Consider the following 57671-nt stretch of genomic DNA (forward strand, 5'->3'; position numbering starts at 1 on the left):
GTCGTTGCTGACCGACGTCACGTCGGTCCAGGCGTCGCCGTCGGCGGAGACCTGCACGCGGTAGTCGAGCGCGTACGCCTGCTCCCACACGATGGCCGGGCCACCGGCCGAGGTGGACCCGGAAGGGAGGGTTGATGGAGTTCGACTTCGCCGACGAGCAGCCGAAGCTCCTCATGCTGATGTACGGGCTGGTCGCCTTCGTACTGGTGGTGGGTGGTCTGCTCCTGCTGCTCGACGTGGTGCCGGCCTGGTTCGCCCGCCGACGGGAGGCGCAGCTCGTCGCCGCCTCCGTGAGCGGGGCCCCGCTGCCCCGTCGACCCAAGCAGCGGGAAGGGATCTTCGCGTTCTTCTTCCTGCTGCCGACGCTGCTGCTGCTCACCATCGGCCTGGTCGTGCCGGCCATCCGCACCATGCTGCTCTCCCTGATGAACAGGACCAGCACGGAGTGGGTGGGGTTGGACAACTTCGGCTGGATGTTCTCCGACGACTCGATCGTCCGGGTCCTGATCAACACCCTGGTCTGGGTGCTCCTGGTTCCCCTGGTGGCGACCGGGTTCGGCCTGATCTACGCCGTACTGGTGGACAAGGCCCGGTTCGAGGCGGTGGCCAAGTCACTGATCTTCCTGCCGATGGCCATCTCCTTCGTCGGCGCCAGCATCATCTGGAAGTTCGTCTACGCGTACCGAGGTGAGGGCGACCAGATCGGTCTGCTCAACCAGATCGTGGTCAGCCTGGGCGGTGAGCCCAAGCAGTGGCTGCTCGAATCACCACTGAACACGCTGCTGCTGGTCGTCATCATGATCTGGATCCAGGCCGGCTTCGCCATGGTGGTGCTCTCCGCCGCGATCAAGGCGATCCCCGGCGACATCGTCGAGGCCGCCCGGCTCGACGGGGTCAGCCCGTGGCAGATGTTCTGGCAGATCACCATGCCGAGCATCCGGCCGGCGCTGATCGTCGTGATGGTGACCCTCACGATCGCCACGCTCAAGGTCTTCGACATCGTCCGGACCTCGACCAACGGCAACTACGACACCAGCGTGATCGCCAACGAGATGTACAACCAGGCGTTCCGGTACGGCGAGAACGGGCGGGGTTCCGCGCTCGCGGTCTTCCTCTTCATCCTGGTCATCCCGGTCGTGATCTACCAGATCCGTAACCTCCGTCAGCAGCGGGAGGGCTGAGATGACCACCGCAACGCCCACCGTCGCCACCGGCACCCAGAAGACCGACGGCACCCCCACCACCACGGCCGGGCGGGTCCGCAAGCGCCTGAACAGCCGCACCGCGACGCTCGTCTCGATCGTCATCGCGGTGGTCTGGACCATCCCGACCTTCGGCCTGCTCGTCTCCTCCCTCCGCCCGGAGGACGAGATCAAGACCACCGGCTGGTGGACAGGCTTCACCAACCCGCAGTTCACGTTCGAGAACTACCAGCAGGTCCTGTTCGGGCGGTCGGCGTCCTCCGGGCAGCTTGCCGGGTCCTTCATCAACTCGCTGGCGATCACCATCCCGTCGGTGCTCTTCCCGCTCGCCTTCGCATGCCTCGCCGCGTACGCGCTGGCGTGGATCAACTTCCGCGGCCGGGACTGGCTCTACATCGCGATCTTCGCGTTGCAGATCGTGCCGTTGCAGATGGCCCTGGTGCCGCTGCTGAAGTTCTTCTCCACCGGCGTCACCCTCGGCGGCGTCACCCTGATGCCGGCCTGGGACCTGGTCGACGAGCAGAAGTTCGCCCAGGTGTGGTTCGCGCACACCTGCTTCGCGCTGCCGTTCGCCGTCTTCCTGCTACACAACTTCATCTCGCAACTGCCGGGTGACCTGATGGAGGCGGCCCGGGTCGACGGGGCCACCCACCCGAAGATCTTCCGCACCATCGTGCTGCCCCTGATCACCCCGGCGCTGGCGGCGTTCGGCATCTTCCAGTTCCTCTGGGTCTGGAACGACCTGCTGGTCGCGCTGATCTTCGCGGGTGGCGGCGACGAGACCGCCCCGCTCACCGTCCGGCTCGCCGAAATGGCCGGCACCCGGGGCAACGAGTGGCAGCGCCTGACCGCCGGCGCGTTCGTCAGCATCGTCATACCGCTCATCGTGTTCCTGTCCCTGCAGCGCTTCTTCGTGCGAGGTCTGCTCGCCGGCAGCGTCAAGGGCTGACCCGCGCGCCCGCCGCCGCCTGGCCCCTTGGGCGGCGGCGGGCGCACCGGGCACCGAGCGGGGGAAAACCGTGACGAGGATCGATGATGTGGCCCGGTTGGCCGGAGTGTCCACGGCCACCGTCTCGCGGGCGCTCCGCGGACTGCCGACGGTCTCGGCCGCCACCCGACGCCGGGTGCTCGCCGCCGCCGAGCAGCTCGACTACGAGGTCTCACCGAGCGCGTCCCGGCTCGCCGGCGGCCGTACCGGCACGGTCGCGGTGGTGGTTCCCCGGATCACCCGCTGGTTCTTCAGCACCGTCGTCGAGGCGGTCGAGGAGTACCTGCACCAGTCCGGCTACGACCTGCTGCTCTACAACCTGGGCGGCCGGGAGCAGATCCGCCAGCGGGTCCTGCGGACGGCCAACCTGCACAAGCGGGTGGACGCCATGATGCTGGTCGCCACGCCCCTGCGACCGGCGGACCTGACCGCCTTGGCCGCCCTGGAACTGCCCGGCGTCACCATCAGCTCGGGCAGCCGGGTGCCCAACTGGCCGTGCGTACGCATCGACGACGTGGCCGCCGCGCGGACCGCCACCCGCCACCTGATCGACCTCGGCCACCACCGGATCGCCCACATCTCCGGCGACCCGGACGACGAGTTGGCCTTCACCACCCACCTGGACCGACGGCGGGGTTACCAGGCGGCGCTGCGCTCCGCCGGCCTGCGACCCGACCCGACCCTGGACGTGGAGTCCACCTTCACCATCGACGGCGGCACCCAGGCCACCGCCGAGCTGCTGGCCCGCGGCGAACCGCCGACCGCGATCGTCGCCGCCTGCGACGAGATGGCGATGGGCGCGCTGACCGCCCTGCGTGACGTCGGACTGCGGGTACCGCAGGACGTGAGTGTGATCGGCATCGACGACCACGACCTGGCCAGCGTGCTCGGCCTCAGCACCGTCGCCCAGCCCGCCGCCGAGCAGGGCCGGTTGGCCGCCCAGATGCTGCTCGACCCGCTCGGGGCCCGCCCACCGGGCCCCATCGTCAGTCAGCGGGGCGCCGGTTGCGACACTCCGGTGGTCCTGCCCACCCGGTTGGTGGTCCGGGACTCGACCGCACCGCCCCGGGCACACTGAAATCCACACACCGCACCACGGGAGACGACCCTGAACACCGATCCGACGCAGCAGACCCGCTCCGGTCACCCGGTCACCGGCTGGTGGACCGAGGCCGCCATCTACCAGATCTACCCCCGCTCGTTCGCCGACTCGGACGGGGACGGCATCGGTGACCTGCCCGGCATCACCGCCCGCCTCGACCACCTGGTCGAGCTGGGTGTCGACGCGGTGTGGCTCTCTCCCTTCTACCCCTCGCCGCAGGCCGACGCCGGCTACGACGTGGCCGACTACCGCGACATCGACCCGCTGTTCGGCACCCTCGCCGACGCGGACAAGCTGATCGCCGAGGCCCGGTCCCGCAACCTGCGGGTGATCGTCGACCTGGTGCCCAACCACACCTCCTCGGCGCACCGCTGGTTCCAGGAGGCGCTGTCGGCCGCGCCGGGCAGCCCGCAACGGTCCCGGTACGTCTTCCGGGACGGCCGCGGCCCGGCCGGCGACCAGCCGCCGAACGACTGGCAGAGCGTCTTCGGTGGTCCCGCCTGGACCCGGACGGTCGACCCCGACGGGCAGCCCGGCCAGTGGTACCTGCACCTGTTCGACACCGGCCAGCCGGACCTCAACTGGGACAACCCGGAGGTGCACGCGGAGTTCCTGGACGTGCTGCGGTTCTGGCTGGACCGCGGGGTGGACGGCTTCCGGGTCGACGTGGCGCACGGCCTGATCAAGCAGGCCGACCTGCCCGACTGGCAGGAGCCGCAGGAGATCCTCTCCGGCAACGAGATCGACAAACCGCGCCCGCCGATGTGGGACCAGGACGGCGTGCACGAGATCTACCGGCAGTGGCGGCAGGTGCTGGACAGCTACCCCGGCGAGCGGGTGCTGGTCGCCGAAGCCTGGGTGGAGCCGGCCGAGCGACTGGCCCGCTACGTCCGCCCGGACGAGATGCACCAGGCGTTCAACTTCGAGTACCTGCTCGCCGCGTGGACCGCACCGGCCCAGTACGCGGTGATCACCCGCTCGCTGGAGGCGACCGACTCGGTCGGCGCGCCGACCACCTGGGTGCTGTCCAACCACGACGTGGTGCGGCACGCGTCCCGGCTCGGCCTGCCGATCGGCACCGTACGCCCCAACGGCATCGGCGTCGGCGACCCGCAGCCGGACGCCGCGCTCGGTCTGCGTCGGGCCCGGGCGGCCACCCTGCTGATGCTCGCCCTGCCCGGCTCGGCGTACCTGTTCCAGGGCGAGGAGCTGGGGTTGCCCGAGCACACCACCCTGCCCGACGAGGCCCGGCAGGACCCGACCTGGGCGCGCAGCGGGCACACCCAGCGCGGCCGGGACGGCTGCCGGGTGCCGATCCCGTGGGAGGCCGACGCCCCGTCGTACGGCTTCGGACCGACCGACGCGAGTTGGCTGCCGCAACCCGCGCTCTGGGCGGAGTACGCGCTGGACCGCCAGCGCGACGTGCCCGGCTCGACGTACGAGCTGTACCGCACCGCGCTGCGGTTGCGTCGAGCCCACGGGCTGGGTCGCGGCACCCTGGAGTGGTTGTCCTCCGGCGACGAGGTGCTGACCTTCCGCAACGGTGAGCTGACCGTGCTGACCAACTTCGGTGCCGCCCCGGTGCCGGTGCCGGCCGGTGCCGAGGTACTCGCCGCCAGCGCACCCCTGGACGACGACGGCGCGGTCCCGACCGACGTGACGGTCTGGCTTCGCTCCGCCTGACCCGCCCACCGTCAAGATCGCGCTACTTTCAGGATCTAGTGGCCTCGTCCCGGCCGAAGGCAACTAGAACCAGGAAGTAGCGCGATCTTGCCAGGCGCGGAGCGGGCGCGGGCGGTTAGAGGCGGTCGGCTCGGGTGTGTAGCAGGTCGTGGACGTTGTCGATGTCCGCCGGTGAGGTCCGCGAGGCGAGCCAGTACATGACGCCGGTCGGGATGAAGAAGAGCTGGAACGCGGCCAGCCCGACGGCGAAGTTCAACGGCGGTGGGAACGCGGTCCGCAGCGCCTGGAAGGCCACCCCGACCAGTCCGTTGCCGGCCGCACGACCGACCCCGTTGACCAGGTTGCCCAGGCTGTAGACCGTGCCCCGGTGCTCCGGTGGGTTGACGTCGGCGATCAACGCGAACCAGTTCGGTGAGTTGGCCGAGGTCAACGCGAGCGCCACGATCGCGGTGAGCAGGCTCAGCCCGACCGACGGCTCGGTGAACACACTGGCCAGCACCGCACCGACCACCGCCCCGCCGCTCGCGCCGTCCGGCACGTCGATGGTCACCGGTACGAAGAACAACACCAGGTAGAAGGGCAGCGCGGCGAGGATGCCGACCGAGGCGACCAGCGCCCGCCCTCTCGGGGTACGCCGTTGCACCGAGTCGCCGACCAGCCCGCCCACGATGGACAGCACCCCGCCGAGCTGGAACAGGGTGGCGAAGACGCTGCCCACCACCACCGCGGTCGACGCCGAGTAGCCCTGCGCCTCGGCCCGTTCGGCGAAGAGCACCGGCAGCCAGACCAACGAGCCGAACGCGGCCTGCGCGGTCAGACCCTGCAGGATCAGCCACCGGTTGGTCCGCCGCCCCAGGATGCGTGGCAGGTCGGCGCGGCTGATCCGGTAGTCGTACTCGGCGCCGGCGTCCAGTCGGCCGGCCAACTCCGGCTCGCTCTGGCCCCGCCGGATGTCGTAGGTGAACAGGTAGGCCAGGGTGGCGGCCAGGCCGACGCCGGTCAACAGCAGGAACGGCCGCCGCCAGTCGGTCGACCCGAGCAGCCCGCCGACGAGCGTGCCGGCGAGGGTGCCGACCCCCTGGGAGAGCCCCCAGAAGCTCATCACCAGCCCGCGTCGCCTCGGTGAGATCAGGTCGGTGACCACGGAGAAGCCCACCGAGCCGACCGCGCCGAGACCGACCGCCGCGACCAGCTGCGCGGCCAGGAACGTCAGGTAACCGCCGGCGAGCGCGCTACCGCCGGTGCCCGCCGCCCAGAGCAGCGTGCCCACCATGAGCAGCGGTTTCCGGTTGGTCCGGTCCCCGACATACGCCCAGCCGACCGCGGCGACCGCGCTGACCAGGAAGCTGACCGCGGTGACCACACCGAGCAGCCGGCCGGACACGTCGAACGCGTCGGAGATCGGGCCGTACAGCGGCGGGACCAGCCCGATCGCCACGTTGTCCAGCGAGGCGAGCAGCACGAACACCACGACGCTGTACAGCCGGTGCGCCGGCCCACCGCCCCGACCGTGCGGGCGCCGGTCCGACCCGCCACTGGTCACCGTCATGACCGGCAGCCAACCAGACCCGGTGCCGGGCGTCGTCACGCGGGTGGGTGCCGGTCACCTTCGGCCGGCACCCACCCGTGTCGATCCCGACGCTCAGCGCCGCCCGGAAACCGTTTCGCAGGCTGCACGGTCAGCGCCGGTCGAGCACCAACCCGCGAGCCGCGGCGTACTGGTCGCGCACGGCGGGGACGGCTTGCGCCGCGTACTCCTCGGTGCCCTCGACCGCCCAGACCGGCGGCGCGGCACCACCCAGGGCGACCCAGGCGGCCTGCCGGGCGGCGCCGTCGGCGACGTACTCCCCGGCGGGCGGGACGACGACCGGGCAGCCGAAGACCTGCGGGGCGATCCGACGCACCGCGGCCGACCGGGCGCCGCCGCCGACCAGGATGACCCGGCGGACGGTGGCACCCTGCGCGGTCAGCGCGTCCAGGCCGTCGGCGAGCGCGCAGAGCATGCCCTCGACGGCGGCCCGCGCGAGGTGCGCGGGGGTCGACGTGCGCAGGGTCAGGCCGTGCACCGCGCCGGTGGCGAGCGGTCGGTTCGGCGTCCGCTCCCCCTCCAGGTAGGGCACCATGACCAGCCCGTCCGCCCCGGCCGGCGCGGAGAGCGCCAACTCGGCCAGCTCGTCCAGGCTGACGCCGAGCAGCGCGGCGGCGGCGTCCAGCACCCGGGCCGCGTTGAGCGTGCAGACCAGCGGCAGGAACCGACCGGACGCGTCGGCGAAGCCCGCCACCGCACCGCTCTCGTCGGCGGCCGGCACGTCGGCGACGCTGAACACGGTGCCGGAGGTGCCGATCGAGACGACCACGTCACCCGGGCCGGCGCCGACGCCCAGTGCGGCGGCGGCGTTGTCCCCGGTGCCGGCGCCGAGCAGCGCGCCGCCCGGCCCGCCCAGCTCGTCGGCGAGCTTCCCCGCCGACTCCGCCGGACCGAGCACCTCGGGCACCACCAACCGCCGACCGAAGCCCCGCTCCAGCAGGTCCAGTCGGTAGTCGCCGGTCGCCGGCGACCAGTAACCGGTGCCGCTGGCGTCGCCCCGGTCGGTACGCAGCGCGCCCAGTCCGGGTGCGCCGGCCAGCCGCCAGGTCAGCCAGTCGTGCGGCAGGCAGACGGCGGCCACCCGGGCGGCCAACTCCGGTTCGTGCCTGGCCAGCCAGCGCAGCTTCGTGATGGTGAAGCTGGCCACCGGAACGCTGCCGGTGGCCTCGGCCCAGAATCGGCTTCCGGCCTGGCCGCCGCCGGCCTCCTCGACGAGGTCGGCGGCGGCGTCGGCGGATCGGGTGTCGTTCCACAGCAGTGCCGGGCGGACCACCCGGCCGTCCTCGTCGAGGCACACCATGCCGTGCTGCTGGCCGGCGACGGAGATCGCCGCCACGTCGGCCAACCCGCCGGCCTGGTCGGCGGCACTACGCAGCGCCTGCCACCAGGCTTCCGGGTCGACCTCCGTGCCGTCCGGGTGCGGTGCTCGGCCCTGCCGGAGCAGGGTGCCGGTCTCCGCGTCCCGGATCACCACCTTGCAGGACTGCGTGGACGAGTCGACGCCTGCGACCAACGGCATGGCGGGGCCTCAGCGGGCGCCGAGCAGGTGCTCGACGGCGAGCTGGTTGAGCCGGACGAAGGCGAAGCCCCGGGCGGCCACCGCGTCCACGTCGACATCCTCGAACGCGGACCGGTCGGCCAGGAACTCGTCGTAGCTCTCGCCGTCGCCGAGCGTCGGCGTGCTCAGCTCGCCGACCTTGCTGGCGGCGAGCGCCTCGATCACCTCGGGGTCGGCCCGGAATGCCGCCGCGCGCTCCTTGAGCAGCAGGTAGGTGCTCATGTTGGCCGCCGCGGAGGCCCACACGCCGTCCATGTCCTCGGTGCGGGAGGGCTTGTAGTCGAAGTGCCGCGGCCCGTCGTAGGCCGGCCCGCCGTTGGGGCCGCCGTTCTCCAGGAGGTCCACCAGGGCGAACGCGTTCATCAGGTCACCGTGGCCGAAGACCAGGTCCTGGTCGTACTTGATGCCGCGCTGGCCGTTGAGGTCGAGGTGGAACAGCTTGCCCTGCCAGAGCGCCTGGGCGATGCCGTGGGCGTAGTTGAGCCCGGCCATCTGCTCGTGCCCGACCTCCGGGTTGAGGCCGACCAGCTCCGGGTGCGCCAGTTGGGAGATGAAGCCGAGCGCGTGCCCGATGGTGGGCAGCAGGATGTCGCCGCGCGGCTCGTTGGGCTTGGGCTCCAGGGCGAACCGCAGGTTGTAGCCCTTGTCGATGCTGTACTGGGTGAGCAGGTTGACGGCCTCGCGGTAGCGGTCCAGCGCGGCGCGGACGTCCTTGGCGAGGTCGTACTCGGAGCCCTCGCGGCCACCCCACATGACGAAGGTGCTGGCGCCCAGCTCGGCGGCCAGGTCGACCTGCCGCAGCACCTTACGCAGGGCGAAGCGGCGGACGTCGCGGTCGTTGCTGGTGAAGCCGCCGTCCTTGAAGATCGGGTGGGTGAAGAGGTTGGTGGTGACCATGGGCACCACCAGCCCGGTCTCGTCGAGGGCCTTGCGGAACCGGGCGATGTGCTGGTCACGGCTGGCGGCGTCGACGCCGAACGGGATCAGGTCGTCGTCGTGGAACGTGATGCCGTACGCGCCCAGCTCGGCGAGCCGGTGCACTGCCTCGACCGCGTCGAGCTCGGGACGGGTGGCGTCACCGAACGGGTCGCGGGCCTGCCAGCCCACGGTCCAGAGCCCGAAGGAGAACTTGTCGGCGGGGGTGGGACGGGGTGCCATGAGCGACCTCCGGGTGGTGTTGTCCGCTATTTGTTCAGCGATTGAATTATTTGCCCGCCATATGGCACTGTCAAGGGGTGAGCCTCACCCACGCCCCGGCCGGCGCAGTCCGGCAGGGCAGTCTGCGCGAGCTCAACCTCGCCCTGGTCCTCGGCCGGATCGCCGCGGCCGATCGACCTCCGTCCCGGGCCGACCTGGCGACCGCGACCGGCCTCACCAGAGCCACCGTGTCCGCGGTGGTCGAGGACCTGCTCGGCGGCCGGTTGGTCAGTGAGTCCGAACCGGCGCCCCGCTCCGGCGCCGGTCGGCCGGCCCGTGGACTGGTCCTGGCCGACCAGGGGCCGGCCGGACTCGGCCTGGAGGTCAACGTCGACTACCTGGCGGTCTGCGTGGTGGACCTCGCCGGCCAGGTCCGGCACCGCACGGTGCACCGAGCCGATCTGCGCCCGGTGGCCCCCGCCGACGCCCTGGCCCGGCTGGTCGAGATGGCCGGGACGGCCCGTGACGAAGCCGCCCGGCACGACCTCACCCTGGTCGGGGCCGCGCTCGCGGTGCCCGGCCTGGTGGACGACAGCGGGCTGGTCCGGCTCGCGCCGAACCTAGGCTGGCGCGACGTGCCGGTGCCCGCGCTGCTCGCCGAGCATCCTCCGCTGATCGAGCAGGTGCCCGGCGTGCCCGCGCTGACGGTGGACAACGAGGCCAACCTCGCCGCACTCGGCGAGCTGCACTCCCGGCCACCCGGCCCGTCCAGTTTCCTGCACATATCCGGAGAGGTCGGCATCGGCGCCGGCATCGTGCTGGACGGGGCGCTGTTTCGCGGCGTACGCGGGTGGAGCGGGGAGATCGGGCACCTCCCGGTCCACCCCGAGGGCCGCCCGTGCCGCTGCGGTGGGCAGGGCTGCCTGGAGCAGTACGCCGGCCAGGAGGCGATCGTGTCCGCCGCCGGGCTGGCCCGGGCGGAGCTTCCCGCGGACACCGCGACCGCACGGCTGGCCGAGCTGGCCGAGGCCGGCGACGCCGACGCGCTGCGGGCGCTGCGCGACGCCGGGACAGCGCTCGGCGTCGCGGTGGCCGGCGTCGTCAACCTGCTCGACCTGGACACTGTGGTGCTCGGTGGCGGTTACGCGGCGCTGGCGCCCTGGCTGTGCCCTCCGGTGCTCGCCGAGATCGGCAGTCGGGTGCTCACCGCCGCCTGGTCGCCGGTCACGGTTCGACCGTCGACGCTCGGCGCGGAGGCCGCCGCGGTAGGGGCCGCCGGCTCGGTGGTGCGCCGGATCGTCGCCCAGCCGGCCGGATGGCTGGCCCGACCAAGCTGATCACCGCTCGCGCCGCGGTTTCCGTCGGGGCCGATCGGTATCCTTGCCCTCGGGCAACGATCCGGTGAGGAGTCGAGAAGCAGCATGCGCACACGTCGTCAGACGCGGGCCGGCGTCCGGCGGTGACCACGACCCGGCAACCCGGCGGCACCCCGTTGCCGGGCGACGAGCGGTTGGCCCGCGAGCTGCTCGACGGGCTCGCCGAGGCCGTGCTGACCACGGACCAGACCGGCCGGGTCACCCTCGTCAACGCCATGGCGGCAGAGCTGCTCCCGGAGATCGACGCCGGCATCGAGTTGGCCCGCTGCCCGGTGGCTCCCCTGGCCCAGGCGGTCGCCAGCGGCGCGGACCGCTTCGACGCCGAGCACCACGGCCGTCGACTGCGCGGCGCCCGGCGGCAACTGGCCGGCCCCCGCTACGCGTGGTATATCCGCGACGTCACCGAGGAGCACGCCCGCGCCGACGCCCTGCTCGCCGAACGCTCCCGCACCGCGTTCCTCGCCCAGGCCGGCAGCCGGCTCGCGCTGACCCTGCACCGGGACCAGGTTCTCCAGACCGCCACCACGCTCGCCGTGCCCCACCTGGCCGACGTCGCCGTGGCGCTACCCCGACCGGCCGCGCCGGCCGAGCCGCACGCCCGGTGGACGCGGTACGCCGATGGCGAGCCCGCCCCCGTCACCGGGCTGGCCGGCCCCGCGCTGACCGACAGCATGGCCGGGCTTGCCGAGGCGGTGGCCGGCGACCGCGCCGAGCCGGGCCCCTGGCCGGACGCCCCGCCCGCCGACCTGGCCGCCCTGCTGCCGCCCGGGTTCGCCGCCGGCACGGCGCTGGTCAGCCCGCTGCTCAACGCCGGCGGATCAGCCGGCGACCTGCTGCTCATCCGTCGGTCCGGGCGGGCCGCCTTCGACCCGCGCGACGTCGAGCTGGCCCGGGAGTTCGCCGCCCGCGTGGGTTCCGCCCTGGCCACCGCCGACCTGCACGGTGAGCAGGCCCACCTGGCCCGGGTGTTGCAGGCCAGCCTGCTCCCGCCCGCGCTGCCCGTCGTGCCCGGTGTGACCATGGCCGGCGGCTACCGGGCCGCCGGCGACACGCTGCGCATCGGCGGCGACTTCTACGAGGTGTTCCCGCACCCACGGGGCGCCCTGTTCGCGCTCGGCGACGTGTGCGGCAAGGGTGTCGGCGCGGCGGTGCTGACCGGCCGGGTCCGCCAGTCGTTGCAGACGCTGCGGCTCGTCGAACAACGCCCGCGGGAGCTGATCCACCTGCTCAACCAGGCGCTGTTCGACGCCCCGGACGCGGCACGGCGCAGCCAGTTCACCACCCTGCTCCTCGGCTCCCTCGACCTGGGGCCGACCGGGTTGGACATCCGGATCGCCGGTGGGGGCCATCCCGCACCGCTGCTGGTCACCGCCGACGGCACGGTCACCCCGGTACCGGTCGGTGGCATGCCGGTGGGGGCGCTGACCACCGCGCGGTTCGCCGAGACCCGGGTGCACCTCGACCCGGGCGACCTGCTGTTCGCGTACACCGACGGGGTGACCGAGGCGCGCGGCCCGCGCGACGCGGCGATGTTCGGCGAGGCCCGGCTGCGGGCCGCGCTCGGGTCGGCGGCCGGGCAGCCCCCGGCGGCGCTGATCGACCGGGTGCTCGGGGCCGTCGACGTCTGGCTGGACGGCCAGGCACACGACGACATCGCGATGCTCGCCGTGAGCGCGTCAGCGTGACCGACGGGGGCGCGGGCCTGACCGGCTCGATCAGGCGGTACGTGCCACCGGCGGGTCGTCGGCCGGCCACTCCCGGGTGGCGCCGACCGATCGTTCCAGGCCGCCCGACGGCCCCGTCCACACCGCGCGGGTCGGCCGGCCCGGATCGACCGACCAGTCGTCCGACCGCCCACCGGGGCGGTCCGGGTCGTTCGGCCAGTCTCCCTGGCTCGTCGACTCGCCCGGTGCCGGCGGCTTCTGCGCCTGTTGGCGGCGCGCGACCTCGTCGAATTCCCGCATTCCGCGCAGCAGCGCGTCGCGGCCCTCCACGCTCATCCCGTCCAGCACCGCGGCGAGTTGGGTCTGTCGGTCGGCCCGCAGCTCGGAGAGGAGCCGGCGGGCCTCCGGGGTGAGGTGCAGCGAGATCTCCCGCCGGTCGAAGCGACCGGGCTCGCGTTCCAGCATGCCGGCGGCGACCAACCGGTCGCAGAGGCGGCTGGCGGAGCTGAGCAACATGTCGAGTCGGGTGGCGAGCCGACGCAGGTTGATCCCGTCGGACTGCTCAACCACCATCACTGCCCGTAACTGGGCGCCGGAGACCCGGCTGGCGGTAGCCTCCCGGGCAGACTCCCAGACGCCCAGCAGGGCAGCGGCCGCCGCGTCCAGCGCGGCAGCCATACTCGTCTCAGGGTCCGTCGGACGGTTCAGTTCGGCCATGGTGGCCCGAGACTACTCCGAACTTACTGGTGGTCGAGCTTTCAACGAGGGAGCGACGATGAGCGAACCGGTCAATCAGGCACGACGTGCCCTGAACGAGACACCGGCTGACCGGCTCGTCGGTGGTATCGAGAAAGTGCTCACCCGGTCGTACGGGATCACCGACGTCGAACTCTACCAAGTCGACTACCGCCTCGCCGAGCTGCTGCCACTCACCGAGGGTGACTCGATCACCAGCCCCGGACATCCGGCCTGGCGCGCCTTCGACCACCAGGCGCCGATCCTCACCGACGGCACCGCCTGGTTGCCGGTCACCATGCGTGGCGAGCGGCGGGGGGTGCTCTGCCTGTCCCCCGTTCCGGACGACCAGGAGGTGATCGCCGAGCTGGCCGACGTCGCCACCGCGCTCGCCCACGAGGTGGCGGCGGTGTCCGCCGGCACCGACGTCTATCGGGCCGCGCGGCGCACCCAACGCCTCACCCTGGCCGCCGAGATGCAGTGGGACCTGCTCCCCGGCCGCAGCCGGATCCGTCCCTCGTTCAGCCTGGCCGGGCAGCTGGAGCCGGCGTACGCGGTGCGGGGCGACAGCTTCGACTGGTCCGACGACGGGCAGCGGCTCTGGTTGTCCACCATCAACGGCACCGGTGAGGGCGTGGCCGCCTCCCTGCTCACCTCGCTGGCCACCCACGCGTTGCGCAACGCGCGCCGGGCCGGGTTGAGCCTGGCCGACCAGACCGCCCTCGCCGACCAGGCCATCTACGACCTGTACCGGGGCGAGCAGCACCTCTCCGCGTTGCTGATGGAGCTGGACCTGCGCTCCGGAATGATGACCGTGGTGGACGCCGGGTCACCCCGACTGGTCCTGCTACGCGGCGGGGAGGTCACCGAGCAACCCCTGGAGGCACAGTTCCCGCTGGGCATGTTCGAGGCGACCGACTACCACGAGCAGAAGTTCCCGCTGGAGATCGGTGACCGGCTCTTCGTGGTCAGCGACGGGGTGGTGGAGGCCACCGGGCAGCACACCCGCTACGGCGAGACCGCACTGGACCGGTTCCTGCGGCGGACCGGCCCGATGGCGCCCCTGGACGCCGTCCGGTCGCTGATCGGTGACCTGCGCGCGTTCGTGGCCGGCGACCTGGTCGACGACGCGGTGGTCGTATGCCTGGACTGGACCGGCCCACAACCGTGACCGGTGGTCAGTACGCTCCGCGCCCGTTCAGCACCGCGCCGAAGGTCTTCCAGAGGATGGTGAGGTCGGCGGCGAGGGACCAGTTCTCCACGTAGTACAGATCGAGCCGGATGCCGTCCTCCCAGCTCAGGTCGGAGCGGCCACTGACCTGCCACAGGCCGGTCATGCCCGGCTTGACCAGCAGTCGCCGGGCCACGTCGCCGTCGTACCGGGCCACCTCGGACGGCAGCGGCGGACGCGGCCCGACCAGACTCATCTGACCCAGCAGCACGTTGACCAACTGCGGCAGCTCGTCAAGTGACCACTTGCGCAGCAGCCGGCCGACGCGGGTGACCCGGGGGTCGTGGCGCATCTTGAACATCAGGCCGTCGGTCTCGTTGCGCGCGGTCAACTCGGCGAGCATCGCGTCCGCGTTCACCACCATGGTCCGGAACTTGAACACGTCGAACTCCTGCCCGCCCCGGCCGACGCGGACCTGCCGGAACAGCACCGGACCCCGGCTGTCCAGTTTGATGGCCAGAGCGATGAACGCGATGAGCGGCAGCAGCACCGCCAGCGCCAGCGACGAGACGGACCGGTCGACGAGACCCTTGACCAGCTTGCGGGCCCCGCGGAACTCGGGCGCCTCGACGTGGATCAGCGGCAGGCCGGCGACGGGACGGGTGTGGATCCGTGGGCCGGCGACGTCGGTCAGCGCGGGTGCCACCACCAGGTCGACGCCGGTGCCCTCCAACTGCCAGCCGAGGCGGCGCAGCCGGGCTGCGGTCAACTCGCCGGAGGCGGTCACCGCGACCGTGTCCGCGCCGATCGCGGTGGCGGCCTCCGGGATGCCCCGGAACGACCCCACCACCGGCACGTCATCCAACCGTTGCGCCACCGGGGCGAGCAGCGCGTCCGGGATGCAGGCGCCCACCACCTGGTAGCCGGCGTACGGCTCGCGGCGCAGCGTGTGCACCAACTCCAACACGTGGGCGGTGTCGCCGACCACCAGCACCTTGCGGGACCAGCCGGCCCCCAGCGAGCGGGCCCGGTGCAGGCGCTTGCGGGCCGCGAACCGTGCCACCTCCAGCCCGACGGTGCCCACCGCGAACGAGATGCCCAGGAAGCCACGGGAGACACCGACGTCGGCGATGTAGCCGACGATGGCTATCGCCCCGGCCAGGCGCAGGCTGGCGGAGCTGACCCGTCGGTACTCGTCCGCCCCGTAGCCGATCACCCGGTCGTCGTAACAGCCGAGCGCCTTGAGCGAGATCAGCCAGGTCAGGACCAGACCGGGGGCCACCAGCACGTACGGGATCTCCGAGCCGGTCGGCTCGTCGTCACCGAACCGGGCGACGTACCCGATGAGCAGCGCGATGATGAGGATGGTGGTGTCCAGCACCACCAGGACCCGGATGTAGGACCGTTCGTCGGCGCGGGCGACCAGCCCGGCTCGGAGGCCGTCCGGCTCCGCCGACGTGGCGGGGGTCAACAGTGTCGTCACGGTCACCGGCCCTCCCACTCTGTACAGGATGGCCCCGGCCGACGGGGTCGGACCGGAGGCGGACCGACTATGCCGGAACAGTCGACATCCTGCCTCGCCAACTATGACCGCCGATTACTTCCGACGTATTGCCGTCACTTTTTCAACCCGGTGGGAGAGAAGGGGCCTGCCACACCAGATCGACGGTACGGCAGGCCCCTGGACGTCTGAGCGTCGGATCAGCGCGGTGCCGGTGGACGACGCGCGATGGCACTGAGGAAGATGCTGCCGATCTCGTTCGGGTCCTTGGTGACGAAGACGTCGCCACCGGTCACCTTGGTGATCGACTCCAGCTCCGCCTTGCTGACGCCCTCGCCGATACCGATCATGATGACCTGGACGGGTCGCTCCGGGTCGGCGAGCTGCTTGAGCTTCGCGAGCAACTGCTGCTGGTTGAGGCCGTTGTCGTCCTCGTTCTTGCCGTCGGTGAACAGCACGATCGAGTTGACCCGGCCGGGCTGCCAGTCCTCCTGCACCGCCTGGTACGCGGCCAACATCGTGTCGTAGAGGCCGGTGTCGCCGCTGGACGGCTTGATGGTGGCGAGCGCGCCCTCCAACTGGGCCCGCTGGCCGGAGAGCGGCCCGATGGGAACGAGTTGCCGGTAGTCCCGGTTGCCGACCAGCTTGGTGGAGAAGGTCCACAGGCCGATCGACCAGGAGTCGTCGAACAGACCGAGGCCGCGGCGTGCCGCGTCGACGGTCACCTCCTCCCGGCTGCGGTTGTTGGCGCTCGGCACCTCGTCCTTCATCGAGCCGGAGACGTCGATGACGGCCAGCATCCGACCGGACTGGGTGGCGATCGACCAGCTGGAGACGACCCGCTGGATGGCGGCCGGGTCCAGGCCACCCGCCGCGGTGCCACCGTTCGCCGGTGCGGTCGGCGCGCCACCGGACGGGCTCGGCGCACCCTGCGGCGCCTTGAAACCCTCGCCCCAGTTGCCGTCCGGCGCGCGCAGCGACTGCGCGGCCAGCCGGTTACGGAAGGTGGGGCTGGTGAGCAGCTCGAACAGCACCCGGGCGGCCGACGCCTTGCTCGGCTCGATGCCGGGCAGCACCGCGTACGGGTAGTCCAGCGGCATCGGCGCCGGCTCCATGTAGAGCGCGGCGAGCGGCACCGGCGGCTTCTTGCTGTTGTAGGCGATCACGTCTTCTTCGGACAGGGCCGCCGCTCCGAGCCCACTGGCGATGGAGGTCGCGTCGTTGGCCGTCGGGAAGCGGGCCAGCAGGTCGTTGCGGAGCGAGGAACGACCGGTGGCCAGGGCGCGGAGCGCGCCGACGGTGTTGCGCTGGGCGTCGCCGCCGGCGGCACTGGCGGCCGCGGTCAGCGAGAGCAGGCCGGACAGGCCCGCCGCGTCGCGGGTCGGCTCGACGATCCCGGTACGCAACGGCGTGCTGGTGTTGACCTGCTTGAGCAGATCGGTCCAGTTGAACTTCTTGTCCGGCCAGCCCAGCCGGGTGGCGATCGGCTCGGGCATCGCGACGACGATCGGGCTACGTGCGATGGACGCGCCGTTGGTCGGCGCGAACGCGGTCGCGTCCTTCTTCAACCGCAGCAGCCAGGTCGACGAGTCCGGCACCCAGACGTCCGGGCTGACGGCCGTGCCACTGGCCTGACCGACGCCGGCCAGTACGGCGCCGTGCTTGGCGGCCACCACGGCCGCCACGTCGACCGGGTCGGACGCGGAGACGTCGACACGGATGCAGGTCGGGCCCACCGCGGCGCCGTCCTTGACCCACTGGGACGCGGCGGCGTCAACCGCCGGCGCGAGCTCGGAGGCGACCGCCACGGCGAGCCGGATCTCGCCTGAGCAGTTGGGCTGGATCAACTCCCGATAGCCGAACCACGCGCCCGTCGTGACGACGAGCACCCCCGCCGTCGCGGCGGCGGCTGCTAGGTGGAGTTTCGAACGCATGCGATGGCGGCCTGCTGACACGGTGACCATCTTGCGTACTAGGTGGCATCTCTGCCACATCCGTTCGGACTAAAGTTACGGAGGAGAAACAGTTGACCACCTTTTTGCAACAGAGAGTGATGCAGCAGCCCCGAGGCGTTGCCGAACCGGTACCACTCTCGCGTCTGGACCGCGTCGGTCAGCTCAGCACGCACGTCGGGCTCGGCACCGGCACCGGCTCGCCGACCGCCTCCGGGACGCCGGTGTCGGCGTCGCGGCGGAACACCCGCACCATGTCCGCCCGCTCGTCGGCCACGTAGAGGTGCTCGCCGATCAGCGCGAAGTGCCGAGGCCACTCGCCGCCGGTGTCCACTTCGGCCACCAGCTCGGGCAACTCCCCGGCCAGGGTGAAGACCGCCACGGTCCCCACGCCCCGATTGGCGACGTAGAGGAACCGACCGTCCGGGGCGACCGCGACCTCCGACGGCTGGACGTGACCGGCCCGCTCGCTCGCCTCCACCCGCCCGCGCTGATGCAGCGCGCCGTCGTCGGTCAGCTGGTACGCGGTGACCGAGGCGTCCAGCTCACCGACGACATAGCAGCGCCGTCCGTCCGGGTGACGGGCCAGGTGCCGGGGCCCGGTGCCGGGCGTCGTACGGATCCGGGGCGCCCGCGGCACCAGTCGTCCGCTCGCGTCGTCCAGGTCGTACCGGTAGACCGAGTCGGTGCCGAGATCCACGGCGAAGATCGGCCCCCGGCCCGTGCCCGGAGAGACCATGTGGGCGTGGGCGTGGTCCTGGCGCTCCGGGTCCGGACCGTGCCCCTCGTGCACCACCAGGTCGGAACGCTCACCGGGCACGCCCTGCGGGTCGAGTGGGAAGACCGCGACGCTGCCGCTGCCGTAGTTCGCCGCCAGCAGATGGTCGCCGCCGGGCAGCACCGCCAGGTGGCAGGGCTCGGCGCCGCCGGTCGACCGGCTGCCGAGCGGCTCCAACGCGCCGTCCACCCCGACCCGCCAGGCGCTGACCTCGCCCTCCGTCAACTCGTTGACCGCGTAGAGCACCGGGCGGGTGGGGTGCCGTGCCAGGAAGGAGGGGGACGGGGTGACCGCCACCGTGCCGAGCGGAGTCAGCGCCCCGGTCCGCGGGTCGCGCCGCGCCGCGACGATGCCGCTGCCCCGTCCGCCGCTCTGCGCGGTGTAACCCCCGATGTGGACGACCTCGCCCTGACCGCTCACGTCCCACTCCTCCGCCGGCATCCTTGGTTGATCCAACCAGAGGCTGCCCGCGTTGCCCGCCCGTTAACCGGCTTTCCGGCTCCGATCTCAGGCCGCCGGCACCGGCTCACCGCGCTGTCGGGCGACGTGCTCCACCAGAGAGATCAACACCATCTTGCCGGACTGCCGGTCCCGGGCGTCGCAGAGCACCATCGGCACGTCCGGGTCCAGGTCGAGCGCTCGGCGTACGGTCTCCAGGTTGAACCGCCGGGAGTCGTCGAAGCAGTTCACACCCACCACGAACGGGATGCCGCGCTGCTCGAAGTAGTCGATGGAGGGGAAACAGTCGGCCAGCCGCCGGGTGTCGGCGAGCACCACCGCGCCGAGCGCGCCGAAGGCCAGCTCGTCCCAGAGGAACCAGAAGCGGTCCTGTCCCGGAGTGCCGAACAGGTAGACCTGCAGGTCGTCGTTGATGGTGATCCGGCCGAAGTCCATCGCCACCGTGGTGGTGGACTTGCCCTCCACCCCGGAGATGTCGTCGGTGCCGATCCCGGCGCCGGTCAACACCTCCTCGGTCTGCAACGGACGGACCTCGCTCAGGGCGCTCACCAGCGTCGTCTTGCCAGCCCCGAAGCCTCCCGCGATGAGGATCTTCAGTGCCAGCGGGATGGTGGTGCTGGTGCCCACCTGGTCAAAGCGCACGGAGTCCACTGACCACCGCCTTGAGGATGTCGTCGTCGGGAAGGATGCCGGCGGCCGGGGGCTCGTGCACCGCGACCAGGCCCTCGGCGAGGAGATCACCGAGCAGTACCCGGACCACGCCGACCGCGAGGTCCAGTTCGGCTGCCAACTCGGCCACCGACACCGGCCGGCGGGCCAACGCGACCAGCCGTCGGTGCTCCGGCAGCAGGTGCGAGTGGCTCGCCGTGTCGACGTCCGCATCGGCCAGCACGAACGCGACCAGGTTGAAATCGTCGACGGCGGAGCGTACCCGCCCGCCGGTGAGCGTGTACGGGCGCACTACCGGGCCGGCTTCGCCGTCCAGCCACTCGTGCTGCGGCCCGGGGGGCTCAGCCCGCGTCACCGGCGCCCGCTGTCGATCGGGCCGGCGCGGCGAGGCTCTCCCCCACCCGGGTCACCAGCATCGCCATCTCGTACGCGACCAGCCCGATGTCCGCGTCGGCGTCGCTCACCACCGCCAGGCAGGCGCCCTGTCCGGCGGCGGTGACGAAGAGGTACGCCGACTCCATCTCCACCACGGTCTGCCGGACCGGGCCACCGTCCACGTGTCGGCTGGCGCCCCGGGCCAGGCTGGAGAAGCCGGCGGCGAGCGCACAGAGGTGCTCGGCGTCGGCGCGTTCCAACTCGGCCGAACTGCCGAGCAGCAGGCCGTCGGCGGAGAGCACCACCGCTTCCCGGGCGGCCGGTACCCGTTGCACCAGCTCGTCGAGCAACCAGTCGAGGCTGGCGCTCTGCTTCGTCGATTCCCGCACTAGGCGTCCCTCTCAGTCGCGGTCGGAGGTTCGGGGGTCGTCGGCGGGTCGGTGGGGATCGCCGGAACCGCCGGGCCGGGTGGCACCGCCGGGCCCGTTGCCGCCGTTGGCGCCGCCGGTGTGGCGGGGGCGCCCGGGGTGATGACGGTGGCGCGTCCGCGTGCCGTGCCGGCCTGGAGCGCCGCCATCACCCGGCGTACCTCCTCCGGGGAGCGAGGCGATGGCATGTCGGTGACGGTCGACCGGGGTTGGGTGGTGGTCGGGGTGCGCCGTCGCACCCGGCGGGGCAGGCCGTCCAGCTCGTCGGCCGGCTCGCCGGAGGTCGCCACACCCTCGTCGCGCCCGTTGACGGCCGGGGCGGTCACGGTCGGCGCTCCGGTGGGTGGGGCGGGCGGGGCCGCGCTGGCGGACGGCGCCGTCGGTGGGCGGGTGCGGGGGCGGGTCACCGCGCCCCGGCGTGTCGTACGGGCCAGCCGGCGGCCCGGGTCGGCCGACGTGACGCCGAGCGTGTCCGGGTCGGGCCCGGCCGGCGGCTCGCTGGTGACCAGGTTGGTGGGGACCAGCACCACGGCGGTCACTCCGCCCTCGCCGGCTGGTCGCAACCGCACCCGTACGCCGTGCCGGGCCGCCAGCCGGGCCACCACGAAGAGGCCGAGTCGGGCGCTCTGCGCCGGGTCGAACTCGGGTGAGCTGGCCAGCCGGGTGTTGGCGGTCTCCAGCGCCGCGGCGGACATGCCCAGCCCCTGGTCGGTGATCTCCAGGGCGTACCCGTTGGCCACCCGCGCCCCGCTGACGGTGACGCGGGTGTCCGGCGGGGAGAAGGCGGTGGCGTTCTCGACCAGCTCGGCGAGCAGGTGGATGACGTCGCCGACGGCCCGACCCAGCACGCCGGCCGGCTGCACGTCGGTGACGTCGACCCGCTCGTACGCCTCGACCTCGGAGATCGCGCCGCGGATCAGGTCGACCATCGCGACCGGGTTCCGCCAACCCCGACCGGGTGCGGAGCCGGCGAGGATGACCAGGTCCTCGGCGTGCCGGCGGAGCCGGGTTGCCAGGTGGTCGACCTGGAACAGCTCGGCCAGCTCGTCCGGGTCCTCGCTACGTCGCTCCATCCGGTCCAGCAGGTGCAGCTGACGATGCACCAGGCTCTGGCTCCGTCGGGCGATGTTGAGGAAGACCTCGTTGAGCCCGCGACGCAGGGTCACCTCGTCCACCGCGGCCTGGACGGCGGTGCGCTGCACCTCGGTGAAGGCCCGCCCGACCTCGCCGATCTCGTCGTGGCCGTACTCCAGCGGCGGCGCCTCCCGGGCGACGTCGACCTGCTCGCCCCGGCGCAGCCGGGTCACCACGTCGGGCAGCCGGTGCTCGGCCAGCTCCAGCGCGGCGGTGCGGACGCCGCTGAGCCGCCGGACCAGGGTGCGGCCGACCCGCAACGCCACCAGCACCGAGATCACCACGGCGACCAGCCCGAGCACGCCGGCGGCGGCCAGGCGTACCAGGATGCGGACCGCCATCGGCACCGAACGGTCGGTGAGGGCGTCGGCCTCGGACAGCTCGAAGTCCCGCAACTGCTGCTGTACGGCGTCGTAGCTGGCCTGCCAGGACGCCGCGTCCACCGGTGGCCGACCGGACCGGTTGGCCCCGACCAGCGCCTCCTGCATGGCGCGCAGACTGGTGAACGCCTCGCTCTCGGTCAACCGCTGGTACGCGACGCGCCCGGCCTCGGGGAGGTCGGCCACTGCGCTCTCGGTGAGCCACCGCTGGTTGCCGATGTTCTGCACGAGCTGGGCGTGCTCGCCCTGGGCGAACCGGCCGGCGGTGAGCACGCCCGCCAACATGGCGTCGGTCTGGCTGAGCAGTTCCCGGGATCGGCCCAACGCGGTGAGGGCCAGTGCCTGCCGGTTGATGGCGGGATCGTTCAGGGTCGCCATCCCGGCGAACGCCTGGAAGGCCGCGGTGACCATGCCGCTGTACAGGCCGATCGCGCCGGCCCGGTCCATCATCCGGTCGTCGATGAAACCCCGGCCGGTCGGCAGCGCCGCCACCGCGGTGAGCAGCCGGTCGACCCGGTCCTCCAGCAGGTCGTCGGCGGCATCGCGCAGCGCCTCGCCGTCGACCCGGCGACGCAGCTCGGCCAGCGCCCGATCGGTGCGTTGGCGCTGCTCGTTCAGGGCCGGCAGCTCGGTGGTGCTGGCCAGCTGCACCACCGAGAGTCGGCGTTCCCGTTGCAGCTCGGTGACCACGGCCTCGCCGGGGCGACCCAGGTCGTAGAGCAGGGTGCGGGCGGAGAGCAGGTTCAGGGCGGGACCGAAGGTCAGCGTGGTCGCGAAGATCCACAGCGCCAGCAGCGCGGTCACCGGGGCGACGACCAACGCGGTCAGCTTCGAGCGGATCGGCCAGTCGCGGGTTCTCATCAGACCTCGCCCGTACAGGGGTGGCAGGAGGGGTGCCGGCACCGCCGGGCAACGCGCCGGCCGGCTGCGCGCCCGGCCGTTCGCCGGGCACCGGCGCGGGCGCCTTGGGCAGGATACGTAATCGAGGGCCGTTGCACTACCGCCCGTCGCGCCGACATCGACGCTCCGGGATCTGCCGGCGGGAGACGGCGAACGCCCCGTCGGCGCACCGGCGGGGCGTTCGCGTGCTGCGGACGGATCAGGCGCGGTCGGCGATGCCGAGAAATCAGGCGTGGTCGGCGATGCCGAGCCCTTCGGCGACCCGCCGGCCGTAGGCGTCGTCGCACTGGCTGAAGTGCCAGACCATCTTCTCCTGGATCTGCTTGTCGCACTGGCCCAGCAGGTTGACCAGGTTCTTCACCAGGTCATCGCGTTCCCACCGGGGCATGGTGCGGAAGCGCTCACCGGCCTGGGCGTAGTTGTTCTGCCGATCGATCGGCGCTCGCATGACCTGACCCGAGACGAACGGCCGGTATTCCCGGTACGACTCGTCGGCCTGGTCGAGACCGGCCACCGAGGACGGCTCGAAGTTGATGTGCGGGTTGCCGCCCCGGTCGTCCACCCGGTACGCCATCTGGCCGCCGTCCTGGTTGGTGTTGACCTGGACGTCGGCGCGCGGCGCGTTGATCGGCAACTGGAGGTAGTTCGGGCCGATCCGGTAGCGCTGGGTGTCCGAGTAGGAGAACGTGCGCCCGACCAGCATCTTGTCGTCGGAGAAGTCGAGGCCGTCGACGAGTACACCGGTGCCGAACGCGATCTGCTCGTTCTCGTTGTGGAAGTTTCCGACGTTGCGGTTGAGCGTCATCATGCCCACCGGGCGCAGCGGGAAGGCGTCCTCCGGCCAGGTCTTGGTGTCGTCGAGCGGGTCGAAGTCGAGCTCCGGGTGCTCGTCGTCGCTCATGATCTGGACGTTGAGCTCCCACTGTGGGCACTCGCCGCGCTCGATGGCCTGGTAGAGGTCCTTGGAGGCGTGACCCAGCTCGTTCGCCTGGATGGCGGCGGCCTGCTCCTCGGTCAGCGACTCGATGCCCTGCTGCGACTTCCAGTGGTACTTGACCAGCACGCCCTCACCCGCGGCGTTGACCATCCGGTAGGTGTTCACGCCGAAGCCGTCCTGCGTCCGGTAGTTGGCCGGGATGCCGCGCGGGCTGAACAGCCAGGTCAGCATGTGCATCGACTCGGGGGTGTTGGACATGAAGTCGAAGATCCGGTTCGGTTCCTGCCGGAAGGTCACCGGGTCCGGCTTCAGCGAGTGGATGACGTCCGGGAACTTGATCGCGTCCCGGATGAAGAAGACCGGCAGGTTGTTGCCGACCAGGTCCCAGTTGCCGTCCCCGGTACGGAACTTCACCGCGAAGCCACGCGGGTCGCGGGTGGCCTCGGAGGAGTCCCGACCGCCGATGACGGTGGAGAAGCGCAGCGTCACCGGCGTCTTCTCGCCCTTGACCTGGAACAACTTGGCCCGGGTGTAGGTCGCGGCCGGCTCGTCGCCGATGGTCCCGTACGCCTCGAACTCGCCGTGTGCGACGAAACCGCGCGCGTGCACGACCCGCTCCGGGATCCGCTCCCGGTCGAAATGGCTGATCTTCTCTAGAAAGTGGTAGTTCTCCAGCGTGGCGGGGCCGCGCGAGCCAACCGTCCGCTGCTGCTGGTTGTTGTGCACGGGGTGACCCTGCCGGGTGGTGAGGATCGGCTTGCTGGTCTGTGGGTGCATGGCCCCACCCAAGCGCCTTTTCTGGAATGAGTCAAGTTTCGACGAGGGGGCACTTGCGTTCCTTATCAGGAAAGTGCCTCGGATCGGGATTGGCGATCACTGCGCGGAGGGAATACCAGGAGACGAAGGAGGAGCCCATGTCGCCCACGCAGGTAATCGTCATCGTGCTCGTCGTGCTGGTGATCGTCGCGGGGCTGGCCCTGGCCGCCCGCTCGCTCAGCCGCCGTCGCGAGCTGCGCAACCGGTTCGGGCCGGAGTACGACCGGGTGGTGGCGGAGCAGGACAGCCGGTCCGCCGCGGAGCGCGAGCTGCGCGACCGGGAGCGCCGGCATGCCGAACTCACGCTCACCCCGCTCAGTCCTGAGTCCCGGGCCCGATACAGCGCCGCCTGGGAGGAACTCCAGGTCCGCTTCATCGACTCCCCGGGCGAGACCGTGGGTGACGCGGACGAACTGGTCACCCGGCTCATCGAGGAACGGGGCTACCCGACCGGCGACTTCTCCGACCAGATCGCCCACCTCTCCGTCGAGCACGCCCGCACGCTCACCAACTACCGGGACGCGCACGAGATCCACCTGCGCAACGCCCGCGGCGAGGCCAGCACCGAGGAACTGCGGCAGGCGGTCGTGCACTACCGCGCACTCTTCGCCGACCTGCTGGGCGAGGAGCCGGTCGGCAACCGTACGCCCGAACAGCGCCACCACCCGGACCACGACGCCACGAGCCGCTGAGGAGGCCACCGATGCGCCAGGAAGAGCAGCAGGTGAGCAACGACCACCCGGAGGCCGTCCGGTCCGCGCCGGTGCCGGTAGCCCCGGCCGGCGATCGGGCCGGCCGCTCCGACGTACCCGAGGACGCTCTCGACGATCGGGGCACCTTCGACGACCAGGCCGCCCACGAGCGGACCGACGACACCGACCGGGACGGCGCGTACGACCCGGCCGACGACAAGCTCGCCGACGACCCCGATCCGCGGCACCGGCGCGACGACCGGTCCACCGACGAGGGCGGTTTCCACGAGCCGGGGCCGCTGCCGACGACGTTCGGCGCGACCACGGTGGCCGACGCGGTGGCCGCCTCCGCGCTGGCCAGCCCGCGACCGCAGGATCAGCCGGACCCCAGGGCCGAACGGACCGCCCAGCCGGGCGACGGCGCCGAGGACGGCGAGCGTGAGGGGCTGCGCGCCGACCCCACCGCCGAACTGCACGGCCGCCACCCGGATGTCGACGACGACCGCGCCGAGTTCGACGACCGCGCCGACGCGGACACCTCCGCCCGGACCGTCCTACCGCCGGACAGTACGGACGGCGCCCCCGAGCGGCGCAGTGACCTGACCGGCGATCGGGACGCCGCCACGGCGGGCGCGGCCGGCTACGGCAGCGCGACACCGGAGATGGTCGACCCGGACGCGGACGGCGAACCGGTTCCCGGTGACGACACCGGCCCCACGCTGGAGTCCGCCGGAACGTCCCGACCCGCCGGGTCGACGGTCGCGGCCGAGCCGGCCACGCTGCTCGACTCGGACACCGCACAGGGCTTCCGGGACCGCTGGCGGGACGTGCAGCTACGGTTCGTCGACGACCCGCACGCGGCGGCCGGCGAGGCGCAGTCGCTGGTGGAGGAGGCCATCCAGGCCCTCTCCTCGGCGCTGGCCGCGCAGAAGAACACGCTGGGCGGGTGGCAGGACGCCGGCTCGGCCGACACCGAGCAACTGCGCATGGCGGTCCGCAACTACCGGGACTTCCTGGACCGCGTACTGGGGCGCTGAGGCACAGACGACCACGAAAGCGCCCTGGCTTGCCGGCCGGGGCGCTTTCGTGCGTGCGGGAGTGAAAAAACGCGTACGGGGTAATAGGGCGCGCGCACACCAATCGGTGCGAACGTCGGGACGAGGGGTGACGGGATGGACGGCGGCGGTCTTCGGCTCAACATGAACGGCCTCGACTACCTGATTCTGGCGCTGTACTTCGTCACCGTCCTCGGGGTCGGCTTCGCCGCGCGCCGGGCGATCCGGACCAGCGTCGACTTCTTCCTCTCCGGCCGGTCCCTGCCGGCCTGGGTGACCGGTCTCGCCTTCGTCTCGGCGAACCTGGGCGCGCTGGAGATCATCGGAATGGCCGCGAACGGCGCCCAGTACGGCGTGATGACCGTGCACTACTACTGGATCGGCGCGGTCCCGGCGATGGTCTTCCTGGGCATCGTGATGATGCCCTTCTACTACGGCTCGAAGGTCCGCAGCGTGCCGGAGTACCTGCGGCTGCGGTTCAACCGCCCCACCCACCTGCTCAACGCGCTCAGCTTCGCCGTCGCCCAGGTGCTGATCGCCGGCGTGAACCTCTACGCGCTGGCCCTGGTCATGCAGGCGCTGCTCGGCTGGCCGCTCTGGACGGCGATCGTGGTCGGCGCGGCGATCGTGCTGGCGTACATCACCATCGGCGGACTGTCCGGGGCGATCTACAACGAGGTGCTCCAGTTCTTCGTCATCCTCGCCGGCCTCATCCCGGTCACCGTTATCGGCCTGGTCAAGGTCGGCGGGTGGAACGGCCTGATGGACGCGGTCGGCGACACCAAGCTCGGCGAGGCCGGCCTACACGCGTGGCAGGACACCGGCAGCACGGCCAACCCGCTGGGCGCGCACTGGATCGGCATCGTCTTCGGCCTCGGCTTCGTGCTGTCGTTCGGCTACTGGACGACGAACTTCGCCGAGGTGCAGCGGGCGCTGTCGGCGAAGAACATGAGCGCCGCCCGCCGTACGCCGATCATCGCCGCGTACCCTAAGCTGTTCATCCCCCTGGTCACGGTCATCCCCGGCCTGGTGGCCCTGGTCACGGTCAAGGGCCTCGGCGCGGAGAGCGGCGACCTGCAGTACAACAACGCCATCCCGCTGCTGATGCGCGACCTGCTCCCCAACGGGGTGCTCGGGGTGGCGGTCACCGGCCTGCTCGCCTCGTTCATGGCCGGCATGGCGGCCAACGTGAGCGGCTTCAACACCGTCTTCACGTACGACATCTGGCAGGCGTACATCCGCCCTGACCGGTCGGACGAGTACTACCTGCGCGTCGGCCGGTGGGCGACGGTCGCCGCCGTGGTGATCGGGATCGGCACCGCGTTCATCGCGGCCGGATTCAGCAACATCATGAACTACATCCAGGCGCTCTTCTCCGTCTTCAACGCGCCACTGTTCGCCACCTTCATCATCGGCATGTTCTGGAAGCGGATGAGCGCCCTGGCCGGCTTCTGGTCGCTGCTGCTGGGCACCCTGGTGTCGCTGAGCCTCTACCTGCTCTACAAGGGCGGCGTGGTCGACTTCAACTCCGACCTGGAGGAAAGCTTCTGGGGCGCCGGCCTGGCGTTCGTCACGGCGGTGGTGGTCGCCGCGATCGTCACCCCGCTCACCTCGCCGAAACGGGACGAGGAACTGCGCGGGCTGGTGTACGGCATGGGCGGCGTCAACCTGAAGGGCGACGTGCTCGCCGGGGACGCCGCCTGGTACCGCTCCCCGGTGCTACTCGGTCTGATCGCGGTCGCGCTGGCCGCCCTCTTCTACATCCCGGTCTTCTGAGGAAAGGGGTCGGCAGATGAGCAACGATGGCCAGCCGGCACAGGACCCGCTGATCGACGAGGCGCAGGCGGAGCAGCGACGTTCCGCCGCGGCCCGGCTGTTCGACATCCGCCGGGTGATCGGCGGCCTCTTCGTCGCGTACGGGATCATCGTGACGTTGATCGGCATCTTCGACAGCCGGGCCGAGATCGACAAGGCCGAAGGCGTACGGATCAACCTGTGGGCCGGGTTGGCGATGCTCGTGTTCGGTCTGCTGATGCTGCTCTGGCAGTGGCTGCGCCCGGCCGAGGCGCCCGCCCCGAACGAGCACCAGCCCGAAGCCTGAGCGCCGGGCCGCCCGGCCCGACCGCACCTCGAGAGCACGGCCCGGCTGGACCGCCGGGCCGTGCGGCATGAGCGCGGCACGAAGGGGTACGTGAGGAAATCAGGCACCGTGTCGGACACAGGAGGCAGCACCATGACCGATCGCGATCGCCAACCGCCCCTGGAGGACAGCCCCGAGGTGGCCTCGGCGGTGGATGATGACGCCACCGTGCCGCAGCTGCGGACCGGAGGCGGCCCCGACCACGACAATCCGGCCTTCGCCGAGCCCGCCAGCCGAGCGGGCGACCTCGCCCCGGACACCGACGAGCTGATCGGCGACCCCTACGCCGCGGGCACCGGAGCCACCGGGACGGGCACCGGGGCCGGTGGAGACAACATCCGTACCGGTGGCGAACAGCCCTGGGAGCCGGAGGACCTGGTGATGGCCCGCGGCCAGGACCTGACACCGGAGAACCTGGACAAGGCCCGCCGTGATCTTGCCGAGCAGGGCCGGGCGGCGATCGAACGCACCGTGCCCTGACCGGGGGGCACGAGGGGGGTCCCCGGCCCGACCTGCGACGGTCGAGCCGGGGACCCGGGGGGAACCTGCTGCCAACAGTGCCTCACCAACCACTGGCAGCGGGTTGGCGCGTGAGCTACCCGATCAGAGCGCCGGGTACGCGTTGCGCATGAGCTCCTGGAACTGTGCGGAGAACCAGGCGCCGGAGATCGGCGCGTCGGCCAGAGCACCCGACGGGTTGTTGCCGTTGCGGGCGTTGCCGCCGTAGGTCGGGTCGCACATCCGGTCGAAGCCCTTGCCCTCGTTGTTCGGGATCTCCTTGCTGGAGCCGTCCGACTCACCCGGCGGCTTCACCCAGACGTAGGCGTCGATGCCGGTCTCCGGGTTGGCCCGGGGACGCTCGCCGAGGCCGGCGCCGGCCTGGTTGCACCAGTTGCCGAGGTGCAGGCGCCGGTCGATGCGACCACCGTTGACGTAGGTGTCGACGCTTGTCGTCGCGCCCGGCCCGGTGGGCCGCGCGGAGCCACCCCAACCGTTGCGGGACGTGTCGATCAGCATGCCGATGTTGGAGTTGAAGCCGACCGAGACCAGCTTGGTGCGGAACGCCTGGGCGAACGACAGCTCGTCGACGTAGAAGTTCCAGTCGACCCACTTGGACTGCCGCACCGTCTGGCCGTTCACGTTGTCGGTGACCTTGAAGTACGGCTCACGCAGCGCCGAGTAGTTCGCCGTGTTGGTGATGAAGCCGTGCACGTTGTTGACCGTGCTGCCGGAGGCGACCGCGGCGGTCTTCAGGATGTCGGCGGTCGGGCCGAAGTTGGAGTCCCAGCCCAGCCAGCCGTGGTGCCCGGCGTCGATGTAGTTGTAGACGTTGCCGATCGCGCCGAGCTTGGCGAGGGCGTAGCCGACACCGTTGACGTAGGCGCCGTTGGCCTTGACCGTGTCACACATGACCGTGCCGCCGGGCTGACCGGAGGTGTTGGTGACCAGGTTCGGCAGCGAGTCGATCTCGATGATGTTGATGATCCGCAGGCTGCTGTACTTCGAGTCACCCTGGATCGCGGCGATCGGGTCGATGTACTGGGCCTTGTACTTGGGCAGCTCGTCCGGGCCCAGCTCACCGTTGGAGGCGAGCGCGGAGCAGTCCCGGCCGGGCAGGTTGTAGATCACGAACTGGATGTAGCCAGCGCCCTGGCGCAGCGCCTCGTCCAGGTGGTCCTTCACCCCGAAGGCACCGTTGGAGCTGCTGTCCGGCGTGCCGTTGATCGCGGCGATCCGGTCCAGCCAGACGGCGGTGGGGTTGTTGGAGACCCGACTTCCGCCGGCCTCGGCGTCCGCCTTGGCCTTCCACTCCGGGTTCACGTAACCGCGCACCCCGGCGTACGGGTTGTCGACCTTGGTGCCGGGCGGCGGGGTCGTGGGCGGAGGCGTGGTGGGCGGCGGGGTCGTGGGCGGGGGCGTGGTGGGCGGCGGGGTGGTGGGCGGGGTGGTGCCGCCGTTGCAGACCACGCCGTTCAGGGTGAACGAGGTCGGCTTGGGGTTGCTGCCGCTCCACGCGCCGTTGAAGCCGATGCTCGTCGACGCGCCGGTGGCCAGGGTGCCGTTGTAGGACAGGCTCTGGGCGGTGACCTGGCTGCCGGACTGGGTGAACGTGGCGGACCAGCCCTGCTGCACCCGCTGGCTGGAGTTGGGGAAGGTCCAGCCCAGCGTCCAGCCGTTCAGCGCGTCACCGACGTTCTTGATGGTGATGTTCGCGGTGAAGCCGCCCTGCCAGTCGTTGCTCGTGTATGCGATGTCGCACTGTGTCGCGGCCTGCGCCGCGGTGACGGGAATCGTCACCAGCCCGCCGGCGACCAGGGCACCCGCGCCAGCGAGCGCGAGGGCCCGGCGTGGGCCGGTCAGCCTTCTCCACACATTCATGCCACTGATCTCCTTGGGCGAGACCGGGCCCACGTACGGCCCGGCGGGACGGCCCGGTGGGCGTCCTACACGGACGGCCGCCGGCGCCAACGGGATTTTTTGGGGGGGCGCCCGACCCGGACGGGCGATGGTGGTGGTGGTGCACGGCCGATGCGTCGGCCGGTCGATCAGCGGCGGGAGTCGCCCGGTGAACCGGGTGCCCTCGACGGCCCTGCCTGCGCGGTGTGGCTCGCTGAACCGCGTTCGCCGATTCTTGCATGGGAGCGCTTCCATGGCAATGGCTCGATGCGTTGCGGGAGGCGGCTTCGGACGATACCCCCGGGTTCGCCCTCGCGGCACGGGCCGGTCGAGCGTCGCCGTTACCGGATGACCCAACCCGGCCGGGCACGCCCAGCCTGGAACACCATTTGGCACCCGCAAGGTTGCGCGACGAGCGACACGACGCGCCGGGCGGCGAAAGCCGCGTAGCACCCCTTCACCTCTTACTTGGATCAAAGGTCAAAACGCGAATCTTTCACTTCATAAGTCATGAAAAGGTCTAACGTCGGTCTTAGCTCGGTTGTCGCCGGGCACAGGACAACAGGGATGGAGTGACGCAGGTCATGGCTAAGAAGATGCTCGGGAAAGTCGTTGCGGGCGCCGCGCTCGGCGGCGCGTCGCTCCTGGTGTTCGCACCGGGGATCGCGTTCGCCGACGGCCACGACGACGGCAAGGTCTTCGCCAAGCCGCACGTCGTGAAGGCTGGCGACGAGGTCAAGCTCCTCGAGATCTGCCCGGATCGGCAGGAGCACGCGTTCGTGTGGTCCCAGGTCACCGGCAAGGTCAAGCTCAAGCCGGCGCACGAGGACCGGGGCGAGGACCGCGAGTGGAGCGAGGAGGAGAACTCCTCCGACCACGACAAGGGCAAGGACGAGAACGGCAAGGACGAGAACGGCAAGGACCACGAGGGCAAGGACGAGAACGGCAAGGACGACAAGGGCAAGGACGAGCACGGCAAGGACGAGAACGGCAAGGACGACAAGGGCAAGGACCACGAGGGCAAGGACGAGAACGGCAAGGACGAGAACGGCAAGGACAAGGGCAAGGACGAGAACGACAAGGGCGGGCAGGGCGGCGGCGCCGCCGCCGACGCCTACGGCGACGAGGACAGCAAGGACTGGAAGGGCGAGGAGCACGGCCAGGACGCCGATGACAGCCGTGACAAGAAGGACTGGGAGTCCAAGGACGAAGACAAGAAGGACTGGGAGTCCAAGGACGAGCACGGCTCGGAGTACGGCTCGGACAAGGGCTCGGAATACGGCTCCGACGAGCGCGGCTCCGAGTACGGCTCGGACAAGAGCTGGAAGTCCAAGGACGAGCACGGCTCCGAGTACGGCTCGGACAAGGGCTCGGAATACGGCTCCGACGAGCGCGGCTCCGAATACGGCTCGGACAAGAGCTGGAAGTCCAAGGACGAGCACGGCTCCGAGTACGGCTCGGACAAGGGCTCGGAGTACGGCTCCGACGAGCGCGGCTCCGAATACGGCTCGGACAAGGGCTCGGAATACGGCTCCGACGAGCGCGGCTCGGACAAGCGTGACCGGGGCGAGGAGCGCGAGTTCGTCTACTACGGCGAAGCCAAGGTCGACAAGGACGCCAAGCCGGGTCGCTACGAGCTCAAGGGCTCGTGCGGCGAGGGCGAGCTCGTCGTGCTGCCGCACGGCGGTGTCGACGGTGGTGACGGTGGCGCCAGCACCGGCACCGACCGGGGCCTCGCCACCGGTGGGGCGAGCCTGCTCGGCGCTGCCGCGCTGGGCGGGATCGTGCTGATGCGTCGTCGGCGGACCGATGGTTCGCTCGTCTGACGTGACGACGACACGGGCCGGCGGCCGTCACGGGAAACCGTGGCGTGCCGCCGGCTTGGCCGTCGTCGTCACCATGGCCATGATCGGCGCCGGCATGATCGGCGCCGCGCTGAACACCGGGCCGGCTCCCCGACCACCGCAGCCGTTGGCCCAGGCCGGCCCCGAGGTCACCGGGCCGGCGAGCACCGCTGCCGACGCCTCGGAGGTCGACGGTCAGCCGGTCGGTCCGGGGGACGCTCCGGCCGGGTTGGCACGGTCGGCACCGACCAGCATCGAGATCCCCCGGATCGGTGTCGACGCGACGATCATGTCGTTGGGCACCAACCCCGACGGCACCGTCCAGGTCCCTCCGTTGGACAAGGCCGACCAGGCCGGGTGGTACGAGCCGGGTGCCAGCCCCGGCGAGACGGGTAACGCGGTCGTGGTCGGGCACGTGGACTCGGCGGTGCTCGGCCCGGCTGTCTTCTTCGACCTCGGCGCTCTCACCCCCGGCGACGTCATCACCGTGCGCCGCGCCGACGGGGTGCCGGCCACCTTCTCGGTCGACTCGGTGAAGTCGTACCCGAAGACGGCCTTCCCCACCGAGTTGGTGTACGGACCGAGTGACCGGCCCAGCCTGCGGGTGGTCACCTGCGGCGGTCAGTTCGACGAGGCCGCCAAGAGCTATCAGGACAACATCGTCGTCTTCGCCACGCTGAAGGCGTGACCGGACGAACGAAACGCGGTCCGGCCGATCGGGGTGACCCGGTCGGCCGGACCGCGTCCGGCGTACCTGACTCAGGCGGCTGCGGAGGTCCGCACCAGGGTGCGGATCTGGCGCAGCAGCACCGAGAGGGCGGCGAGATCCGCCCGCGACTCGTCGAACTCGCCCATCGCCCGCCGGGCACGGTGGATCGAGGTCGCGTTCGACTGCTCCCACTGCTGCACCCGCTCGTGCGGCGGCAGGTCGTCCGGGGTGGAGTCGAGCACCTCCGCGGTGAGCGCGGCCAGCGCGGCGTACAGGTCGTACCGCAGCGCCATGCGGGCCAGCGTCTGCCAGCGGTCCTCCCGCGGCAGCAGGGAGATCTTCGACAGCAGCGAGTCCACCCGGAACAGGTCGGACAGCACGAAGTAGACCGAGGCCACCTCGCTGACGTCCCGCCCGCTGGCGTTCGCGGTCTCCACCACGTCCATCAGGCCGAAGCTGTACATCAGCCGGGTCGCCCGCTCCGCCAGCTCGCGGGGCAGCCCACGCTCGGTCATCGAGTCCATGTGGGCGGCGATGCCCTGGCGCTCGTTGCCGTAGAACAGATCCTCCAGCCCCGGCAGGAGCCGGGTGACGCCGTCCCGCAGTCGGCTGATCTCGGCGGGCACGTCGATCGGCGAGCGCCGGTTGGAGACCAGCCAGCGCACCGCCCGGTCGAGCAGCCGGCGGGTGTCCAGGTAGACGCTGGTCTGCAACTCCGGCGCCACCTTGTTGTCCAGCGCCTCGACCGCGTCCCACAGGTCGCGCAGGCCGAAGACCTCACTGACCACCACGTACGCCCGGATCACGTCCGCCGCGCTGGCCGCCGTCTCCTCGACCACCCGGAAGATGAACGAGATGCCACCCCGGTTGATCGCCTCGTTGACCAGCACGGTGGTGACGATGTCCCGGCGTAGCCGGTGCCGGCCCATCCGGTCGGCGAACCGCTCGCGCATCGGCGTCGGGAAGTAGTTGACCAGGACGTCGGTCGTCCACTCCTCGTCGGCCAACCCCTCGGTGAGGATCTCCCGCTCCAGGACGATCTTCACGTACGCGAGCAGCACCGCGAACTCCGGCGCGGTCAGGCCGGACTCGCTGCGGACCGCCAGCTCCTCGTCCGGCGGCAGCGCCTCCAACGACCGGTCCAACGCGCCGGAACGCTCCAGCTCGTTGATCATCCGGCGGTGCACCGGGAGCAGCGAGGCGGCCTGGGCCTGGGCGTTGTTGATCGCCCGAGCCTGGTCGTAGTTGTCCCGCAGCACCAGCTCGGCGACCTCGTCGGTCATCCCGGCCAGCAGCTCGTCCCGTTCGGCCGTGGTCAACTCGCCGTCGGCCACGGCCGTGTTCAGCAGGATCTTGATGTTCACCTCGTGGTCGGAGGTGTCCACGCCGGCCGCGTTGTCGATGAAGTCCGTGTAGATCCGGCCACCGGTCAGCGCGTACTCGATCCGGCCGAGCTGGGTCCAGCCCAGGTTGCCGCCCTCGCCCGCCACCCGGCAGCGCAGGCTGCGCCCGTCCACCCGGATCGCGTCGTTGGACTTGTCGCCCACCTCGGCGTTGGTCTGCGTGGACGCCTTGACGTAGGTGCCGATGCCGCCGTTCCAGAACAGGTCCACCGGGGCGGTGACGATCGCCTTCATCAGGTCCTGCGGAGACATCTGCGTGACGTCGTCGTCCAGGCCGATCGCCGCCCGCACCTGCGGCGTGATCGGGATCGACTTCGCGGTACGCGGGAAGATGCCGCCACCGGCCGAGATCAGCTCCGGGTTGTAGTCCTCCCAGGAGGATCGGGACATGTCGAACAGCCGCCGACGCTCCGCGTACGAGGTCGCCGCGTCCGGCTCGGGGTCGAGGAAGATGTGCCGGTGGTCGAAGGCGGCCACCAGCCGGATGTGCTCGGACAGCAGCATTCCGTTGCCGAACACGTCGCCGGACATGTCACCGACACCCACCACCGTGAAGCTCTGGGTCTGGGTGTCCAGGCCCAGCTCCCGGAAGTGCCGCTTGACCGACTCCCAGGCGCCCCGGGCGGTGATGCCCATCTTCTTGTGGTCGTAGCCGGCGGAACCGCCGGACGCGAACGCGTCGCCCAACCAGAAGTTGTGCGCCGTGGAGATCTCGTTGGCGATGTCGGAGAACGTCGCCGTGCCCTTGTCGGCCGCCACCACCAGGTACGGGTCGTCGCCGTCGTGCCGCACCACGTCCTCGGGCGGCACGATCTGCCCGCTGACGATGTTGTCGGTGACGTCGAGCATCGCGCCGACGAACTCCTGGTAGCAGGCGACCGCCTCGTCCCGGTCACCCGGCTTCTGCTTCAACACGAAGCCGCCCTTGGCGCCGACCGGCACGATCACGGTGTTCTTCACCATCTGCGCCTTGACCAGGCCCAGCACCTCGGTCCGGAAGTCCTCCCGACGGTCGGACCAGCGCAACCCGCCCCGGGCCACCGGCCCGAACCGCAGGTGCACGCCCTCGAACCGGGGCGAGTAGACGAAGATCTCGAACTTCGGCCGCGGCGCGGGCAGGTCCGGAATGGCCTGCGGGTCCAGCTTGAACGCGACGTACGCCTTCGGCCGCCCGTCGGCGCGCCGCTGGTAGAAGCTGGTCCGCAGGGTCGCCTCGATCAGCGTCAGGTACGAGCGCAGGATGCGATCCTGGTCGAGGCTGGCCACGTCGTCCAGCGCGCCCCGGATCGTCTCCACCAGCTCGCCGCTGCGCTGCTGCCGCTGCTCGGTGCTCAGCTCACCCGGCGCGAACCGGGTCTCGAACAGCTCCACCAGCAACGCGGCGAGCTTCGGGTACGCGATGAAGGTCTGCTCCATGTAGTCCTGCGAGAAGACCGTGCCGGCCTGCCGCAGGTACTTCGCGTACGCCCGCAGCACCACCACCTGCCGCCAGGTCAGCCCGCCACGCAGCACCAGCTCGTTGAACCGGTCCACCTCGGCCTCGCCGCGCCAGGCCGCAGCGAAGGCGTTCTCCACGTGCGGGCGCACCTCGGCCAGCTCGTGATGCCCCTCGGGCAGCATGAGGCCGAAGTCGTACAGATAGACCCGACCGTCGATCCGGTCCACCTCGTACGGGTGCTCGTCGACCACCCGGACGCCGAGTGAGTGCAGCACCGGCAGCACGGCGGAGAGCATCATCGGTTCGCCGTACCGGTAGACCTTGAACCGGACGTCCATCGCCTCGGCCAGGTCCGCGCCGGGCACCCGGGCGCCGGGCCGGGGCGCCAACTGCTTGCGGAACAGGTGCATCTCCAGCTGGCCGGGCTCCTCCAGCAGCTCCAGCTTCGCCAGGTCCTTCATCGCCTCGTACGGCGTGTGCCCGTCCTTGTAGCCCTCCGGGAACGCGTCGGCGTACCGGGTGAACAGGTGCTTGGCCTGCTCGTCGCCGAGCTTGCGCTCCAGCACCAGCCGGTAGTCGTCGTCCCAGAGCCGGGTGGCGTCGGCCAACTCCTCGGCCAGCAGGTCGGCGTCGATCTCGCCGGGCGGCCGCGTCGGGTCGGTACGGACGATGAAGTGCACCCGCGCCAGCATCGACTCGGTGACCCGGGTGGTGTAGTCCACCCCGACACCGTTCAGCTCACGCAGCAGGATGTCCTGCATGCGCAGCCGGTTCTGGGTGGTGAACCGGTCCCGGGGCAGGTAGATCAGGCAGGAGATGAACCGCCCGTACGCGTCCCGCCGCAGGAAGACCCGCAGCTGACGGCGGCCGGCCATCCGCAGCACGCCGATCACCGCGTGGTACAGGTCGTCGGTCTTGATCTGGAACAGCTCGTCGCGCGGGTAGGTCTCCAGGATCTGGATCAGATCCTTGCCCGAGTGGCTGCGCTGGCTCAGGCCGGAGCGGTCCAGCACCTCGGCCACCTTGCGGCGGACCACCGGCAGCTCGCGCACGCTGGTCCGGTACGCGGCCGTCGAGAAGAGGCCGAGGAAACGCCGCTCGCCGATCACGTCCCCGGCGGAGTTGAAGATTTTGAAGCCGATGTAGTCCAGGTAGGCCGAGCGGTGCACGGTGGCCCGGGAGTTGGCCTTGGTGATGATGAGCAGGCGCTTCTCCAGCACCTTCTCGTGCGCCTCGGGCGTCATCGAGGACAACGACCGCGCGTCCGGCGAATCCGAGCGCAGGATGCCCAGACCGGTGCCGAGCACCGCCTCCAACGCCTTGCCGTCGACCTGGTCGGTGGCGTCGCCACCGTCCGCGTCCACCAGCCGGTACTCCCGGTAACCGAGGAACGTGAAGTGGTCGTGGGCCAGCCAACGCAGCAGCTCCACCGAGTCCGTGATGTCCTTTTCCGGCACCGGTGGGCGGTTGTCCGAGGTACGGGTCGAGGCCAGCTCGTCGGCGAGCGCGAGGGCACGCTGACGCATTTTCGGCCAGTCCTCCACCGCCTCCCGGACATCGGTGAGCACCCGCTGCAACTCGCGGCGCAGCCGGTCCCGCTCGGCCGCGTCCCGGACCGGGTCGATCTCGATCCGCATCCAGCTCTCGACGATGTCGCCGGCGATCGCGTCGTCCGGTTCCACGTCCGCGGAGACCTCGGTGAGCCGGCCCAGCGGCTCCCGCCGCACCACGACCAGCGGGTGCACCAGCAGGTGCACGTCCAGGTGGTACGAGTTGAGCAGCGCGGTCACCGAGTCGACCAGGAACGGCATGTCGTCCGTGACGATCTCGACGACCGTGTGGTGCTGGTCCGCGTGCGGTTCGTGGATCCGCAGCTTCAACTCGCCCGGCACCCGCTGCTGGGCCAGGTCCCGGTGCGCCCGGGCCGCGTCGAGCATCTCCTCCGCCGTGAAGCCGACCAGCTCCTCGTCCGGGGCGAACCGCCAGAAACGGCCGACAAGTGTCGCCGCGTCGTGATCGTCCCCCGCGAGCGCGACGGCCTGAGCCACCAGGCGCTCCGCGTTGGGAACGGGTTCGTCGAGCTCGGCGTCCTCCACGTCGTCGGCCAACGCCTCGGTGGGCAGGCCCAGATCGTAGATGGTGTCGATGCTCGACCCGGTCAGCCCGGTGACTCCCGTGTCGAGCCGGCCGTAGCCGTCCCCGTCGGTAGCCGAATCGAAGCTGTCGTCGTCCCGGCCGGAGTCATCCTGCCGGAGGTCGGGTTCCGGTTTGATCGCCGGACGCCGGTCCATCGGTGCCACTCCCCTCGACCCACCGCGTTGTGGGTCACTCTGCCGCCCAGCCTAGGCCCTGCCGTTGTGCGCCTTCGTCGGCGGACCACTGGCCAGACGTCCGGATCGGGACTTTGTCCTTTCACCCGTTGCGGGTCCGAGGTTGGCCGGCTGCGGGATACCCCGCCACGCGATGTTCATCACACTGGCGCGGCCCGTCTTTGCGCGCTGCCGAGCACCCGGGGGACGTTGGGGACGCCGTGGGCGTACTACCGTGCGAGGGCAGTCGGAAATCGGAAGGACCAGCTTCATGCCCCTGTCGTACCCCCGGCCCCACCGGCCGAACCCCGCCCGACGCCTGGCCGCCGCCGTCACCACGGCGCTGCTCGCGGCGGGTGGTCTGGTCGGTTGCTCGGGTGACGACGGGCCGCAGGGCATCGTCGACGCCTTCCTCGCGGGCTGGCGCAGTGGTGACCTCCAGGCGGTCGGTCTGATCGACCCGATCGGCAACAAGCTGCCGGCGGCCGACGTGGCTCGCGAGATCAAGGACCTGTCCGGTGAGCTGGCGGCCACCCCGCCCACGTTGAAGCGTCGTGGCGAGCCGAAGATCACGAAGGACATCGCGACCACCACCATTCAGGTGGAGTGGAACCTGCCTGGTCAGACCCGCTGGGCGTACGACCGGGAGGTGCGGCTCGCGCAGGGCGACGGCGACCAGTGGCAGGTGATCTGGGAACCGAAGGTGGTGCACGAGCAGCTCACCAAGGGCGACCGGTTGGCGCTGCGCCGTGACGCCGGCACCCGCGCCGCGGTTCTGGACAACGCCGGGAAGCCCCTCGTGACCCCGCGCCCGGTGGTCCGGGTGGGGGTGCAGCCCAACGGGGTCACCGACCTGAAGAAGCTCGTCAAGGACCTCGACGCGGCGTTCAAGGCCATCCGCCCGGCGCTGGTCCCCGGCGTCGACCTGGCCGACCTGCCGGAGCGGGTGGCCAAGGCCGAGCCGGCTGCCTTCGTCGAGGTGGTGTCGCTCCGCGAGGAGGCGTACCTGCAGATCAAGCCCCGGATCTACGACCTGCCCGGCACCAAGTTCATCTCCGACAAGATCGACCTGGCCCCCACCCGGGAGTTCGCCCGGGCGCTGCTCGGCACTGTCGACCCGGCGCAGGCCGACGACCTCGCCGCACACCCCGACCGGTACGTCGTCGGCGACGTGGTCGGGCACGGCGGGCTACAGGGCCGCTACGACGAACGGCTGCGCGGCGGCCCCGGGCTGACCGTGGTGGTCGAGCGTCCGACCGAGGACGGCAAACTCGAACCCACCGGCACCGAGCTGTTCCGCCGGGAACCGCAGCCCGGGCAGGCGCTGAGGACCACGCTGGACGTCGCCGTCCAGAACGCGGCCGACGGGGCACTGCGCGCCGAGCCACGCCGAGCCGCCCTGGTGGCGCTGCGGATCAGCGACGGCGCCGTGCTCGCCGCGGCGAACGGCCCCGGCCCGGCCGGGGAAAATCTGGCCTTCAACGCCCAGGTCCCTCCGGGCTCCACCTTCAAGATGGTCAGCACGCTGGGCCTCCTGGACCGGGGCGCGGTCACTCTGGACGGGCCGGTGAACTGCCCGAAGACCTTCACCGTGGACGGTCGGTCCTTCAAGAACTCGGACAACTTCGCGCTCGGCTCGGTGCCGTTCCGCACCGACTTCGCCAAGTCCTGCAACACGGCGTTCGCCGCGCTGGCACCGAAGCTCGGCGGCGACGGGTTGGCCGCCGCCGGTCGCTCGCTGGGCCTGGAGGGTCAGTGGGATCTCGGCGTCGACGCCTTCACCGGCAAGGCGTCGACGGGCGGCAGCCTGGCCGAGCAGGCCGCCGCGTCGTTCGGGCAGGGCACCACGCTGGTCAGCCCGCTCGCCATGGCGGGTGCCACCGCCGCCGTCGCCCGCGGTCGCTTCGAACAGCCGAAGCTGCTGACCGACCCGGCGCCGGCCAAGCCGGCCCCGGCCGGCGAGCAACTCAAGCCGGAATCGGTCGCGGCGCTGCGCGCGATGATGCGCGAGGTGGTCACCACCGGCACCGGCAGCGCGCTCAAGGACGTGCCCGGCGAGGTGTACGGCAAGACCGGCACCGCCGAGTACGACAACAACCCGGCGCACACCCACGCCTGGTTCGTCGGTTGGCGGGGCGACGTGGCGTTCGCCGTCTTCGTGGAGAAGGGCGGCGCCAGCACCGCCTCGGCCGTCCCGATCGCCGAGCGTTTCCTCCGCGCCCTGCCGAACCCCTGACCCCTACCACCCTGCCGGAACGCCAGAGCGGCGCGGCGACCCGACGCCTCGGGGCGCTCGCTGGCGTTGATCCACTCGGGTTCCTTGAAACCCGCGCTATCCAGCGGCGGCAGAGACCCCGATGTCAATGAACTCGAGTCGATCAACGCCTGGCGGACCGCAGATCGAGTCAGGCTGTGTCGGCTTTGTGTAGATCCGCGCCATTGTCGGTGGCAGGACTCTCGCCCGACGTGTCCCCGGCGGGCGGCGAGGCTCGCCGGAGCAGGCCCGGTCCAGCCGAGGCCGGCGGGCCGACCGGTTCGTGCTCGACCGCAACCGGGATCACCGCCCTCACCCCCGACGGCTCGGCGTGGGCGCGACCGGGAAGACCCCGCTGCGTCACCTCGGCCGAGCGGTCGCGGTCGCTGTCAACCACTGCCCCAGCAGACCCGTCGCCATCGGCAAGGTCTGTTTCGGCGCCGAGCCCGTGAGGCCGCCCGACAGCGCCAGACCGCTCCACACGGTCGCTTCGGCCGTTGCCCCGCCGTGGACCGGGCGCCGGACGGGCCGACAGCAGCCGGGGCGGCACCGCCTCGGGGGCGGTGACCGGCGCCAGACCGGCGACCACGGTGTTGACGATCTCGGCCGCGTACGAGCCGTCCGGGTCGTAGTCGGGGTCGAAGACGGTCAGCTCCACGCCGAGGCAGTGCGGGGTGTCGACCAGGCCGGCAAGCAGGATCTCCAGCTCGGCGAAGGCGATCCCGCCCGGGTCGGGGGCGTCCACGGCGGGCATCACCGCCGGATCGAGCACGTCCACGTCGATGTGCACCCAGTAGCCCGCGCAGTCGGCGAGCTGTTCGTGCGCCCACTGGGCCGTCCGGGCGGCGCCCTCGGCCCGCAACGCCGGCACCGGTCGGGTGGTGATCCCGGCGGCCTGGAGGTCGAGCCGGTATTCGTCCTGGGCACGAATGCCGAGCACCACCACGTCGATGTCGCGGAAATAGGGCCGGCGGCCCTCCAGCGCGGCCAGGTCGGCCTGCCCCCGACCGGTGACCAGGGCCAGGTCCTCACCGGCGGCGGCGCCGACGTAGGAGGCGTTGCCGGGGTGCCGGAAGTCGGAGTGCCCGTCGACGAAGACCAGCCCGATCCGCCCGCCGACGGCCTCACCGAGGCGGTGCATGGCCAGCGCCGAGCCGAGCAGCACCGAGCAGTCGCCGCCCAGCACCACGGGGAACTCGCCCCGGTCGATGATCGAGCCGATGCGTTCGGCGAGGGCCAGCGAGTAGTCGGCGATCTCCCGGGCGTGGCACACCCCGTCGCCGGGGCGCCAGTCACCCGGGTCGTACCGGGCGGGGGTGACGCAGCCGGCGTCGCGGGCACGGAGCCGGGCCAGCAGGTCGTGGTCGCGCAGCGCGCCGGGCGCCTTGGCACAACCCGGGACCGACGTGGGCGTCGGCGGCCGCAGACCGAGATTTGTCGGCGCGTCGAGGACGGCGATCCGGCGCATCATGAGCTCCCGTCCTCGGTGGTCGGGCGGGCCGGCCGGAACGCCGGCCCGCGCTGGCGTGCTACGAACTCAGAACAGCGCGCTGGCCAGGGCCCGGCGCGCCGAGGCGACCGCCGGGTCGTCCGGGCCGGCGATGGAGAAGAGCGAGACCAGGTGCTGGCGTACCGTCTCGCGGTCCTCCCCGGCGGTGCGCCGGACCAGACCGACGAGCCGCGCGTACGCCTGCTCGGCCAGGCCGCTGAGCACCTCGATGTCGGCGGCCAGCAGTTGGGCGGCGACGTCGTCGGGGGCGCTCTCCGCGGCGGCCAGCGCGGTGGAGGGGTCGGCGCCGGCCACCCGGCGGGCCACCCCGACCTGGGCCAGCCCCGCCGTGGCCGCGGCGTCCGCCGGGGCGTCGGCCAGGATCTTGCGGTACGCCTGCTCGGCGGCGTCCAGATCACCGCTCATCAGCGCGTCGTCCGCCTCGTCGAGGCGGGGATCCTCCGGCTCGGCGACGGTCACGCCGCCGGCCTTGAGCACGGCCTGGATCCACTGCCGCAACTGCGCCTCGGGCACCACGCCGGAGAAGGCGTCGACCGGCTGGCCGCCGACGACCGCGTAGACCATCGGAATGCCCTGGACCCGGAACATCTGGGCGATTCGGGGGTTTTCCTGCACGTCCACCCGGGCCAGCACCCAGGCGCCGTCGCCCTCGGCGTTCAGCCGCTCCAGGACCGGGGCGAACTCGTCGCTCTCCGGGAAGCCGGCCGCGCCGAAGAACACGACGACGGGCGTGGCCATCGAGCGTTCGAGCACGTCGGACTGGATCGTCGCCTCGGTGACGTCGACGATGGCGGTGTTACCGCCGGTGGGCGCGCCGGGGGCGCCGTTGGACGGGCCGCCCTGTGGGGGCGTGCCGGGGCGGGTACTGGCTGGTGCGGGGCCACGCAGCGTGCTGAGGTCGACCGCGCCGCGGGTGAAGATCGACGAGGTGATCCGTGGGTCGCTCATGGTTACCTAGTCTCGCACGTGAGCCCGGATTCTCAGCTCACCCGCAACCCCGACGTTGCAACTCTCACCCCGCCCCCACCCCCCACCCCAACCCCCGCCCCAGCCCTCGCCGATCTTGCAGTTTCTGTCGTCGATACGCCGCTTTTCACCACTTACGTCGCCGCAGAAACTGCAAGATCGACGGGGGCGGGGCGGGGTGAGCCGGGATCGACGGGATGGGGGTGGGGTGGGGTGGGGTGGGGTGGGGTGGGGTGGGGTGGGGTGGGGTGGGGTGGGGGTGGGGCGGGGGTGGGGTTAGAAGCGGGCTGGCTCGCGGTAGGTGCCCCACTCGGCGCGCAGGGCGTCGCAGATCTCGCCCAGGGTCGCCTCGGCGCGGACCGCGTCGAGCATGGCGGGGATCATGTTCTCGTCGGTACGGCTCGCCTCGACCATCCGGGCCACCGCCGCGCGGACCGCCGACTCGTCCCGCGCGCTCTTGCGCTCGGCGAGCACCCGGCGCTGCTCCAGCTCCACCTCGTGCGAGATGCGCAGAATCTCCAGCTCCTTGGCGACCGTGCCGGTGTGGCAGTTGACCCCGACGATCTTCTTGTCGCCCTTTTCGAGGGCCTGCTGGTAGACGAAGGCCGACTCGGCGATGTGCCCGGTGAACCAGCCGTCCTCGATGCCGCGCAGGATGCCCGAGGTCATCGGGCCGATCTGGTGCGGGCCGTCCCCGCCGAGCTGCCGGATCCGGGCGAAGATCTCCTCCGCCTCGGCTTCGATCTTGTCGGTCAGCGCCTCGACGTACCAGGAGCCGCCGAGCGGGTCGGCCACGTTGACCACGCCGGTCTCCTCCATCAGCACCTGCTGGGTTCGCAGGGCGATCTCGGCCGACTCGTCGGTGGGCAACGCCAGGGTCTCGTCCAGCGCGTTGGTGTGCAGCGAGTTCGTGCCACCGAGCACCGCCGCGAGCGCCTCGACCGCGGTGCGTACCACGTTGTTGACCGGCTGCTGCGCGGTCAGCGACACCCCGGCGGTCTGCGTGTGGAACCGCAGCCACAGCGCCTTCTCGCTGGTCGCGCCGTAGACGTCACGCAGCCAGCGGGCCCAGATCCGGCGGGCGGCCCGGAACTTGGCGATCTCCTCGAAAAAGTCGAGGTGCGAGTCGAAGAAGAAGCTCAGCCCCGGCGCGAAGACGTTCACGTCCAGCCCACGGGAGAGACCCAGCTCGACGTAGCCGAAGCCGTCGGCGAGGGTGTACGCCAACTCCTGCGCGGCGGTCGAGCCGGCCTCGCGGATGTGGTAGCCGGAGACCGACAGCGGCTTGTAGCGCGGGATCTCCCGGGCGCAGTACTCCATCAGGTCGCCGATGAGGCGCAGGTGCGGCTCCGGGTCGAAGAGCCACTCCTTCTGCGCGATGTACTCCTTGAAGATGTCGGTCTGCAGGGTGCCGTCCAGCTTGGACAGGTCGGCGCCCTGCCGCTCGGCGGCGACCAGGTACATGCAGAACACCGGCACGGCCGGGCCGGAGATGGTCATCGAGGTGGTGACCCCGGCCAGGTCGATGCCGTCGAAGAGCGCCTGCATGTCGGTGGCGGTGTCGATGGCCACGCCGCAGTGGCCGACCTCGCCGAGCGCCTGCGGGTCGTCCGAGTCGCGGCCCATCAGCGTCGGCATGTCGAACGCGACGGAGAGGCCGCCGCCACCCGCGCCGAGGATCATCTTGTACCGCTCGTTGGTCTGCTGGGCGTTGCCGAACCCGGCGAACTGCCGGATCGTCCAGGTCCGCCCGCGGTAGCCGGTCGGGTACAAACCCCGGGTGTACGGATATTCGCCCGGCCAGCCGATCCGTTCGAAGCCCGGATACGTCGCGCCCTCCGGCGGCCCGTACACCGGCTCCACCGGCATCCCGGAGAGCGTGGTGAAGTCCGCGTCCCGCTTGCGTGCGGCGTCGTACCGGGCCTGCCAGCGCGCCCGTCCGGCGTCGATCTCGTCGGCGTCCATGAGCAGGGCTCCTCCTCGGGTCCTCGACAGCACGTCGAGTGTAAGGCCCCTACCTGAACGATCGCTAAGTCACGCCCTACCCACGGGTAACGTCAGCCGCCGCGTCGATCATGGAGTTGTGGTGGTACCCAAAAGCCGAAGCCGTGGCCAAACCGGCCACCACGACTGCATGATCGACGGGAGGGACGGCGTCAGGCTGCGGGGGTTGGCCGGTTCAGGTCGATGTCGTCTACCGTGACGTTGACCTGGGTGACCGTCAGGCCGTACTTCTCGACCGCCTCGATCACCGCGGCCCGCACCGCCTCGGTCACATCGGTCACGACGTGCCCGGCGTCGATCACCAGGACCACGTTGATGACGGCCGAGCTGCCCTTCACGTCGGCCGAGACACCCCGGCGAGCGTCGCCCACCTCGTCCAGGCCGACCTCGTCCAGCACGCTGTTGAAGAAGCGGGCCACGTCACCGCCGAGATCGGCGACACCGGGCACCGCGCGGGCGGCCGCGCCGGCGATCTTCTCCACGACCTCGTCGGAAACCGACGTGGCACCCCGGGCCGCGCCCGTCGCGGGTTGCACTGCGCCGGCGTTCTCCACCGCGTCCGTCATGATCACATCTCCCCTGGTCCCGGTGCATCGTGGACCGACCGGCTCGTCAGCCCGCCGCGCGGCAACTGACTGCCGGCTACGCGCCGCGAGCCTACTAAAACCGGACCCGCCCTCGCTTCCGGGCACGCGCCGGACCAAGCGGCACCGTCCACAGTGCGCCGGCCCCGTCTCCGGGGCCGGGTCAGCGAGCGAGCTGGACGAGCAACTCGTCGGCGGCCGTGTACGGGTCGATCCCACCCTCGGCGACCCTGGTGGCGAGCGTGGCCAACTCCGTACCGTCGCGCAGTGAGCCGATCCGGGCGCGCAGGGTGCCGAGCGCGATGGCCTCGATCTCGGCGGCGGCCCGCGCCTCCTGGCGGCGGCGCAGCTCGCCGTGCTCGACCAGCCAGCCCCGGTGCTTGTCGATGGCGGCGGCGATGTCGTCGATGCCCTCGCCGCGCGCGGCGACCGACCGGACCACCTGTGGCCGCCACTGCCCCGGCCCGCGCTCACCGAGAGCGATCATGCCCTGGATGTCACGGACCGTCGCGTCGACGCCGTCCCGGTCGGCCTTGTTCACCACGAACACGTCGGCGATCTCCAGGATGCCGGCCTTGACCGCCTGGATCGCGTCACCCATCCCCGGCGCGAGAAGGACCAGCGTGGTGTCGGCCAGCGAGGCGACCTCCACCTCGGCCTGCCCGACGCCGACGGTCTCCACCAGCACCACGTCACAGCCGGCGCCCTCCAGCACCCGGACCGCCTGCGGCGTCGCGGCGGCCAACCCGCCGAGGTGCCCCCGGCTGGACATCGACCGGATGTAGACGCCCGGATCGGTGGCGTGGTCCTGCATCCGCACCCGGTCACCGAGGATCGCTCCGCCGGTGAACGGGCTGGACGGGTCGACCGCCAGCACACCGACCCGGTGCCCACGGGCCCGCAGCGCGCGGACCAGCTCGTTCGTGGTGGTCGACTTGCCGACCCCGGGGGAACCGGTCAGCCCGACCACCTGGGCCTGCCCCGCGTACGGGGCCAGCGCCGCGGCGATCGCCGGCAACAGCGCGTCACCGTTCTCCACCAGCGTGATCAGCCGGGCCACCGCGCGGGGGTCACCCGCGCGGGCCCGCTCGACCAACTGCGGTACGTCCCGACTGCGGCGCACCGACGTGGTGCCCGCCGCCGGGACGTGCTCGGCCGCCTCGCTCACTGGCTCGCCGCGGCAGTTTCCGGCACGTGGATGATCAACGCGTCGCCCTGACCACCGCCGCCACACAGCGCCGCCGCGCCGGTGCCGCCACCGCGCCGCTTCAGCTCCAGGGCGAGGGAGAGTACGAGACGCGCGCCGGACATGCCGATCGGGTGCCCCAGCGCGATCGCGCCGCCGTTGACGTTGACCTTGTCCGGGCTGACCCCCAGGTCCCGGGTGGACTGGATGCCGACCTGCGCGAACGCCTCGTTGATCTCGATGAGGTCGAGGTCCGCCACGCTCAGGCCACCCTTCTTCAGGGCGTGGTTGATCGCGTTGGACGGCTGCGAGTGCAGGGAGTTGTCCGGGCCGGCCACGTTGCCGTGCGCGCCGATCTCGGCCAGCCAGGTCAGCCCCAGTTCCTTGGCCTTGGCCTTGCTCATGACCAGAACCGCGGCGGCGCCGTCGGAGATCGGCGACGAGCTGCCGGCGGTGATGGTGCCGTCCTTGGTGAAGGCGGGGCGCAGCTTCGCCAACGACTCGACGGTGGTGTCCGGTCGGATGCCCTCGTCCTCGCTGATCACCAACGGGTCACCCTTGCGCTGCGGGATGACCACCGGGGTGATCTCGTCGGCGAAGTGGCCGTTCTTCTGCGCGGCGGCGGCCCGTTGGTGGCTGGCGGCGGCGAAGGCGTCCTGCTCCGCGCGGGAGATGCCGTGCTTGGTGCCGAGACGTTCGGTCGACTCGCCCATCGAGCAGCAGTCCCAGGCGTCGCTGAGCCCGTCGTGCGCCATGTGGTCCTTGACCACCACGTCGCCGTACTTGTAGCCGGTGCGCTGGCCCATCAACAGGTGCGGGGCGTTGGTCATCGACTCCATGCCGCCGGCCACCACGATGTCGAACTCACCGGCGCGGATCAGCTGGTCGGCCAGGGCGATCGCGTCCAGGCCCGAGAGGCAGACCTTGTTGATCGTCAGCGCCGGGACAGACATCGGCACACCGGCCTCGACCGCCGCCTGCCGAGCCGGGATCTGACCGGCGCCGGCCTGCAACACCTGCCCCATGATCACGTACTGGACCTGGTCCGGGCTGACACCGGCACGCTCCAGCGCCGCCTTGATGGCGATTCCGCCGAGCTTCGTGGCCGGAAGGTCCTTGAGGTTACCCAGCAGCCGGCCCATGGGGGTCCGCGCGCCGCTGACGATCACCGAAGCCATGCCTGCCTCCGAGGGGGGTGCCGAGCTGTACGCCTGAACGATGGTTCGGCCAGACTAGCGCCATGGCAGAGAACTCCCCCGCCGAGCCCGGTGCGGACTACGTCACAGACATCGGCCTTCGCAAGATTGACCACGTCGGGATCGCCGTGGCCGACCTGGACGCCGCGATCGACTTCTACCAGCGGACGTTCGGGATGCGCTGCGTACACGTGGAGACCAACGCCGAGCAGGGCGTACGGGAAGCGATGCTTGCCGTCGGGCCGACCACCGAGGGGGGCTGCGTGCAGTTGCTCGCCCCACTCACCCCGGAGTCGACGATCGCCAAGTTCCTGGACCGCAACGGGCCGGGCGTGCAGCAGGTCGCGTACACCGTGGTGGACATCGACGCGGCCTGCGCGGCGCTGCGCGAGCGCGGGATGCGGCTGCTGTACGACACCCCCCGACGCGGCACCGCGGACAGCCGGATCAACTTCGTGCACCCCAAGGACGCCGGCGGCGTCCTGATCGAACTGGTCCAGCCCGCCCCCACCGCCCACTGACCGACCTTCCCACGCGACGCCACGCGACGCCACGCCACGCCACGCCACGCCACGTCGCGTCGCGTCGCGTCGCGTCGCGTCCAGCCTCGCCTCGCGTCGCGTCGCGCCCCGCCTCGGCCGCGCGCCTCCGCGGCCCGACGGGCACCGCCGTCCGCCTCGGCCGCGCACGTCAATGCGCGGTTGGCGGGGGCGCCGGACATCTTCACGCATCGGCGGATGCAGTTTTTCACAGAGCCTTCCCGGCCTAGCTACCGTTCAGTAACGTCCGGCCCCACAGGAGCGCGACCGGTGCCGGATGTGTCGAATGCCGACATGGCGGTCGTGCCCACCGGCGCCGACGATGGCAGCACCCGGCCCGTGCGGGTGCGGACGAACCGGAGGTCACCGTGCAGGACATCCTCGAAGCGATCATGGCGGCGGAGGAATCGAACGACCCCGACCGCGAACTCGCCGGCGTCGCCGGGCTGCCCGTACCGGAGAGCTACCGGGGCGTGGTGGTCCGCGCCGAGGAGGCCCGGATGTTCGACGGCATGGCCACCCGGGACAAGGACCCGCGCAAGGCGTTGCACGTGCAGGAGGTGCCGACGCCCGAGCTGGCGCCGGGCGAGGCGCTGGTGGCCGTGATGGCCAGCGCGATCAACTACAACACGGTGTGGACGAGCATCTTCGAGCCGGTGTCCACCTTCAAGTTCCTCCAGCGCTACGGCCGCGTCTCCGAGCTGACCCGCCGGCACGACCTGCCGTACCACGTGGTCGGCTCGGACGCGGCGGGCGTGGTGCTGCGCACCGGCCCCGGGGTGACCCGCTGGGCGCCCGGCGACGAGGTGGTCGCGCACTGCCTCTCGGTCGAGTTGGAGGACGCGGCCGGGCACGACGACACCATGCTCGACCCGCAGCAGCGGATCTGGGGCTTCGAGACCAACTTCGGTGGGCTGGCCGAACTCGCCGTGGTCAAGGCCAACCAGCTGATGCCCAAGCCGCGGCACCTGAGCTGGGAGGAGGCGGCCAGCCCCGGGCTGGTCAACTCCACCGCGTACCGGCAGCTCGTCTCGCACCATGGGGCGAACATGAAGCAGGGCGACGTGGTGCTGATCTGGGGCGCCTCCGGCGGTCTGGGCGGCTACGCCACGCAGATGGCGCTCAACGGCGGCGCGATCCCGGTCTGCGTGGTGTCCTCACCGGAGAAGGCCGAGCTGTGCCGCAGGATGGGCGCGGAGCTGGTCATCGACCGGGCCGCCGAAGGCTTCCGCTTCTGGAAGGACGAGGAGACCCAGGACCCGGACGAGTGGCGCCGCTTCGGCGAGCGGATCCGCGAGCTGACCGGCGGCGAGGACCCGGACATCGTGTTCGAGCACCCGGGCCGGGAGACGTTCGGCGCGAGCGTCTACGTGGCCCGGCGCGGTGGCACCATCGTCACCTGCGCCTCCACCAGCGGCTTCCAGCACCAGTACGACAACCGGTACCTGTGGATGCACCTCAAGCGGATCGTCGGCAGCCACTTCGCCAACTATCACGAGGCGTGGCAGGCCAACCGCCTGGTCTCGCTCGGCAAGGTGCACCCGACGGTGTCCCGCACCTATTCGTTGGAGCAGACCGGCCAGGCCGCGTACGAGGTGCACCGCAACGCGCACCAGGGCAAGGTCGGTGTGCGGTGTCTGGCGCCCACCGACGGACTGGGCGTACGCGACGGGGAGTTACGGGCCCGGCACGAGGACGCGATCAACCGCTTCCGTGGTCACTGAGCGGCACGGTCAGTCCCGGAGCCACCGACCGCACCGCCGGGCCGGGCACCGGCCGGACGGTTGAACGCCGGATGGCCAATGCGACGATCGGTCATTGTTCTTCCGCTCCCATTAGCGGAAACCCCATCCGGATCGAACAAAGGGCCTCGGGGGTAACCCCGGGGCCCTTTTCCGCGTCACGCTGCGTGGCCTCCGACAGGCCGGGACCTGCCAAGATCGCCGATTGGTCCAACGTCGCCGATCGTGGGAGTTGACCATGTAAAGAGGGCACGAAAGCTTCGCACCGCTCTTGCGAAGCACCCTGGGGCGTCTGCCAGTATGTCCCAATGCCCCAGCAGCAGTCCTCCCCTCTCGCGTTCTTCGATAACGCGAACTCGCAGCCAGATTTCACCGTTGGCCTGCGCGGATACAACACCCATCAGGTCGACGACTTCCTCGGCCGGATGACCGCCGCGCTGACCCAGTCCGAGCAGGCCCGTGCCGAGGCCGAGCAGCGGATGAACGACGCCCAGCGTCGGCTCCGCCAGGCCGAGCAGCGCATGAGTGCGCTGGAGCAGAAGCTCACCGACACGAACAAGCAGCTCGAAGAGAACAGCCGGCCCACCCTCTCCGGGCTCGGCACCCGCGTCGAGCAGATCCTCCGGCTCGCCGAGGAGCAGGCCAACGACCACCGCAACGAGGCCAAGCGCGAGTCGGAGGGCATCCTCTCCGCCGCCCGCCTCGAGGCCCGCGAGATCACCGACAAGGCCCGCGCCGAGGCCGCGGCCATGAAGGCCAGCGCCGAGCGCGAGGCGGGCAACCTGCGCACGGCCGCCGAGCGCGAGGCCGCCGAGGTTCGGGTGCAGGCTCGCCGCGAGGCTGACACGCTGCGCGCGGACGCCGACCGGGAGACCAAGCAGCTGCGTACGGTCACCGCGCACGAGGTGGCCGAGCTGAAGTCGACCGTCGAGCGTGAGGTCGCCACCCTCCGGGCCACCGCCGAGCGGGAGATCACCCAGCAGCGGGCGAAGGCCGCCCGCGAGGCTGAGGAGAAGCGCGCCGAGGCGACCAAGCTGCTCACCGACGCACGGGACAAGCGCGACAAGGACCTGCAGGCCCTGGAGCTCCAGTTGGCCGAGCGGCGGGAGAAGGCGGAGCGCGAGGAGTCCGAGCGCCACGCCGCCCAGGTCGCGCAGACCCAGAAGATGGTCAGCGAGGCCGAGCAGCGTGCCCGGGCCGCGCAGGAGCGGGCCAAGGAGATCGAGCAGCGCGCCGAGGCGCGCCGGGTCGAGTCGGAGCGCAACGCCGCCGAGACGGTCGACAAGGCCAAGGCGCACTCCGAGAAGACGCTCAACGAGGCGAAGGCCGAGTCGCAGCGCCTGCTCACCGAGGCCCGCACCGAGGCCGAGCTGACCACGCAGGCCGCCCGCCGCGAGGTCGAGGACCTCACCCGGCAGAAGGACGCGGTCACCTCGCAGCTGGGTCAGATGCTCTCCGGTCTCGCCGGCATCGTCCCGGGGATGCCGGGGCAGGCAGCTCCGGCCGCCAAGCCGGACGCCAAGAAGACCGATGGCGATCAGGAGCGGGTGCCCGCGGAGACCGCCGGCTGACGCGAGGCGTCAGGTCGGGGCATCGACGGCGCGAGGTGACACCGGGTAACCGGTGTCACCTCGCGCCGTGTGCGTTTCCCAGCTCGTGGTATCCCCCGCCGGCAACCGAGTGAAGTAGCTCCCACAAGGCCCGTCCGTATCGCCCCAGCAGGGCCCGTTGCGTGTGAGGATGGGGGCATGTCGCACGGCGAGGAACTGTTCGCTCTCGGCGGGGACGTGACGACGGAGCCCAGCTTCGAGTCCGCTCTGCGGGGGTACGAGAAGAAACAGGTTGACCGGTATGTCGCGCGTGCTGAGCACGAGATCGCGACCCTCGCCTCGGAACGCGAACAGGCGTACACACAGATCCACAAGCTCGCCGGCCAGGTCGAGGTTCTCCAGCGCGACCTGACCCAGGTGCGCAAGCAGATGAACGTGGTCGACCGGGCGTCGTTCCGGCATCTCGGTCCGCGGGTCGAGTCGATCCTCACGCTCGCGGAGGAGCAGGCCGAGCAGATCCTCACCGACGCGAATGGGGAGATCGAGGCTCGTCGTGCCGCCGCCGAGCACATCATCGAGGAGGCCCGCGAGCAGGCCGCGCGGGCACTGAAGGACTTCGAGATCGCCCTCGCCGCCCGGCGCGCGGAGGAGGAGCGGCACAGCGCCGCGAAACGGGCCGAGGCGGACGCGACCCTGCGGTCGGCCAAGGACGAGTCGGCGCAGTTGCGCAAGGCCGCGCAGGACGCGCTGGCGAAGGCCCAGCAGGAGGCCACCCAGCTGCGGGACACCGCCAAGGAGATTCACACCCGGGCCCAGCAGGAGGCCACCAAGCTGCGCGAGACGGCCCGCGAGACGCTGGCCACCGCCCAGCAGGAGGCCGGCGATCTGCGCGATGCCGCCAAGGAGGTGCATGCCAAGGCCCTCCAGGAGGCCAAACGGCTCACCGACACCGCGACCGAGGCCGGTCGGGCCACCCACGCCAAGGCACAGCAGGAGGCCAAGCAGATCATCGACGACGCGTCGATGGCCGGGCGGGCCACCCGCGCCAAGGCGCAACAGGAGGCCGAGCGGCTCACCACGCAGGCCACCGAGTCGGCCAAGCGCAGCCGTGCCGAAACTGAGGCGTACGTGCAGCGGATGCGCACCGAGACCGAGGCGTACGTGCAGCACACCCGGGCGCAGACCCAGCAGGAGTTGGGCGCGTGGCGGGCCGGGGTGGAGCAGGAGGTCAACTCCCGTCGGGAGGCGGCCGACCGGGAGCTGGCGCAGCGACGGTCCACCGCCGAGCAGGAGTTCGCCAAGCGACGCGACGAGCTGGACAAGCAGCACACGTCGCGCCAGCAGGAGCTGGAGAACGGGTTCACCAGCCGTCAGCAGGAGCTGGAGTCGGGGTTCACGACTCGCCGGGACGAGCTGGAGGCCGAATACTCCACCCGTAAGAACGAGCTGGAGACCGAGTACACCACTCGCAAGAACGAGATCGAGCAGGGCGCGGCCGGCGTCCGCCAGGCGGCCGAGCAGGACGCGGCGGCTCTGCGCCAGCGGGCCGAGAAGGAGGCCGCCGAGCTGTTGAGCCAGGCCGAGAAGGAGGCCGGCGACAAGCGCCGCAAGGCCGACGAGCACGTCGCGGCGTCGCGGCGGCAGTTCGAGGAGTACGCGGCCACCACGCAGCAGCACCTGGCCACCACCCAGCAGCACCTGGCGGCGACCCAGCAGGAGTCCGCCGCGGGTCGGCAGCAGTTGGCCCAGGTCATGCTGGAGATCGCCCAGGCTCAGCAGCAGCTCGCGGATCTGCGGCAGGAGACCTGGAAGGCCCGGCAGGAGTCCGACGAGCTCCAGCGGCAGATGTCCGAGCTGCGGTTGCAGAGCGTCGCCGGTCCGATCGACGGCCCGACCGCACCGACCGCACCGGCCGGGTCGAGCGGCGCGAGCGACGGCGGGCCCGATGGTGGTGACGACGGTGTGAGCGTTGTCGCCGGCGCGGCTCCCGAATCGGGTACGGACACCGGGGTGAAGGCCGAGCCCGCCGAGGTCAAGCAGCCGGTGAACGCGGGCGCAGAGGAGGCCGGGCAGTTCACGACGCGGCCGGTGGCCGAGCCGGTGACCACCGTGGACGGCGGAACGGCGAGCGCCGGGGTGGACGGGGAGCCGACTGTGGCCGCTGTTCCGGGCGAGGGTGGCCGGGGCGCCAAGCCCACCAAGATCACCAGCACCGGTGAGAACGGCAAGCGACCCACCAAGCCGACCACCGACGAACGCAGCACCAAGCCCAGCAAGGTCACCCTCGACAAGGAGTGACACCACCCGCCCAAGCTTCGAGATCTTGGACACTTTCCGTCAGCACCTGACGGAAAGTGTCCAAGATTCACTTCTGCGTCGGGTGGTGCACGGGCGGGGTGGGGGTCCAGCCGGCCGCTACGAGAGCACGGCGGACGGTGTCGGCGACCTCGTCCGGGCGGGCGCGGACCAGCCAGGCCGGAAAGCGCAGGATCCGGTCCCCGCTGGTCCAGACGTCGTTCTGCCGACGCATGTCGGCGGCCCACTGCTTGGCGTCCAGGTGGTGCGCCCCGTCGATCTCCACCTGCACCCGCCACGTCCGCCAGTACGCGTCCAGCCAGCGGTGTCGACCCGCCGCGTCGACCCGATGTTCCTGAAGGTCGGGGGCCGGCAGCCGGTGCCGGCGGCACAGTCGCAGAAAGTCGATCTCGGATAGCGCCTGCGCGCCGCCCGCGATGTCGTCGACCGCCTGCCCAATCAGGTGCCGACGCGGAGCCCGGGGCAGCACGTCGAGCACCGCCCGCAACTCCTCGGGCAGCACCCGGCGTTGCTGGCAACCGGCGGCCAGCACCGCCTGCGCCTCGTCCACACCGGCCGCCCAGCCCGCCGCGTCCACCAAAGCCCGCGCCGTCGTGGTGCGCGGCGGACGGGCGACTTGGCGGTGCGACTCGGGTAGCACCGTCGTGCGATGCACCAGGACCGCGGGCATGTCGATCGGCAGGCGACGCAGGGTGGTCCGCGCCGCACGGCGGGCGGCCGGCACCAGCACGTGCAGTGGTTCGCGCCGCAACCCTCGTACCCCGGCCTCGGCGGCGGCGGTCACCCCGGCCAGCATCGCCCCCGGTCCGGCTGCCAGCACCGCGACCCAGAGCTGCTGGTCGCGGGTGAGGCGACCGTTGCCGGTCAGCAGGATTCCCCGACAGATCGACCGCCATCGGCCGGTGCGGATCCGGCCCCGCATCGCCCCCTCGCTGAGCAGCCCGGACACCTGCGCGGTGGTCAGCACACCCGCCTGCTCGAAGGCGAGCCAGTCGAGTGCGTCGGCGTCATCATCGGGCAGCATCCGAACAGCCTTCACCGCCAGCAAGCCGCCGCACCACCAGATCTTGGACACTTACCGTTAGCGCGGAACGGAAACTGTCCAAGATCTGCCGGCCTAGCCAATGGTCGAGCAGCTCACCCACCTCGTCGCCAGCCTGGAGCGACCACACGTCAGCCTGCACATCGTTCCGGCCGAGACCGGGCTGCACGTCGGCCTTTCCGGACCGTTCAATCTGGCCCGAGGCGCCGACGGTGGTTGGGTGGGGCACATGGAGCACCAGATTGACGGTCTCGTGGTCGATGGCGACCATGAGGTGGCTACGCTGCTGGCGCGCTGGGAGATGATCAGAAACGGCGCGTTGTCCCGCCGCCAGTCGATCGAACTGATGAAGGAAGTTGTGACCTCATGGACCTGACCGGCGCGCTCTGGCGCACGTCCAGCCGCAGCGGCAACGGTGAGTGTGTCGAGGTGGCGGACAACCTGCCTGGGGTCGTGGGGGTGCGGGACAGCAAGGACCCGACCGGCCCGGTGCTGGTCTTCGCGCCGGCCGCGTGGCGGGCGTTCGTGGCCGTCGCCCGTCGTCCGACCGCCTGAACCGGGAGGTCCCTGGTGCCGCAGCACAACCCGTCCGGCGACGACCCGGACCTGACCCCCGCTCCCCTGCCGGCGGAGACGCCACCGCCGGCGCCGGTGCCCGCCCCCGCGATCGACCCGGAGGAGCCGCCGGCGGTGCCGTCCGGGAAGTTCGGTACGCCGGGGCGACCTCTGCGCCGCAGCAGTTTCCTGATCGGCTTCACCGGTGCGCTGGGCGTGCTGCTGGCGTACACCCTCTATCTGGGGATTCGCAATGCCGGCGGCATCCTCGTGCTGGTGGTGATCGCGCTCTTTCTCGCGGTCGGCCTCAACCCGGCGGTGGTCCGGCTACGCCGCTGGGGTGTGCCGCACGGCCTGGCGGTGGCGGGCGTCGCCCTGACGGTGGCGCTGCTGCTCTGCGGCGTCGTGGTGGCGCTGGTGCCGCCGATCGTCACCCAGTCGGGGCAGTTCATCGACCAGATCCCGAGCCTGCTCGAAGAGCTGCGCCGCAACCCGACGGTCAACGACCTGGTGGAGCGGTACGACGTGGTGGAGCGGGTGCAGGGGGCCGCCAACGCGGAAACGGTCGGACGGGCGCTCGGCGGGGTGCTGGGCGGCGCACAACTGATCTTCGGCACGGTGTTCCGGACGCTGACCGTGCTGGTGCTGACCATCTACTTCCTGGCCTACTTCGACAAGCTGCGCTCGCTGGGCTACTCGCTGATCCCCCGGTCCCGGCGGGAGCGGGTGCAACTGATCGGCGACGAGATCCTGGCCAAGGTGGGCGCGTACATGGTGGGCGCGCTGAGCATCGCGGTGCTGGCCGGCGCGACCACCTTCGTGTTCGCGCTGATCGTCGACCTGCCGTACCCGTTCGCGTTGGCCGTGGTGGTCGCGGTGACCGACCTGATCCCGCAGATCGGCGCGACCCTGGGCGCGGTGATCGTGAGTCTGGTCGGCTTCGCGGCGGACCTGCCCACCGGCATCGCCTGCGCGGTCTTCTTCCTGATCTACCAGCAGGTGGAGAACTACCTCATCTACCCGAAGGTGATGCGGCGCTCGGTGGAGGTCAACGAGGTGGCCGCCCTGCTGGCCGCGCTGCTCGGGGTGGCGCTGCTGGGCGTGGTGGGCGCGCTGATCGCCATCCCCACCGTGGCCGCGCTGCAACTGATCCTGCGCGAGGTGGTGCTGCCCCGCCAGGAGCGCCGCTGACGGTCAGTCGCCCGGCTTCGGGACGGGCGTGTCGGCGAAGGCGGCCACCGTGCGGTCGGCGTATGCGCTGACGTCGCCGGCCTCCATCGGGCCGTCCCAGGTCGTCGGCAGCGGCACCTCGACGGCCGGGTTGACCCGCCGGACGATCTCGTCGAGCACCGTCTCCGCGTCGCCCACCCAGAGGTGCTTGGCGCCCGGCACCCCGACCACCTCGGCCTGCGGCACGGCGGCGAACCGCTCCCGCGCCTCGGCCGGGCGCAGGTAGTCGTCGAACTCCGGCACCAGCGCCACCAGCGGACGACCCGAGCTGGCCCAGGTGGCCAGATCGTTCGGGGCGGAGAAGCGTAGCGGCGGGGAGAGCAGGATCGCCCCGGCGATCGTCGGGTCACAGCCGTACTTCAGCGCCAGGTCGGTGCCGAACGACCAGCCGACGAGCCAGATGTTGGGCAGCTCGGCGAACTCCGCGTACTCGATGGCGGCGGCCACGTCGTAGCGCTCGCCCACCGCGCCGTCGAA

At 71.3% G+C, this 57671-nt stretch carries 43 protein-coding genes and 1 pseudogene (1 of these 44 running past the window's edge); 22 read left to right on the forward strand and 22 right to left on the reverse strand.

The window, feature by feature from the left end; translation table 11 throughout:
• Nucleotides 1–134: 134 nt before the first annotated feature.
• The 4 genes from AB0J33_RS17410 (at nt 135) to AB0J33_RS17425 (ending at nt 4975) form a co-directional block, all read left to right on the forward strand.
• Nucleotides 135–1181: a sugar ABC transporter permease gene (locus AB0J33_RS17410; RefSeq protein ID WP_363614639.1), complete on the forward strand. Its 1047-nt coding sequence runs from the start codon at nt 135–137 to the stop codon at nt 1179–1181.
• 1 nt (nt 1182) lies between these two features.
• A complete protein-coding gene (locus AB0J33_RS17415) occupies nt 1183–2151 on the forward strand; it encodes a carbohydrate ABC transporter permease (RefSeq protein ID WP_363614641.1) in 969 nt (322 codons plus the stop codon).
• Nucleotides 2152–2221: 70 nt separating this feature from the next.
• Nucleotides 2222–3268: a LacI family DNA-binding transcriptional regulator gene (locus AB0J33_RS17420; protein ID WP_363614643.1), complete on the forward strand. Its 1047-nt coding sequence runs from the start codon at nt 2222–2224 to the stop codon at nt 3266–3268.
• A 30-nt stretch (nt 3269–3298) separates the two neighbouring features.
• Nucleotides 3299–4975, forward strand: coding sequence for a glycoside hydrolase family 13 protein (locus tag AB0J33_RS17425; protein ID WP_363615184.1), 1677 nt, complete (start codon nt 3299–3301; stop codon nt 4973–4975).
• A gap of 115 nt (nt 4976–5090) precedes the next feature.
• Here the strand turns inward: AB0J33_RS17425 and AB0J33_RS17430 are convergent, their stop codons facing one another.
• The 3 genes from AB0J33_RS17430 to xylA all read right to left on the reverse strand — a co-directional run bounded on the left by AB0J33_RS17430 (nt 5091) and on the right by xylA (nt 9279).
• Nucleotides 5091–6524: an MFS transporter gene (locus tag AB0J33_RS17430; RefSeq protein WP_363614645.1), complete on the reverse strand. Its 1434-nt coding sequence runs from the start codon at nt 6522–6524 to the stop codon at nt 5091–5093.
• Between the two features lie 130 nt (nt 6525–6654).
• Nucleotides 6655–8082 carry a xylulokinase gene (xylB, locus tag AB0J33_RS17435; protein WP_363614647.1) on the reverse strand — a complete coding sequence of 476 codons (1428 nt, stop codon included), beginning with the start codon at nt 8080–8082 and terminating at the stop codon, nt 6655–6657.
• A gap of 9 nt (nt 8083–8091) precedes the next feature.
• Nucleotides 8092–9279, reverse strand: coding sequence for a xylose isomerase (gene xylA / locus AB0J33_RS17440; RefSeq protein WP_363614649.1), 1188 nt, complete (start codon nt 9277–9279; stop codon nt 8092–8094).
• A 77-nt stretch (nt 9280–9356) separates the two neighbouring features.
• Here xylA and AB0J33_RS17445 point away from each other — a divergent pair, with 77 nt between their 5' ends.
• On the forward strand, nt 9357–10595 hold the full coding sequence (locus AB0J33_RS17445) for an ROK family transcriptional regulator (RefSeq protein WP_363614651.1): 1239 nt from the start codon (nt 9357–9359) through the stop codon (nt 10593–10595).
• A gap of 122 nt (nt 10596–10717) precedes the next feature.
• Complete coding sequence (locus tag AB0J33_RS17450) at nt 10718–12319, forward strand: GAF domain-containing SpoIIE family protein phosphatase (RefSeq protein WP_363614653.1); 1602 nt, start codon at nt 10718–10720, stop codon at nt 12317–12319.
• A gap of 30 nt (nt 12320–12349) precedes the next feature.
• On the opposite strand, the gene AB0J33_RS17455 is transcribed toward AB0J33_RS17450, so the two are convergent.
• A complete protein-coding gene (locus tag AB0J33_RS17455) occupies nt 12350–12976 on the reverse strand; it encodes a MarR family transcriptional regulator (RefSeq protein ID WP_363614655.1) in 627 nt (208 codons plus the stop codon).
• Between the two features lie 97 nt (nt 12977–13073).
• Between AB0J33_RS17455 and AB0J33_RS17460 the strand changes: the two genes are divergently transcribed.
• A complete protein-coding gene (locus AB0J33_RS17460; protein WP_363614657.1) occupies nt 13074–14204 on the forward strand; it encodes a PP2C family protein-serine/threonine phosphatase in 1131 nt (376 codons plus the stop codon).
• Nucleotides 14205–14211: 7 nt separating this feature from the next.
• Here AB0J33_RS17460 and AB0J33_RS17465 read toward each other — a convergent pair whose 3' ends face one another.
• From AB0J33_RS17465 to AB0J33_RS17500, 8 genes are all read right to left on the reverse strand, one after another.
• Nucleotides 14212–15693 carry a sugar transferase gene (locus AB0J33_RS17465; protein ID WP_363614659.1) on the reverse strand — a complete coding sequence of 494 codons (1482 nt, stop codon included), beginning with the start codon at nt 15691–15693 and terminating at the stop codon, nt 14212–14214.
• A 212-nt stretch (nt 15694–15905) separates the two neighbouring features.
• A complete protein-coding gene (locus tag AB0J33_RS17470; protein ID WP_363614661.1) occupies nt 15906–17660 on the reverse strand; it encodes a substrate-binding domain-containing protein in 1755 nt (584 codons plus the stop codon).
• 157 nt (nt 17661–17817) lie between these two features.
• Nucleotides 17818–18855, reverse strand: coding sequence for a lactonase family protein (locus AB0J33_RS17475; RefSeq protein ID WP_363614663.1), 1038 nt, complete (start codon nt 18853–18855; stop codon nt 17818–17820).
• 87 nt (nt 18856–18942) lie between these two features.
• Nucleotides 18943–19545 (reverse strand): ATP/GTP-binding protein, encoded by a 603-nt coding sequence (locus AB0J33_RS17480; protein WP_363614665.1) that lies wholly within the window; start codon nt 19543–19545, stop codon nt 18943–18945.
• The gene (locus tag AB0J33_RS17485) at nt 19526–19918 is read right to left on the reverse strand and encodes a DUF742 domain-containing protein (RefSeq protein WP_363614667.1); all 393 of its coding nucleotides are present in this window, start codon (nt 19916–19918) and stop codon (nt 19526–19528) included. The genes AB0J33_RS17480 and AB0J33_RS17485 overlap by 20 nt, the downstream gene beginning before the upstream one ends.
• Entirely contained in the window at nt 19905–20327 is a 423-nt protein-coding gene (locus tag AB0J33_RS17490) for a roadblock/LC7 domain-containing protein (RefSeq protein ID WP_363614669.1), read from the reverse strand. Before AB0J33_RS17490 ends, AB0J33_RS17485 begins: the two co-directional genes overlap by 14 nt.
• Complete coding sequence (locus tag AB0J33_RS17495) at nt 20327–22741, reverse strand: nitrate- and nitrite sensing domain-containing protein (protein WP_363614672.1); 2415 nt, start codon at nt 22739–22741, stop codon at nt 20327–20329. Before AB0J33_RS17495 ends, AB0J33_RS17490 begins: the two co-directional genes overlap by 1 nt.
• Before the next feature lie 265 nt (nt 22742–23006).
• Entirely contained in the window at nt 23007–24494 is a 1488-nt protein-coding gene (locus AB0J33_RS17500) for a catalase (protein ID WP_363614674.1), read from the reverse strand.
• Between the two features lie 137 nt (nt 24495–24631).
• Between AB0J33_RS17500 and AB0J33_RS17505 the strand changes: the two genes are divergently transcribed.
• The 5 genes and pseudogenes from AB0J33_RS17505 to AB0J33_RS17525 all read left to right on the forward strand — a co-directional run bounded on the left by AB0J33_RS17505 (nt 24632) and on the right by AB0J33_RS17525 (nt 28900).
• On the forward strand, nt 24632–25225 hold the full coding sequence (locus AB0J33_RS17505) for a hypothetical protein (protein ID WP_363614676.1): 594 nt from the start codon (nt 24632–24634) through the stop codon (nt 25223–25225).
• 281 nt (nt 25226–25506) lie between these two features.
• Nucleotides 25507–25695: pseudogene (locus AB0J33_RS17510) on the forward strand (hypothetical protein); the annotation flags it as partial.
• 702 nt (nt 25696–26397) lie between these two features.
• Entirely contained in the window at nt 26398–28056 is a 1659-nt protein-coding gene (locus AB0J33_RS17515; RefSeq protein WP_363614678.1) for a sodium:solute symporter family protein, read from the forward strand.
• A gap of 16 nt (nt 28057–28072) precedes the next feature.
• The gene (locus AB0J33_RS17520; RefSeq protein ID WP_363614680.1) at nt 28073–28381 is read left to right on the forward strand and encodes a hypothetical protein; all 309 of its coding nucleotides are present in this window, start codon (nt 28073–28075) and stop codon (nt 28379–28381) included.
• 132 nt (nt 28382–28513) lie between these two features.
• Nucleotides 28514–28900, forward strand: a complete 387-nt coding sequence (locus AB0J33_RS17525; protein ID WP_363614682.1) for a hypothetical protein — start codon at nt 28514–28516, stop codon at nt 28898–28900.
• Between the two features lie 123 nt (nt 28901–29023).
• On the opposite strand, the gene AB0J33_RS17530 is transcribed toward AB0J33_RS17525, so the two are convergent.
• Entirely contained in the window at nt 29024–30799 is a 1776-nt protein-coding gene (locus tag AB0J33_RS17530) for a glycoside hydrolase family 6 protein (RefSeq protein WP_363614684.1), read from the reverse strand.
• A gap of 602 nt (nt 30800–31401) precedes the next feature.
• Between AB0J33_RS17530 and AB0J33_RS17535 the strand changes: the two genes are divergently transcribed.
• Nucleotides 31402–32643 carry a hypothetical protein gene (locus AB0J33_RS17535; RefSeq protein WP_363614686.1) on the forward strand — a complete coding sequence of 414 codons (1242 nt, stop codon included), beginning with the start codon at nt 31402–31404 and terminating at the stop codon, nt 32641–32643.
• A 1-nt stretch (nt 32644) separates the two neighbouring features.
• Nucleotides 32645–33349 carry a class F sortase gene (locus AB0J33_RS17540; RefSeq protein WP_363614688.1) on the forward strand — a complete coding sequence of 235 codons (705 nt, stop codon included), beginning with the start codon at nt 32645–32647 and terminating at the stop codon, nt 33347–33349.
• A gap of 71 nt (nt 33350–33420) precedes the next feature.
• Here the strand turns inward: AB0J33_RS17540 and AB0J33_RS17545 are convergent, their stop codons facing one another.
• Nucleotides 33421–38502 carry an NAD-glutamate dehydrogenase gene (locus AB0J33_RS17545; protein WP_363614690.1) on the reverse strand — a complete coding sequence of 1694 codons (5082 nt, stop codon included), beginning with the start codon at nt 38500–38502 and terminating at the stop codon, nt 33421–33423.
• A 289-nt stretch (nt 38503–38791) separates the two neighbouring features.
• On the opposite strand from AB0J33_RS17545, the gene AB0J33_RS17550 reads away from it, so the two are divergent.
• A complete protein-coding gene (locus tag AB0J33_RS17550; RefSeq protein WP_363614692.1) occupies nt 38792–40756 on the forward strand; it encodes a penicillin-binding transpeptidase domain-containing protein in 1965 nt (654 codons plus the stop codon).
• A 169-nt stretch (nt 40757–40925) separates the two neighbouring features.
• Here the strand turns inward: AB0J33_RS17550 and AB0J33_RS17555 are convergent, their stop codons facing one another.
• The 6 genes from AB0J33_RS17555 to AB0J33_RS17580 all read right to left on the reverse strand — a co-directional run bounded on the left by AB0J33_RS17555 (nt 40926) and on the right by AB0J33_RS17580 (nt 48202).
• Entirely contained in the window at nt 40926–42245 is a 1320-nt protein-coding gene (locus tag AB0J33_RS17555) for an arginase family protein (protein WP_363614694.1), read from the reverse strand.
• A 66-nt stretch (nt 42246–42311) separates the two neighbouring features.
• Nucleotides 42312–43232, reverse strand: a complete 921-nt coding sequence (locus AB0J33_RS17560; RefSeq protein WP_363614696.1) for a tetratricopeptide repeat protein — start codon at nt 43230–43232, stop codon at nt 42312–42314.
• Between the two features lie 294 nt (nt 43233–43526).
• Complete coding sequence (locus tag AB0J33_RS17565; protein ID WP_363614698.1) at nt 43527–45215, reverse strand: methylmalonyl-CoA mutase family protein; 1689 nt, start codon at nt 45213–45215, stop codon at nt 43527–43529.
• A gap of 191 nt (nt 45216–45406) precedes the next feature.
• Complete coding sequence (locus tag AB0J33_RS17570; RefSeq protein ID WP_363614700.1) at nt 45407–45820, reverse strand: Asp23/Gls24 family envelope stress response protein; 414 nt, start codon at nt 45818–45820, stop codon at nt 45407–45409.
• Nucleotides 45821–46001: 181 nt separating this feature from the next.
• Nucleotides 46002–47006 (reverse strand): methylmalonyl Co-A mutase-associated GTPase MeaB, encoded by a 1005-nt coding sequence (meaB, locus tag AB0J33_RS17575; protein WP_363614702.1) that lies wholly within the window; start codon nt 47004–47006, stop codon nt 46002–46004.
• Nucleotides 47003–48202 carry an acetyl-CoA C-acetyltransferase gene (locus AB0J33_RS17580; RefSeq protein ID WP_363614704.1) on the reverse strand — a complete coding sequence of 400 codons (1200 nt, stop codon included), beginning with the start codon at nt 48200–48202 and terminating at the stop codon, nt 47003–47005. The genes meaB and AB0J33_RS17580 overlap by 4 nt, the downstream gene beginning before the upstream one ends.
• 62 nt (nt 48203–48264) lie before the next feature.
• Here AB0J33_RS17580 and mce point away from each other — a divergent pair, with 62 nt between their 5' ends.
• From mce to AB0J33_RS17600, 4 genes are all read left to right on the forward strand, one after another.
• On the forward strand, nt 48265–48741 hold the full coding sequence (gene mce, locus AB0J33_RS17585) for a methylmalonyl-CoA epimerase (RefSeq protein WP_363614706.1): 477 nt from the start codon (nt 48265–48267) through the stop codon (nt 48739–48741).
• Between the two features lie 386 nt (nt 48742–49127).
• Nucleotides 49128–50483 carry a crotonyl-CoA carboxylase/reductase gene (gene ccrA, locus AB0J33_RS17590; protein WP_363614708.1) on the forward strand — a complete coding sequence of 452 codons (1356 nt, stop codon included), beginning with the start codon at nt 49128–49130 and terminating at the stop codon, nt 50481–50483.
• A 326-nt stretch (nt 50484–50809) separates the two neighbouring features.
• Nucleotides 50810–52072, forward strand: a complete 1263-nt coding sequence (locus AB0J33_RS17595; protein ID WP_363614710.1) for a DivIVA domain-containing protein — start codon at nt 50810–50812, stop codon at nt 52070–52072.
• Nucleotides 52073–52249: 177 nt separating this feature from the next.
• Complete coding sequence (locus AB0J33_RS17600; protein WP_363614712.1) at nt 52250–54349, forward strand: hypothetical protein; 2100 nt, start codon at nt 52250–52252, stop codon at nt 54347–54349.
• A gap of 67 nt (nt 54350–54416) precedes the next feature.
• On the opposite strand, the gene AB0J33_RS17605 is transcribed toward AB0J33_RS17600, so the two are convergent.
• Nucleotides 54417–55391 (reverse strand): hypothetical protein, encoded by a 975-nt coding sequence (locus AB0J33_RS17605; RefSeq protein ID WP_363614714.1) that lies wholly within the window; start codon nt 55389–55391, stop codon nt 54417–54419.
• A 100-nt stretch (nt 55392–55491) separates the two neighbouring features.
• Between AB0J33_RS17605 and AB0J33_RS17610 the strand changes: the two genes are divergently transcribed.
• The 3 genes from AB0J33_RS17610 (at nt 55492) to AB0J33_RS17620 (ending at nt 57155) form a co-directional block, all read left to right on the forward strand.
• A complete protein-coding gene (locus AB0J33_RS17610) occupies nt 55492–55785 on the forward strand; it encodes a Scr1 family TA system antitoxin-like transcriptional regulator (RefSeq protein ID WP_363614716.1) in 294 nt (97 codons plus the stop codon).
• Nucleotides 55776–55964 (forward strand): DUF397 domain-containing protein, encoded by a 189-nt coding sequence (locus AB0J33_RS17615; protein WP_363614718.1) that lies wholly within the window; start codon nt 55776–55778, stop codon nt 55962–55964. Before AB0J33_RS17610 ends, AB0J33_RS17615 begins: the two co-directional genes overlap by 10 nt.
• A gap of 96 nt (nt 55965–56060) precedes the next feature.
• Nucleotides 56061–57155 carry an AI-2E family transporter gene (locus AB0J33_RS17620; protein ID WP_363615186.1) on the forward strand — a complete coding sequence of 365 codons (1095 nt, stop codon included), beginning with the start codon at nt 56061–56063 and terminating at the stop codon, nt 57153–57155.
• A gap of 3 nt (nt 57156–57158) precedes the next feature.
• Here the strand turns inward: AB0J33_RS17620 and AB0J33_RS17625 are convergent, their stop codons facing one another.
• Nucleotides 57159–57671 carry the 3' portion of an alpha/beta hydrolase gene (locus AB0J33_RS17625; protein ID WP_363614720.1) on the reverse strand. The gene runs 285 nt beyond the window's last position, so only the last 513 of its 798 coding nucleotides appear in the window; its start codon lies off the right edge, out of view; it ends in the stop codon at nt 57159–57161.

Origin of the sequence: Micromonospora sp. NPDC049645, from assembly GCF_040675155.1 — a bacterium.
Classification (GTDB): domain Bacteria; phylum Actinomycetota; class Actinomycetes; order Mycobacteriales; family Micromonosporaceae; genus Micromonospora.

What these genes read in the sequence shown, in the direction of transcription:
- AB0J33_RS17615 (WP_363614718.1), top strand. Translation starts at nt 55,776, where the DNA reads ATGGACCTGACCGGCGCGCTCTGGCGCACGTCCAGCCGCAGCGGCAAC.
- AB0J33_RS17455 (WP_363614655.1), bottom strand. Translation starts at nt 12,976, where the DNA reads ATGGCTGCCGCGCTGGACGCGGCGGCCGCTGCCCTGCTGGGCGTCTGG.
- AB0J33_RS17565 (WP_363614698.1), bottom strand. Translation starts at nt 45,215, where the DNA reads ATGGACGCCGACGAGATCGACGCCGGACGGGCGCGCTGGCAGGCCCGG.
- AB0J33_RS17560 (WP_363614696.1), bottom strand. Translation starts at nt 43,232, where the DNA reads ATGAGCGACCCACGGATCACCTCGTCGATCTTCACCCGCGGCGCGGTC.
- AB0J33_RS17550 (WP_363614692.1), top strand. Translation starts at nt 38,792, where the DNA reads ATGCCCCTGTCGTACCCCCGGCCCCACCGGCCGAACCCCGCCCGACGC.
- xylB (WP_363614647.1), bottom strand. Translation starts at nt 8,082, where the DNA reads ATGCCGTTGGTCGCAGGCGTCGACTCGTCCACGCAGTCCTGCAAGGTG.
- AB0J33_RS17460 (WP_363614657.1), top strand. Translation starts at nt 13,074, where the DNA reads ATGAGCGAACCGGTCAATCAGGCACGACGTGCCCTGAACGAGACACCG.
- AB0J33_RS17580 (WP_363614704.1), bottom strand. Translation starts at nt 48,202, where the DNA reads ATGGCTTCGGTGATCGTCAGCGGCGCGCGGACCCCCATGGGCCGGCTG.
- AB0J33_RS17430 (WP_363614645.1), bottom strand. Translation starts at nt 6,524, where the DNA reads ATGACGGTGACCAGTGGCGGGTCGGACCGGCGCCCGCACGGTCGGGGC.
- AB0J33_RS17570 (WP_363614700.1), bottom strand. Translation starts at nt 45,820, where the DNA reads ATGACGGACGCGGTGGAGAACGCCGGCGCAGTGCAACCCGCGACGGGC.
- AB0J33_RS17535 (WP_363614686.1), top strand. Translation starts at nt 31,402, where the DNA reads ATGGCTAAGAAGATGCTCGGGAAAGTCGTTGCGGGCGCCGCGCTCGGC.
- AB0J33_RS17495 (WP_363614672.1), bottom strand. Translation starts at nt 22,741, where the DNA reads ATGAGAACCCGCGACTGGCCGATCCGCTCGAAGCTGACCGCGTTGGTC.
- AB0J33_RS17610 (WP_363614716.1), top strand. Translation starts at nt 55,492, where the DNA reads ATGGTCGAGCAGCTCACCCACCTCGTCGCCAGCCTGGAGCGACCACAC.
- AB0J33_RS17525 (WP_363614682.1), top strand. Translation starts at nt 28,514, where the DNA reads ATGACCGATCGCGATCGCCAACCGCCCCTGGAGGACAGCCCCGAGGTG.
- AB0J33_RS17520 (WP_363614680.1), top strand. Translation starts at nt 28,073, where the DNA reads ATGAGCAACGATGGCCAGCCGGCACAGGACCCGCTGATCGACGAGGCG.
- AB0J33_RS17530 (WP_363614684.1), bottom strand. Translation starts at nt 30,799, where the DNA reads ATGAATGTGTGGAGAAGGCTGACCGGCCCACGCCGGGCCCTCGCGCTC.
- AB0J33_RS17545 (WP_363614690.1), bottom strand. Translation starts at nt 38,502, where the DNA reads ATGGACCGGCGTCCGGCGATCAAACCGGAACCCGACCTCCGGCAGGAT.
- mce (WP_363614706.1), top strand. Translation starts at nt 48,265, where the DNA reads ATGGCAGAGAACTCCCCCGCCGAGCCCGGTGCGGACTACGTCACAGAC.
- AB0J33_RS17595 (WP_363614710.1), top strand. Translation starts at nt 50,810, where the DNA reads ATGCCCCAGCAGCAGTCCTCCCCTCTCGCGTTCTTCGATAACGCGAAC.
- AB0J33_RS17410 (WP_363614639.1), top strand. Translation starts at nt 135, where the DNA reads ATGGAGTTCGACTTCGCCGACGAGCAGCCGAAGCTCCTCATGCTGATG.
- AB0J33_RS17515 (WP_363614678.1), top strand. Translation starts at nt 26,398, where the DNA reads ATGGACGGCGGCGGTCTTCGGCTCAACATGAACGGCCTCGACTACCTG.
- xylA (WP_363614649.1), bottom strand. Translation starts at nt 9,279, where the DNA reads ATGGCACCCCGTCCCACCCCCGCCGACAAGTTCTCCTTCGGGCTCTGG.
- AB0J33_RS17505 (WP_363614676.1), top strand. Translation starts at nt 24,632, where the DNA reads ATGTCGCCCACGCAGGTAATCGTCATCGTGCTCGTCGTGCTGGTGATC.
- AB0J33_RS17600 (WP_363614712.1), top strand. Translation starts at nt 52,250, where the DNA reads ATGTCGCACGGCGAGGAACTGTTCGCTCTCGGCGGGGACGTGACGACG.
- AB0J33_RS17605 (WP_363614714.1), bottom strand. Translation starts at nt 55,391, where the DNA reads ATGCTGCCCGATGATGACGCCGACGCACTCGACTGGCTCGCCTTCGAG.
- AB0J33_RS17415 (WP_363614641.1), top strand. Translation starts at nt 1,183, where the DNA reads ATGACCACCGCAACGCCCACCGTCGCCACCGGCACCCAGAAGACCGAC.
- AB0J33_RS17555 (WP_363614694.1), bottom strand. Translation starts at nt 42,245, where the DNA reads ATGATGCGCCGGATCGCCGTCCTCGACGCGCCGACAAATCTCGGTCTG.
- AB0J33_RS17500 (WP_363614674.1), bottom strand. Translation starts at nt 24,494, where the DNA reads ATGCACCCACAGACCAGCAAGCCGATCCTCACCACCCGGCAGGGTCAC.